Origin of the sequence: Pseudomonas sp. P20 (assembly GCF_016463925.1) — a bacterium.
Taxonomy (GTDB): domain Bacteria; phylum Pseudomonadota; class Gammaproteobacteria; order Pseudomonadales; family Pseudomonadaceae; genus Pseudomonas; species Pseudomonas aeruginosa.
Genome location: NZ_JAEMVM010000003.1, coordinates 280057 through 334471, shown reverse-complemented (window position 1 = coordinate 334471; position 54415 = coordinate 280057). Strand labels below are relative to the sequence as shown.

The 54415-nt window shown below is 66.0% G+C and carries 58 protein-coding genes and 1 pseudogene (1 of these 59 cut by a window edge); 27 read left to right on the top strand and 32 right to left on the bottom strand.

The features are described 5' to 3' along the window. Positions 1-38: 38 nt before the first annotated feature. Positions 39-3854, top strand: a complete 3816-nt coding sequence (locus JHD77_RS05770) for a hypothetical protein (RefSeq protein ID WP_023116012.1) — start codon at positions 39-41, stop codon at positions 3852-3854. Continuing rightward, on the top strand, positions 3851-6016 hold the full coding sequence (locus JHD77_RS05765) for a hypothetical protein (protein ID WP_023116011.1): 2166 nt from the start codon (positions 3851-3853) through the stop codon (positions 6014-6016). Before JHD77_RS05770 ends, JHD77_RS05765 begins: the two co-directional genes overlap by 4 nt. A 368-nt stretch (positions 6017-6384) precedes the next feature. Here JHD77_RS05765 and JHD77_RS05760 read toward each other — a convergent pair. Then, positions 6385-6672 (bottom strand): annotated as a pseudogene (locus JHD77_RS05760) (type II toxin-antitoxin system HipA family toxin); the annotation flags it as partial. Between the two features lie 65 nt (positions 6673-6737). On the opposite strand from JHD77_RS05760, the gene JHD77_RS05755 reads away from it, so the two are divergent. After that, a complete protein-coding gene (locus tag JHD77_RS05755) occupies positions 6738-6887 on the top strand; it encodes a hypothetical protein (RefSeq protein ID WP_153549363.1) in 150 nt (49 codons plus the stop codon). A 204-nt stretch (positions 6888-7091) separates the two neighbouring features. On the opposite strand, the gene JHD77_RS05750 is transcribed toward JHD77_RS05755, so the two are convergent. After that, positions 7092-7235: a hypothetical protein gene (locus JHD77_RS05750; protein ID WP_153274318.1), complete on the bottom strand. Its 144-nt coding sequence runs from the start codon at positions 7233-7235 to the stop codon at positions 7092-7094. A 99-nt stretch (positions 7236-7334) separates the two neighbouring features. Between JHD77_RS05750 and impA the strand changes: the two genes are divergently transcribed. The 5 genes from impA (at position 7335) to JHD77_RS05725 (ending at position 12206) form a co-directional block, all read left to right on the top strand. After that, positions 7335-10106: an ImpA family metalloprotease gene (gene impA / locus JHD77_RS05745; RefSeq protein ID WP_031756017.1), complete on the top strand. Its 2772-nt coding sequence runs from the start codon at positions 7335-7337 to the stop codon at positions 10104-10106. Positions 10107-10296: 190 nt separating this feature from the next. Continuing rightward, positions 10297-10911, top strand: a complete 615-nt coding sequence (locus JHD77_RS05740) for a DMP19 family protein (protein ID WP_023105711.1) — start codon at positions 10297-10299, stop codon at positions 10909-10911. Continuing rightward, positions 10901-11248, top strand: a complete 348-nt coding sequence (locus tag JHD77_RS05735; RefSeq protein ID WP_003113222.1) for an SMI1/KNR4 family protein — start codon at positions 10901-10903, stop codon at positions 11246-11248. Before JHD77_RS05740 ends, JHD77_RS05735 begins: the two co-directional genes overlap by 11 nt. A 13-nt stretch (positions 11249-11261) precedes the next feature. Beyond that, positions 11262-11732, top strand: a complete 471-nt coding sequence (locus tag JHD77_RS05730; protein ID WP_003099612.1) for a hypothetical protein — start codon at positions 11262-11264, stop codon at positions 11730-11732. Between the two features lie 15 nt (positions 11733-11747). Then, the gene (locus tag JHD77_RS05725) at positions 11748-12206 is read left to right on the top strand and encodes a DUF6985 domain-containing protein (protein WP_003084991.1); all 459 of its coding nucleotides are present in this window, start codon (positions 11748-11750) and stop codon (positions 12204-12206) included. 9 nt (positions 12207-12215) lie between these two features. On the opposite strand, the gene JHD77_RS05720 is transcribed toward JHD77_RS05725, so the two are convergent. After that, on the bottom strand, positions 12216-12374 hold the full coding sequence (locus tag JHD77_RS05720) for a YqaE/Pmp3 family membrane protein (protein ID WP_003084988.1): 159 nt from the start codon (positions 12372-12374) through the stop codon (positions 12216-12218). 187 nt (positions 12375-12561) lie between these two features. On the opposite strand from JHD77_RS05720, the gene JHD77_RS05715 reads away from it, so the two are divergent. Beyond that, positions 12562-13077, top strand: a complete 516-nt coding sequence (locus tag JHD77_RS05715; protein ID WP_003160856.1) for a hypothetical protein — start codon at positions 12562-12564, stop codon at positions 13075-13077. Here the strand turns inward: JHD77_RS05715 and JHD77_RS05710 are convergent. After that, the gene (locus JHD77_RS05710) at positions 13067-13405 is read right to left on the bottom strand and encodes a carboxymuconolactone decarboxylase family protein (protein ID WP_003084980.1); all 339 of its coding nucleotides are present in this window, start codon (positions 13403-13405) and stop codon (positions 13067-13069) included. The two genes, JHD77_RS05715 and JHD77_RS05710, sit on opposite strands and share 11 nt — an antisense overlap. Before the next feature lie 117 nt (positions 13406-13522). On the opposite strand from JHD77_RS05710, the gene JHD77_RS05705 reads away from it, so the two are divergent. From JHD77_RS05705 to JHD77_RS05695, 3 genes are all read left to right on the top strand, one after another. Continuing rightward, a complete protein-coding gene (locus tag JHD77_RS05705) occupies positions 13523-14434 on the top strand; it encodes an AraC family transcriptional regulator (RefSeq protein ID WP_003113225.1) in 912 nt (303 codons plus the stop codon). A 177-nt stretch (positions 14435-14611) separates the two neighbouring features. Next, positions 14612-14965: a DUF805 domain-containing protein gene (locus JHD77_RS05700; RefSeq protein ID WP_003084974.1), complete on the top strand. Its 354-nt coding sequence runs from the start codon at positions 14612-14614 to the stop codon at positions 14963-14965. 128 nt (positions 14966-15093) lie between these two features. Then, the gene (locus JHD77_RS05695) at positions 15094-15789 is read left to right on the top strand and encodes an HAD family hydrolase (RefSeq protein WP_003084972.1); all 696 of its coding nucleotides are present in this window, start codon (positions 15094-15096) and stop codon (positions 15787-15789) included. Positions 15790-15796: 7 nt separating this feature from the next. Here JHD77_RS05695 and JHD77_RS05690 read toward each other — a convergent pair whose 3' ends face one another. Next, positions 15797-16285, bottom strand: a complete 489-nt coding sequence (locus JHD77_RS05690) for a M48 metallopeptidase family protein (protein WP_003084971.1) — start codon at positions 16283-16285, stop codon at positions 15797-15799. 112 nt (positions 16286-16397) lie between these two features. Between JHD77_RS05690 and JHD77_RS05685 the strand changes: the two genes are divergently transcribed. Further along, positions 16398-17576: an NAD(P)/FAD-dependent oxidoreductase gene (locus JHD77_RS05685; protein ID WP_003117945.1), complete on the top strand. Its 1179-nt coding sequence runs from the start codon at positions 16398-16400 to the stop codon at positions 17574-17576. On the opposite strand, the gene JHD77_RS05680 is transcribed toward JHD77_RS05685, so the two are convergent. Next, the gene (locus JHD77_RS05680; RefSeq protein ID WP_003101607.1) at positions 17573-18340 is read right to left on the bottom strand and encodes a class I SAM-dependent methyltransferase; all 768 of its coding nucleotides are present in this window, start codon (positions 18338-18340) and stop codon (positions 17573-17575) included. The genes JHD77_RS05685 and JHD77_RS05680 overlap by 4 nt on opposite strands. A 229-nt stretch (positions 18341-18569) precedes the next feature. Here JHD77_RS05680 and JHD77_RS05675 point away from each other — a divergent pair, with 229 nt between their 5' ends. Beyond that, complete coding sequence (locus JHD77_RS05675) at positions 18570-18995, top strand: YybH family protein (protein ID WP_003101606.1); 426 nt, start codon at positions 18570-18572, stop codon at positions 18993-18995. 1 nt (position 18996) lies between these two features. Here the strand turns inward: JHD77_RS05675 and JHD77_RS05670 are convergent, their stop codons facing one another. From JHD77_RS05670 to epd, 6 genes are all read right to left on the bottom strand, one after another. Then, the gene (locus JHD77_RS05670; protein WP_003113228.1) at positions 18997-19479 is read right to left on the bottom strand and encodes a hypothetical protein; all 483 of its coding nucleotides are present in this window, start codon (positions 19477-19479) and stop codon (positions 18997-18999) included. 65 nt (positions 19480-19544) lie between these two features. Beyond that, positions 19545-20609 (bottom strand): class II fructose-bisphosphate aldolase, encoded by a 1065-nt coding sequence (fba, locus tag JHD77_RS05665; protein WP_003084964.1) that lies wholly within the window; start codon positions 20607-20609, stop codon positions 19545-19547. A 119-nt stretch (positions 20610-20728) separates the two neighbouring features. Then, entirely contained in the window at positions 20729-21070 is a 342-nt protein-coding gene (locus JHD77_RS05660) for an MliC family protein (RefSeq protein ID WP_003113229.1), read from the bottom strand. Between the two features lie 159 nt (positions 21071-21229). Next, complete coding sequence (locus JHD77_RS05655; protein ID WP_003084961.1) at positions 21230-21430, bottom strand: hypothetical protein; 201 nt, start codon at positions 21428-21430, stop codon at positions 21230-21232. Positions 21431-21502: 72 nt separating this feature from the next. Continuing rightward, entirely contained in the window at positions 21503-22666 is a 1164-nt protein-coding gene (locus JHD77_RS05650; protein ID WP_023105713.1) for a phosphoglycerate kinase, read from the bottom strand. A gap of 5 nt (positions 22667-22671) precedes the next feature. Continuing rightward, the gene (epd, locus tag JHD77_RS05645; RefSeq protein ID WP_003084958.1) at positions 22672-23733 is read right to left on the bottom strand and encodes an erythrose-4-phosphate dehydrogenase; all 1062 of its coding nucleotides are present in this window, start codon (positions 23731-23733) and stop codon (positions 22672-22674) included. A 214-nt stretch (positions 23734-23947) separates the two neighbouring features. Here epd and otnI point away from each other — a divergent pair, with 214 nt between their 5' ends. Beyond that, the gene (gene otnI, locus JHD77_RS05640; RefSeq protein WP_003113230.1) at positions 23948-24745 is read left to right on the top strand and encodes a 2-oxo-tetronate isomerase; all 798 of its coding nucleotides are present in this window, start codon (positions 23948-23950) and stop codon (positions 24743-24745) included. Here otnI and JHD77_RS05635 read toward each other — a convergent pair. After that, positions 24726-25790, bottom strand: a complete 1065-nt coding sequence (locus JHD77_RS05635; protein WP_003101600.1) for a hypothetical protein — start codon at positions 25788-25790, stop codon at positions 24726-24728. The genes otnI and JHD77_RS05635 overlap by 20 nt on opposite strands. After that, positions 25790-27787, bottom strand: coding sequence for a transketolase (gene tkt / locus JHD77_RS05630; RefSeq protein ID WP_031756019.1), 1998 nt, complete (start codon positions 27785-27787; stop codon positions 25790-25792). The genes JHD77_RS05635 and tkt overlap by 1 nt, the downstream gene beginning before the upstream one ends. A gap of 246 nt (positions 27788-28033) precedes the next feature. Here tkt and JHD77_RS05625 point away from each other — a divergent pair, with 246 nt between their 5' ends. Together JHD77_RS05625 and metK are read left to right on the top strand one after the other, a co-directional pair. Next, positions 28034-29035 (top strand): ArsR/SmtB family transcription factor, encoded by a 1002-nt coding sequence (locus JHD77_RS05625; RefSeq protein WP_003113231.1) that lies wholly within the window; start codon positions 28034-28036, stop codon positions 29033-29035. A 15-nt stretch (positions 29036-29050) separates the two neighbouring features. After that, positions 29051-30241 carry a methionine adenosyltransferase gene (gene metK, locus JHD77_RS05620; RefSeq protein WP_003084948.1) on the top strand — a complete coding sequence of 397 codons (1191 nt, stop codon included), beginning with the start codon at positions 29051-29053 and terminating at the stop codon, positions 30239-30241. Between the two features lie 56 nt (positions 30242-30297). Here the strand turns inward: metK and JHD77_RS05615 are convergent, their stop codons facing one another. Continuing rightward, complete coding sequence (locus JHD77_RS05615) at positions 30298-31602, bottom strand: ferredoxin reductase family protein (protein ID WP_031756021.1); 1305 nt, start codon at positions 31600-31602, stop codon at positions 30298-30300. 204 nt (positions 31603-31806) lie between these two features. Here JHD77_RS05615 and JHD77_RS05610 point away from each other — a divergent pair, with 204 nt between their 5' ends. Then, on the top strand, positions 31807-32550 hold the full coding sequence (locus JHD77_RS05610) for a metallophosphoesterase (RefSeq protein WP_023089506.1): 744 nt from the start codon (positions 31807-31809) through the stop codon (positions 32548-32550). A gap of 3 nt (positions 32551-32553) precedes the next feature. On the opposite strand, the gene JHD77_RS05605 is transcribed toward JHD77_RS05610, so the two are convergent. After that, entirely contained in the window at positions 32554-33522 is a 969-nt protein-coding gene (locus tag JHD77_RS05605; protein ID WP_003101591.1) for an alpha/beta hydrolase family esterase, read from the bottom strand. Positions 33523-33771: 249 nt separating this feature from the next. Between JHD77_RS05605 and JHD77_RS05600 the strand changes: the two genes are divergently transcribed. After that, positions 33772-34191: a DUF1090 domain-containing protein gene (locus tag JHD77_RS05600; RefSeq protein WP_003101589.1), complete on the top strand. Its 420-nt coding sequence runs from the start codon at positions 33772-33774 to the stop codon at positions 34189-34191. 191 nt (positions 34192-34382) lie between these two features. Here JHD77_RS05600 and JHD77_RS05595 read toward each other — a convergent pair whose 3' ends face one another. From JHD77_RS05595 to JHD77_RS05585, 3 genes are all read right to left on the bottom strand, one after another. Continuing rightward, positions 34383-34841, bottom strand: a complete 459-nt coding sequence (locus JHD77_RS05595) for a c-type cytochrome (RefSeq protein WP_003101587.1) — start codon at positions 34839-34841, stop codon at positions 34383-34385. 112 nt (positions 34842-34953) lie between these two features. Further along, the gene (locus JHD77_RS05590) at positions 34954-35340 is read right to left on the bottom strand and encodes an MAPEG family protein (RefSeq protein ID WP_003101585.1); all 387 of its coding nucleotides are present in this window, start codon (positions 35338-35340) and stop codon (positions 34954-34956) included. Between the two features lie 69 nt (positions 35341-35409). Next, positions 35410-36240, bottom strand: coding sequence for a DMT family transporter (locus JHD77_RS05585; protein ID WP_003101583.1), 831 nt, complete (start codon positions 36238-36240; stop codon positions 35410-35412). A gap of 228 nt (positions 36241-36468) precedes the next feature. On the opposite strand from JHD77_RS05585, the gene JHD77_RS05580 reads away from it, so the two are divergent. From JHD77_RS05580 to JHD77_RS05570, 3 genes are all read left to right on the top strand, one after another. Continuing rightward, positions 36469-36978: a disulfide bond formation protein B gene (locus JHD77_RS05580; RefSeq protein ID WP_003113232.1), complete on the top strand. Its 510-nt coding sequence runs from the start codon at positions 36469-36471 to the stop codon at positions 36976-36978. An 87-nt stretch (positions 36979-37065) separates the two neighbouring features. After that, positions 37066-37674: a LemA family protein gene (locus tag JHD77_RS05575; protein ID WP_003084923.1), complete on the top strand. Its 609-nt coding sequence runs from the start codon at positions 37066-37068 to the stop codon at positions 37672-37674. Positions 37675-37677: 3 nt separating this feature from the next. Then, entirely contained in the window at positions 37678-38703 is a 1026-nt protein-coding gene (locus JHD77_RS05570; protein ID WP_003142752.1) for a TPM domain-containing protein, read from the top strand. 110 nt (positions 38704-38813) lie between these two features. Here the strand turns inward: JHD77_RS05570 and JHD77_RS05565 are convergent, their stop codons facing one another. The 3 genes from JHD77_RS05565 to JHD77_RS05555 all read right to left on the bottom strand — a co-directional run bounded on the left by JHD77_RS05565 (position 38814) and on the right by JHD77_RS05555 (position 42503). After that, on the bottom strand, positions 38814-39368 hold the full coding sequence (locus JHD77_RS05565) for a helix-turn-helix domain-containing protein (RefSeq protein ID WP_003101576.1): 555 nt from the start codon (positions 39366-39368) through the stop codon (positions 38814-38816). A 17-nt stretch (positions 39369-39385) separates the two neighbouring features. Then, positions 39386-40675, bottom strand: coding sequence for an NAD(P)/FAD-dependent oxidoreductase (locus tag JHD77_RS05560; protein ID WP_196994109.1), 1290 nt, complete (start codon positions 40673-40675; stop codon positions 39386-39388). Positions 40676-41012: 337 nt separating this feature from the next. Then, positions 41013-42503, bottom strand: coding sequence for a helix-turn-helix transcriptional regulator (locus JHD77_RS05555; protein WP_003121801.1), 1491 nt, complete (start codon positions 42501-42503; stop codon positions 41013-41015). Between the two features lie 285 nt (positions 42504-42788). On the opposite strand from JHD77_RS05555, the gene JHD77_RS05550 reads away from it, so the two are divergent. Continuing rightward, positions 42789-43052, top strand: coding sequence for a hypothetical protein (locus tag JHD77_RS05550; RefSeq protein WP_003084903.1), 264 nt, complete (start codon positions 42789-42791; stop codon positions 43050-43052). Between the two features lie 75 nt (positions 43053-43127). Here JHD77_RS05550 and JHD77_RS05545 read toward each other — a convergent pair whose 3' ends face one another. The 4 genes from JHD77_RS05545 to JHD77_RS05530 are packed head-to-tail and all read right to left on the bottom strand — an operon-like array spanning position 43128 to position 45952. Further along, positions 43128-43844 carry a type 1 glutamine amidotransferase gene (locus tag JHD77_RS05545; RefSeq protein ID WP_196994108.1) on the bottom strand — a complete coding sequence of 239 codons (717 nt, stop codon included), beginning with the start codon at positions 43842-43844 and terminating at the stop codon, positions 43128-43130. Then, complete coding sequence (locus tag JHD77_RS05540; protein ID WP_003117940.1) at positions 43844-45025, bottom strand: aspartate aminotransferase family protein; 1182 nt, start codon at positions 45023-45025, stop codon at positions 43844-43846. The genes JHD77_RS05545 and JHD77_RS05540 overlap by 1 nt, the downstream gene beginning before the upstream one ends. Beyond that, positions 45018-45254 carry a hypothetical protein gene (locus JHD77_RS05535; protein WP_003101561.1) on the bottom strand — a complete coding sequence of 79 codons (237 nt, stop codon included), beginning with the start codon at positions 45252-45254 and terminating at the stop codon, positions 45018-45020. Before JHD77_RS05535 ends, JHD77_RS05540 begins: the two co-directional genes overlap by 8 nt. Continuing rightward, positions 45251-45952, bottom strand: a complete 702-nt coding sequence (locus tag JHD77_RS05530) for an MOSC domain-containing protein (protein WP_003084895.1) — start codon at positions 45950-45952, stop codon at positions 45251-45253. The genes JHD77_RS05535 and JHD77_RS05530 overlap by 4 nt, the downstream gene beginning before the upstream one ends. Positions 45953-46053: 101 nt before the next feature. Between JHD77_RS05530 and JHD77_RS05525 the strand changes: the two genes are divergently transcribed. From JHD77_RS05525 to JHD77_RS05515, 3 genes are all read left to right on the top strand, one after another. Continuing rightward, positions 46054-46932 carry a LysR family transcriptional regulator gene (locus JHD77_RS05525; RefSeq protein ID WP_003084893.1) on the top strand — a complete coding sequence of 293 codons (879 nt, stop codon included), beginning with the start codon at positions 46054-46056 and terminating at the stop codon, positions 46930-46932. 353 nt (positions 46933-47285) lie between these two features. Next, the gene (gene dnr / locus JHD77_RS05520; RefSeq protein ID WP_128570717.1) at positions 47286-47969 is read left to right on the top strand and encodes a transcriptional regulator Dnr; all 684 of its coding nucleotides are present in this window, start codon (positions 47286-47288) and stop codon (positions 47967-47969) included. Positions 47970-48052: 83 nt separating this feature from the next. Then, entirely contained in the window at positions 48053-48247 is a 195-nt protein-coding gene (locus JHD77_RS05515; RefSeq protein WP_003101553.1) for a hypothetical protein, read from the top strand. Between the two features lie 6 nt (positions 48248-48253). On the opposite strand, the gene JHD77_RS05510 is transcribed toward JHD77_RS05515, so the two are convergent. The 6 genes from JHD77_RS05510 to nirQ form a co-directional block, all read right to left on the bottom strand. Then, positions 48254-50092, bottom strand: coding sequence for a nitric oxide reductase activation protein NorD (locus tag JHD77_RS05510; RefSeq protein ID WP_014602419.1), 1839 nt, complete (start codon positions 50090-50092; stop codon positions 48254-48256). A gap of 1 nt (position 50093) precedes the next feature. Beyond that, the gene (norB, locus tag JHD77_RS05505; RefSeq protein WP_003084883.1) at positions 50094-51491 is read right to left on the bottom strand and encodes a nitric-oxide reductase subunit NorB; all 1398 of its coding nucleotides are present in this window, start codon (positions 51489-51491) and stop codon (positions 50094-50096) included. Continuing rightward, the gene (gene norC, locus JHD77_RS05500) at positions 51491-51931 is read right to left on the bottom strand and encodes a nitric oxide reductase subunit NorC (RefSeq protein ID WP_003084881.1); all 441 of its coding nucleotides are present in this window, start codon (positions 51929-51931) and stop codon (positions 51491-51493) included. Before norC ends, norB begins: the two co-directional genes overlap by 1 nt. An 89-nt stretch (positions 51932-52020) precedes the next feature. Next, positions 52021-52278, bottom strand: a complete 258-nt coding sequence (locus JHD77_RS05495) for a cytochrome C oxidase subunit IV family protein (RefSeq protein WP_031756027.1) — start codon at positions 52276-52278, stop codon at positions 52021-52023. A gap of 7 nt (positions 52279-52285) precedes the next feature. Continuing rightward, on the bottom strand, positions 52286-52813 hold the full coding sequence (locus JHD77_RS05490; protein ID WP_003118864.1) for a cytochrome c oxidase subunit 3: 528 nt from the start codon (positions 52811-52813) through the stop codon (positions 52286-52288). A 34-nt stretch (positions 52814-52847) separates the two neighbouring features. Continuing rightward, entirely contained in the window at positions 52848-53630 is a 783-nt protein-coding gene (gene nirQ / locus JHD77_RS05485; RefSeq protein WP_003113240.1) for a transcriptional regulator NirQ, read from the bottom strand. A 215-nt stretch (positions 53631-53845) separates the two neighbouring features. Between nirQ and nirS the strand changes: the two genes are divergently transcribed. Next, positions 53846-54415, top strand: partial view of a nitrite reductase gene (nirS, locus tag JHD77_RS05480; RefSeq protein ID WP_003111532.1) — the start only. It continues 1137 nt past the right edge of the window; 570 of the gene's 1707 nt are visible here — the first part of the coding sequence; its start codon is at positions 53846-53848; its stop codon lies off the right edge, out of view.

Sequence of the window (54415 nt, the reverse complement as noted above, 5' to 3'; positions counted from 1 at the left end):
AAGCCACTAAGCTCGATTCAACGTACGGATGGAGTTGTATGAAGGGCTCGAAACACGGCGCCTCACGCGCGGGGTCGCATGCCGGGCGTGGCTTTCGATACCAGGATGCCGCCGGCGTCTGGCTGGCAACTCAGTGCTGGAGTGAGGAGCTGCCTTACGGCGAGGTAGTCCCGGAAGGGCTGGACGACTACGAGCTTCGCGGAGCGACGCGCTCTGCCCTTGTTCAGGTGAAATCACGCCGCGACCACCTAGGACCGTTCTCAGCCAGCGAGGCGGCAAACTTCGTGCGTGAGCTTTGGTATCGAAGCGAGGGCGCATCCTCGCCCCTTACCGGTGATTTGATCTTGCTTGTAGAACAGCCGATCGCAGGTGGCCCCACCACCGATCACAGGCTGGCCGATAACCCGAGCCTGGCCAAGGCCATGGCTAGCGATCCACGCTGGAGCTCACTCGCACCTCGTACTCTTGTTTGGATTACCCCCGCGCCCTTTGAAGTCGCACTGAGGTCCATCAGTCGAATTACGTCCTGCACTCCCTTGGCTGCACAGGTCCATTACGCTGAGCTACTCAGCCGCATCGGCAACTTGGCCGATGCCAATGGCTTAATCACAGATAACCGCTATGCAGGCCTGGCCGTATCTGACGTGGAGGCTTGCGTGCGCAGGATCGAGCCGATCCTTGACCTAAGCGGCATGGAGGCAGCATTACGCGACGGACTCTGCGAGGCGCTCGATTTCCTGACACCCACAGATGACCCCAGCTTTTATCAAGGCGTCAATACACGCCCGGGGCATCTTGCAGCCGGTCTGGTCGCCGAACGACCGGAGACGCGCAGCATAGTCCTCGACGCTCTGGAAGCCAGTGGCGCCACGTTGATCGTGGGCCAATCGGGTAGCGGCAAATCGGCGCTGATGTGGGAAGTGGCTCGTGCGATTCGGCATACCGTGCGCTGGTTCGAAATCAAGCGTGGCGATGCGGCCGACGCACATCTGTTCATGCGTCTCGCCCAGGCATTAAGAGCATCCCCTACCGCACCGCTCGGTTTCATCCTGGACGATGTCGGGCGCGGAGGCAGCAGTCTGTGGGATGGTTTGAGCAAGGAGGTCGGCGGCGGTAGCGGAATTCTATTGCTCGGCTCGATCAGAGAAGAAGATGTGTTCATGCTGACCGCGCGGGCGCGCGCCAAAGAGGTTCGTCCTCCCGTTGAAGAGGCGGTGGCGGAACGGATTTGGCACCGGCTGCTTGACCAGGGCCGGACCTCTTGGGTGGGTTGGCGCGAACCCTGGGAGCGAAGCGGCGGGCTCCTGCTCGAATTCACACATATCTTGACGCGTGGCGAACGGATCGAGACGGTTCTCAGTGAGCAAGTGGATCGACGGCTGCGAGAATCTCGCGATGCCGAGCTGGCCGTCCTTCGCGTTACTTCGCTCGCCAGCATGGCGGGCGCCACAATTGATGCTGAACGGCTGTCCACGGCGCTGGATATCGCACCTGGTGATCTGAGTCGAGGTCTACGCCGCCTGATTGATGAGCATCTCGTTTCGGCGAAAGAAGATGGACGCATCGGAGGCCTTCATCAGCTGCGTTCGGCAATGCTCTTCGACCTTTGCCATGCTTACCCACCACCGGCGCCATCACGAACGGTGACCGAGGCGGTTCATTCCGTGCATAGCGATAGCTTGGAAGCCTTGGCCGCCCACGTGCTGGTGAATCACCCCGGCGCAACAAGCGCTTTCGTCGCGGCCCTCGCCTCACGACTGGAGCGCGAGCACGATCCCGTCGCGCTGGTCACAGCACTTTCCGGCATGGGCCAGGCTCACATCGAGGCAACACTACGGGCTTGGGTAGCAGAAGTTCTGTCGGCCGGGCTGGAACCGTCTCAAATCACCCTAGCCGCTATGTTCGCAGTCGCGAACATAGATGTTTCCTCGATGCCACTACCGGATCGCCTGAGGAGCGCCGTAGGGGCATTACGCCCCCGCTCAGCTGCGGACCCACGAACGGATCTACTGTCCGCCCTTTCTCGAACCTCCTTGCATCAGATGGTGGCCACCACTGATATACACCGCCTTCGAGCACTCATAGGAGCGCTGGTCGGCATGGAGCTGCCGGAGTCTTTGCGATCGGCACTGCTGGCGGTGAAGCCCGATTTCGAAGCAGTCGATCTTAGCGACCTTGCTGATCTGCTGGGCGCGATCCATCTGATAGATCCACGCATCGCATCAAGCTGGGGGGCGGCACCGGTGCGCAATCGTTTACTGGAGCGCGTCCCATGCGAAATTCCCTGGGCAGGGCCGGTTATAGTCGAAGCAGCACCCGAAGGGCGTCTTCTACGCAGCGTCATTTACTACGTTGCCCCCTCCGTTCAGACTCGACTCAACGATGAAGTGGCACCACTCTGCGCCACGCTGCTTGGGCTTGATCCAAGCGCAATGGTAGCGGCCGTCGACGCAATTGCGGCCGATGGTCTCCCATCCGAATTACCGGATGCCAGCAAACGCATTCCTCGGGAGAACACACCATTCTCCGCGCTACCCGCGTGGAACCAACGGTGGATCGCCGCGGCAGCGCGATTGGTTGGCAACGAGAGCTACACCGACTATCTGCATCGCTCGTATGACATGCTGGAGCGCTTGCTAACCGTACTGGAGCGCACAGTGGATACCGCCCTGCGAGGCAAGCGGCTGCAACCGAAGATGTTGGAGCGCCTCGGCAATATTCACAACGCCTCTCGCCAACTAACTCCACCGCAAGACGCAGCGCTCAACGGCAACGCCCCGGCTACACACAACACACCACTACAAAATCTACTCTTCTGGTGCTCCGCCGACTTGATTCGGCGCTCCATCAAGTTGCCAGAGGAATATGGTGCGTTCGTCCTGTGGATCGGAGATTTGCTCAAAGACGTGCGTAAAGCGCGCGAGGAGCCCTGGGAGCTCTTGGGTAAATCGCCAGAAAGACTGTTGAATAGACTTGAGAGCCTGATCGCTTCGTTGAGGCTATTGGCCATTGAAGCCGGCACGCAGGGCGCCAAGCTGACGCAATGGATCTCCATCGCCCGTAGCGCCTTACCGGACGACGCTTTGCGTAGTGTCAAGATGGCCGTTGAGCGCCAGCTGCAGGCAAGCTCAGAGAGCTATCTGCAAGGCATTGAAGTCAAGCTAAAGCAGCAATCTATTGAGTTTGAGCTGCATACGCGTCCAGATTGGGAAACTCCCTTACCTTGGCCGAATAGGGACTTCCTTGCCATCGTGGATATTTCATCCCCAGGCGATTGGCCGGCATGGATTGAAGCACATGCAGCCGAGGTTCAGACGGCTATTGGTGAAGGCCGCCAGGTATGGTTCGTGCCGCGCATAAATCATCTCGCACTGTCGTTTCTGACCATCAAAGGAAGGTACTCACTGTTCGCATCACCGTACTCAGGGGACGACTGGCTAGATACGCTTCAGCAGCAGCGACTGAACGATATTCTGACCCGGGAGGCGCAACGAGGCATTGAGCTAATTACAGAGCTCGACGGCATGCGCCGTTTCAGACTGGGAGAAGAGAACCGCTCCACTGCTGAGCAAGCAGTGCGGCAAGACCATGAACGGCAGCTCGCGGTGGCTCTCAAGGCATTCGAGGCGCGGGCCGAAGGAACGTCGGTACAGATGCAGCTGCGGAAATTCAGCGAGGACGTAGCGGCCGGCCATATCGCCTTAGCGGAGGGCCTGGCCGCACTGCTGCGTAACCGACTGACTTCCGATGGGATGGCTCTGCTCATGCTTCAGAACACTTTGTTGGAACAGGATCTTGCTGCTGTTGGATGTGGGCAAGGTGCAGACAATCCGCCCGGAGGGAATCGAACATGAAAACAGTGAGCATCGACCTGGAAAACTGCTACGGCATCAAGAAGCTGCAAGCTGAATTCGACTTTTCTAAAGCTAAGGCCTGTGCCGTCTATGCGCCGAACGGATCTATGAAATCCTCACTCGCGCAGACTTTCCAAGATGTCGCAGACGGCGTCGCCTCCAAGGATCGCATCTTCCCGGCGCGCGCGTGCAGGCGCGAAATCAAGGACGAAGCCGGTGCGGATCTACCCAAGGAAGGTGTACTCGTCGTTCGTCCGTATGACGAGGTTCTGGGGCACTCACCGAAGACTTCAACGCTGCTGGTCAACCCTGCGCTACGCCAAGAATACGAAGCCCTCCATGCCGATATCGACGCGGCAAAGGAGACCTTGCTGAAAGCTCTCAAAGAGCAGTCTGGCTCCAAGAGGGACATCGAAAAGGAGTTGTCGTCCACCTTCACAGCACGTGACGACCAGTTCTATGTTGCGCTGAATCGTGTCAAGGACGAGATTGCTTCGATGCCCGACGCCCCGCTCGCAACAGTCGCCTACGATGTCATTTTCGACGATAAGGTGCTTGCTCTGCTCGCCACGGATGAAGCGAAAGCTGCCATTCAGGACTACATCAAGAAGTACAACGAACTGTTGACCGCATCGACCTACTTCAAGAAAGGCACATTCAACTACTACAACGCCGCAACGGTCGCAAAGCAGTTGGCCGACAACGGCTTCTTTGAGGCGAAGCACTCCGTCACCCTGAATGCCGACGCCAAGCTAGAGATTACCAGCCAGAAGGAGCTCGAAGAACTGATCGCCAAAGAGAAGGATGCGATCTCTAATGACGAGGACCTGAAAAGGAAGTTCGCGAAACTCGACAAGCTCATCCAGAAGAACGTCACGGTCCGCGACTTCGAAGCCTACCTGCTGAACCATGAAGAGTTGCTGGTACGGCTAGGCAACGTACCAGCTTTCAAGGAGGACGTTTGGAAATCCTACCTGAAGGTGCGCTTCGAGCCATTTCAGGATCTGCTGAACAAATGCCAAGCAGCCCAGACCAGACGCAAAGAGATCGAAGAGCAGGCAGCGAAGGAGCGCACACAGTGGGAAGAAGTTATCGACATGTTCAACGATCGTTTCTTCGTACCGTTCAAGCTGGAGGCAGTTAACCGGCTGTCCGTAATCCTCGGTCAGGAGCCGATGCTAAGCCTCGGCTTTACGTTTGAAGATGGGACAGATAAGGCCGCTGTTGACCGCAGCTCACTTATGCAGGCCCTCAGCACGGGGGAAAAAAAGGCCTTCTACGTGCTGAACATCCTCTTTGAAATCGAAGTGCGGAAGAAGGCAAAACAGGAAACGCTCATCATCGTCGATGACATTGCGGACTCGTTCGACTACAAAAACAAGTACGCCATTATTCAGTACCTGATGGACATTGCCGAAGACCCCCACTTCAAGCAGATCATCCTCACCCACAATTTCGACTTCTACCGGACTATTCAGAGCCGGTTTGTCCGGTACCCGGACTGCTTCATGGCGTCGAAAACTGCCGCAGGCTTGGTGCTTGAGCAAGCCGCTGGAATTCAGAACGTATTTGTCAAAGATTGGAAGCCAAATTTCGCTACCGAGCCGAAGAAAAAGATTGCCTGTATCCCCTTCATGCGCAATCTCATCGAATACACAAAGGATGCGGCCAACCCCGATTTCGTCAAACTGACGTCGCTGCTGCACTGGAAGGCCGACTCCGACCAGATCACCATTTCTGACCTGGATGTGATCTTCAACAGACTGTTCGGACAAAATGTTGCTTCGGCCGAAGGTGCAAAAACTGTGATGGCGCTCATCGAGCATGAGGCCAGTGGGTGCCTAAAGGCTGCCGAAGGTATCAATTTCGAGAACAAGATCGTACTTGCCATGTCGATCCGGCTCACCGCCGAGCGCTTCATGGTCAAGCGCATCAACGATCCGGCCTTCGTCGCGGGAATTGACTCGAACCAAACGGCAAAGCTGCTGAAAAAATTCCGGGAACTGTTCAGTACAGAGCTGAAGACGCTCAAAATCCTTCAACGTGTGGCCCTAATGACCCCCGAGAATATTCACCTGAATTCCTTCATGTATGAGCCCATCCTAGACATGTCCGATGGACATCTGCGGAAACTGTATGGCGAGGTGATCATGCTCGCCTGATGTCGTACCAATAGCTGGTCTTTCAGCCTGAGGCGATACCGAGCGTTTAGAACCTGGCCGTTTCAAGGTACAAAAAACAGTACACTGGCGGTACAGCGCCCAGCTCTTACAGATTTCGCTCAATTGCACTTAACCCGCTCTACGACGCTACTTTCAGCTCACTGTACCTACGCTAAGCTACGCCCGACCTCACTGGGTTTGCAGTGTTTCTAGGCAACTCATAATCCTTTGGTCCACGGTTCGAGTCCGTGTGGGCCCACCGGCTTCAAGCTTTTTGGTCTGTCCCGCCCCGAGTGCCTTCCAGCGGCTGGCCATCTCCCCTTACCGCGTTTTCGAGCGTGGTCAGCTCGCTGATCTTTCCGAGTGCGCTAGCCAAACGTCTGCATAAACGGAACGGCACATTGCCTGATTGCCGCGAACACATGCGGGGCCTGCTCGCTCAGCTCAGTCGAGCGGGCCAACACCCGCTCCAGTGCTTGCAATTGCTCGCGGATCACCTCTGTTGGCCGAGCTACATAGCAGACCTGGGCGAACTCCAGCAGCCCCTGTCGCGAGGCAAAGAGAGTCTTGTTGCCTACGACATCCAGCGCCAGTACATCTTGCGGGATATAAGCCGTGGTGTTGACGATGTCGTAGGCCGGTGCCAGGCGCAATTCGCAGCAGTGCTGGCGGCAGGTTTCCGGCACCTGCCGATAGGTCTCTACCGTTGCACCGGCGAGCCGTGCTGCAGGTCACAGGCTTCGGTGTCAATCGCCCGCCACTGCGCGATCAATCGCAGGGTGTCGGCGGCAGCAGCGCAAGTTTCGGCGAAGGCGAACTGGCGCTGGCGGAGCGGAATCCGATGGACGTGGCGGCTCTGTTCGCCGCCTGAGCGTGGGAAGGCACTTATCAGGCACTTCCGAAGGCACTACCGGACGATATCGATTCCATCGCCAACGCGGTAACTTCGAAGTACCTAAACCTTCATGAAACTGCAACTTCCAACTCGATCGACAGCTCTGGAAATACATCCTCGGTATTTTCCAAGACCCTAACCAAAGTCTGGATCGTTTCGTCACAGGAAACGCTGGAGCGCCTATTCCAGAGCGCTTCGAACAATCGGTAAAAATAAAAACAAAATAATCAGACGCAGTTCAAAAACAACCAGAACAGATAGTTTTTCCGCCTTTCCCAACATGCTCCTCTCGCCTTGACTCGTTCGATGCAGCGGATCGCCCATGCGTATTTCCGGCATTGTCCGAGGCCCATTCCCTGTTCGACGCGATACCCGGCGCACCCATAACAATATGCCGCCCTCCACGGGCCGATAGCGCCAGTTGTGAGCCTGTCCACCACTGCATTTCCCTCACTGCAAGGAGAGAACATGAGTCGCTCACCCATCCCTCGCCACCGAGCGTTGCTGGCCGGTTTCTGCCTGGCTGGCGCGCTGTCCGCCCAGGCGGCCACCCAGGAAGAAATCCTCGATGCGGCACTGGTCAGCGGGGATTCCTCGCAACTGACCGACAGCCACCTGGTCGCCCTCCGCCTGCAGCAGCAGGTCGAGCGCATCCGCCAGACCCGCACCCAGTTGCTCGACGGTCTCTACCAGAACCTCAGCCAAGCCTATGATCCTGGCGCCGCCAGCATGTGGGTCCTGCCGGCAAACCCGGACAATACCCTGCCCTTCCTCATTGGCGACAAGGGGCGCGTGCTCGCCAGCCTGAGCCTGGAGGCCGGCGGCCGCGGGCTGGCCTATGGCACCAACGTGCTCACCCAACTGAGCGGGGCCAATGCCGCCCACGCGCCGTTGCTGAAGCGGGCGGTGCAGTGGCTGGTGAACGGCGACCCGGGCGCGGCTACTGCGAAGGACTTCAAGGTCAGCGTGGTCGGGGTGGACAAGACCGCCGCCCTCAACGGCCTGAAGAGCGCCGGCCTGCAACCGGCGGACGCCGCCTGCAACGCGCTGACCGACGCCAGTTGCGCCAGCACCAGCAAATTGCTGGTACTGGGCAACGGCGCCAGCGCCGCTAGCCTGAGCGCCACGGTGCGCGCACGGCTACAGGCCGGGCTGCCGATCCTCTTCGTGCACACCAATGGCTGGAACCAGAGCAGCACCGGCCAGCAGATCCTCTCCGGCCTCGGCCTGCAGGAAGGCCCCTACGGCGGCAACTACTGGGACAAGGACGCGGTGCCATCCAGCCGCACCCGGGCGCGTTCGGTCGAGCTGGGCGGCGCCTATGGCCAGGATCCGGCGCTGGTGCAGCAGATCGTCGACGGTAGCTGGCGCACGGACTACGACTGGTCGAAATGCACCTCCTACGTCGGTCGCACCACCTGCGACGACTTGCCGGGACTGAGCGACTTCAGCAAGCGCGTCGATGTATTGAAAGGCGCCCTCGACGCCTACAACCAGAAGGCGCAGAACCTCTTCGCCCTGCCCGGCACCACCTCGCTGCGGCTCTGGCTGCTGTGGGCCGACGCGGTGCGGCAGAACATCCGCTACCCGATGGACAAGGCCGCCGACACGGCGCGCTTCCAGGAAACCTTCGTCGCCGACGCCATCGTCGGCTACGTGCGCGAGGCCGGCGCGGCGCAGAAGGAACTGGGCAGCTACGCCGGCCAGCGCCAACAGTCGATGCCGGTATCGGGCTCGGAGGAAACCCTGACCCTCACCTTGCCGTCGGCCCAGGGCTTCACCGCCATCGGCCGCATGGCGGCGCCGGGCAAGCGCCTGAGCATTCGCATCGAAGACGCTGGCCAGGCCAGCCTGGCGGTCGGCCTGAACACCCAGCGCATCGGCTCGACGCGGCTGTGGAATACCCGCCAGTATGACCGCCCGCGCTTCCTCAAGAGCCCGGACATCAAGCTCCAGGCAAACCAGTCGGTGGCGCTGGTATCGCCCTACGGCGGCCTGTTGCAACTGGTCTACAGCGGCGCCACGCCGGGTCAGACGGTAACCGTCAAGGTAACCGGCGCGGCCAGCCAGCCGTTCCTCGACATCCAGCCGGGCGAGGACAGCAGCCAGGCGATTGCCGACTTCATCCAGGCGCTGGACGCCGACAAGGCCGACTGGCTGGAGATCCGCAGCGGCTCGGTGGAGGTCCACGCCAAGGTGGAGAAGGTCCGTGGCTCGATCGACAAGGACTATGGCGGCGACGTCCAGCGCTTCATCCGTGAGTTGAACGAGGTGTTCATCGACGACGCCTACACCCTGGCCGGCTTCGCCATTCCCAACCAGGCGAAGACTCCGGCAATCCAGCAGGAATGCGCGGCGCGCGGCTGGGACTGCGACAGCGAGACCCTGCACAAGCTGCCCGGCACCCAGCACATCAACGTCGACCAGTACGCCCAGTGCGGCGGCGGTTGCAGCGGCAACCCCTACGACCAGACCTGGGGCCTGAACCCGCGTGGCTGGGGCGAAAGCCATGAGCTGGGCCACAACCTGCAAGTGAATCGACTGAAGGTCTACGGCGGGCGCTCGGGCGAGATCTCCAACCAGATATTCCCGTTGCACAAGGACTGGCGCGTGCTCCGCGAGTTCGGGCAGAACCTCGACGATACGCGGGTCAACTACCGCAACGCCTACAACCTGATCGTCGCCGGACGCGCCGAGGCCGATCCGCTGGCAGGCGTATACAAGCGCCTGTGGGAAGACCCGGGCACCTACGCGCTGAACGGCGAGCGGATGGCCTTCTATACCCAGTGGGTGCACTACTGGGCCGACCTGAAGAACGATCCGCTGCAGGGTTGGGATATCTGGACCCTGCTCTACCTGCACCAGCGCCAGGTGGACAAGTCCGACTGGGACGCCAACAAGGCCGCTCTCGGCTACGGCACCTACGCCCAGCGCCCGGGAAACAGCGGCGATGCCAGCAGCACGGACGGCAACGACAACCTGTTGCTCGGCCTGTCCTGGCTGACCCAGCGCGACCAGCGGCCAACCTTCGCGCTATGGGGCATCCGTACCTCGGCAGCGGCCCAGGCGCAGGTGGCGGCCTACGGTTTCGCCGAGCAGCCGGCGTTCTTCTATGCCAACAACCGGACCAACGAATACAGCACGGTGAAGCTTCTGGACATGAGCCAGGGGTCGCCGGCGTGGCCGTTTCCGTGAGTCGTAGTTGAGGGGGCTGGCGCGGGGTAATGCTTCTCGCTCCGCGCCGGTCCTCATGCCCCTCTCCCCGAAGGGAGAGAGGGTCGGCCATGCCAGCGGGCAATGCCGTGCCAGGCTGGCAAGCCAAACTGTCGTTCAAGCTGAACGATCCTGCGCAATAATGAGCCCCTTCCACCAGCAAGGACCGCTCATGACCGACCGCCTTCCCTGCCGCGCCTGCGGCCATCTCATTCTCCCGACCACGGCGGCGAGGAACGACGGACTGTGCATTCCCTGCAAGGGCGGCTACCGGCAGAACATCGAGGATGGCAAGCGTTTCCACACGGAGCGACGGCGCTACCTGGCGAGTCCGCAGGCGCTGTACTGGAGCGCGCTGGTGAATCGCGTCTACGATGGCCGCGAGGGATTCGCCGGGCTGTCGCCGGCCGAACGGAGCTACTACGCAGTGAGCGTGCTCAGCGGCGAAGTGCACAACGGCGGCTTCGACCAGTACTTCGGCAACTCCTCCGGCGACCAGTACCAGGCGGCGCGCGCGGGTCTTCGCGAATTGGAGGCGGAGGACGCCCTGGCCCTGCTGGAGCGAGCCGCCGCCCTGCTGTTCGGCGACGGTCCGGTGCCAGTCTCCCAGGCCGAACGCCAATTGCGCATGCCGACCTGGGCCGATGAACCCGACCGCGACTGCGAAGCGGCCCTGGATGCGCTGGACACGCGCTTCTACGCCCTGGCCGACGCGCTGGGCGAACGCCTGCTGGCCCATGCCCGCCACCATGCATTGTTCGCCCTGGACGAGCCCGATGAAGCCTGAATTGGATGCCCTAGAGGCCTGGCTCGGACGACCGCTGCCGGCTGCCTTCGTCGCCGCTCTGGAGCAGCACGGCGGCCGCCTCGTCGAGCCGGGCCTGCTGCTCTACGCCGCCGACGAGTTGCTGGAACGCAACCGGGCCTTCGAAACCTCTCTCTACTGCCCCGGCTACCTGGCCATAGGCGACGACAGCGGCGGCCGCGCCGTGGTGATGGCCCTGGACGATCACCGGCAGGCGCTGTTCCTGGTCGACCATGGCGCGATGACGCCGGACTGCTTCGAACCCCTGGCACCCAGCCTGGAGGCCTGGCTGGAAGCCGGGCCCTGCCTGCCCGAATGACGGAGAAACGCCCATGATTCCTTTCGGCCTCAGCCCCGAACAATTCCGCGAGCGCTACCGCCGCGACCTGCAACGCGCCGCGCCGGGCGTGATCCAGCGCCTGCGCGAGCTGCTCCGGCAACCCCTGGAGGAAGGACTGCGCGACGGCGAGATCCAACTGTTCCTCGGCGAGGACGGACGCGACGCAGCGGAAGCGTGGTTGTACCTGAATGGCGCCAGCAACCGGGTGGACGCCAGCGACCCGCGCCTGTTTCCCGGCAAGGCGCTGGACCTGGCGCTCGGCCTGGGACATGCCCCGGATTTCGACGAAGCCTATTTCGCCGACGGCTTCGGCGGCGTCGACCTGCTCGCCGATACGCTGCAAGCCTGGTTCGCCGAGTGCTGGTGGAAGGCCGGCGGCTGGGCCTGGCCGATCCCGCTATGGCTGCACGTACACGATGGCTTCGGCGACGGCCGTGGCATCGCCCTCACCGAACGCTGCTGAACAGGGAGACCACGCATGGAACTGATCCGCAACCTGGACGATGCGAACATGGGCGAAGTGTATTGGCGCCTGTACCGGCGCTACATCAGCCTGTTCATCGAGAACGAGGCCGACGACGCCTACGCCTGGCGCTGCGCCCGAGCCCTCGACGAACTGGATGACGCCGTGGTCGAGCGGCTTTGTGCCGCCAGCCTGCGCTACCGCGCCGCGCGCCTGGAGCGGCTGGGCGAGTCTGCGGAGGAAGTCGCGCCGGCGCGCGGGGTGCTGGAACGGATCGAACCGGGCGAGCTGATCGTGCCCGACCCGGAACAGGGCGACGAAGCGGTGATCCACCTGTCGCTGAACTGCGAATGGGACCGCGAACACGGTATGGAATGGATCGTCCGGGGCGGCGAGGTGCTCTATGTCGGCCCCTTCCACGGCGAAGACCCGTGGCGGGACTTCACCGTGAAGGAACCATGGAACTACGCCTGAGCAGGGGCCTCAACGCTTGGCGATGATGTACACCGCGTGGACGATGCCCGGGATGTAGCCGAGCAGGGTGAGCAGGATGTTCAGCCAGAAGGCGCCGCCGAAGCCGACTTGCAGGAACACGCCCAGCGGCGGCAGGAGGATGGCGATGAGGATGCGGATCAGGTCCATGAACGGAACTCCTTGGTCCAGGGTCGATACGGTGTCCGGCGCGTGAGCCGGCGTTTTTTCGCGTCACCCTATGACTGACTCCCGCCATTCGCGGAGGGTTCAACCGCAACGGTACTCGCCGCCTGTCACGCGCAGCGGTACGCTTGAGCCTACGCTCATGCGAGCGGACAACCCGCAAGGAACATCCATGTCCGACCTGCCCCCGCGTCCCGCCTTCTGGCCGTACCTGCCGGGCTACGCCCTGTTGCTGCTTTCGGTGCTGCTCTGCGCCAGCGGCAGCTACCGTTTCGTCACCCCGATGGCGCTCGCCGACGGCGTCGACCTGGTCTACCTCAGCCAGGGCCTGGCGCTGCTACCGCTGGGTACCGGGCTGGTCGGCCTGCTCGCGGCCTTCCTCCTGCATGTCCGCGGGCGCTGGCTCGGCGCGCTCCTGGCGCTGCTGCCGGCGGCGCTGATCTGCGCCTGGAACCTGTACAACTATGCCGCCCACGGCGACGAGGCGTTGTCGCCGAGTTTCGCCCAGTACACCCAGGCGCTGCTCGGCCTGCTGCTGCTCGGCGGCGTGCTGAGCCTGGTCGACCTGCTCCACGGCAGGCCCTCGACGCTGCTGCGCAAGGGCCTGCTGGGGCTGGGCTGGCTGGCCCTGGTGGCCTGGCTGGGGTTGCTGTTCTACCTGCAGCGCCTGTACGGCCTCACTTTTTGAACTGGTCGTAGGCTTCCAGCGCGCGCAGCGAATAGACATAGGCGGCGCCGGCATTCAGGGAGATGGCGGTAGCCAGGGTCTGGGCGATTTCCGCCTCGCTGGCGCCGGCCTTCAGCGCGGCCTCGGTGTGCACGCCGATGCAACCGTCGCAACGGGTGGTAATGGCCACGGCGATGGAGATCAGTTCGCGGGTCTTGGCATCCAGGGCGCCCTCGGCGCTGGCTTCCTCCAGCGCGCCATAGGCGGCGAGCATCTTCGGGTGTTGCTTGCCCAGGGCACCGAAGGCTTTTTTCACGGCGGGGACGAACTCGGTCCAGTTGTTCAGCATGGTGATATTCTCCGTTGCTTTCGCGCCGGGAGTGGCGCGTCGGGTTACCAGTCTCGACCAGTCTGGACCGCGCCGCCTGCCCATGCGTCTCTACTTTCGACCTGATCGGCTCATCCCATGGACCCACTCGACCGGCTCATCCAGCTCGCCAACCTGCAGGGCCGCCTCGACCAGCGCTGCCAGCTACAGGGCAGCTGGGCGCTGGAGCACCCGCAAGCGGTGCCCGGCGAGGCGACCTTCCATATCGTCATGGCCGGCACCTGCTATTGCGAATTCCTCGATGGCGGTCGCCTCGACCTGCATCCCGGCGACCTGATTCTGTTGCCACGCGGCACCCCGCACCTCCTGCGCAGCGACAGCCCGGCGCAACCCTGCGAACCCACCGTAGAGCACCGCGGCAGCATCCCGCTGTACCAGTTGAACGGCCCCGGCGAGGCCCTCGACATGCTTTGCGGCAGCTACCGCTATCACGCCGGCGCCAGCCTGTTCGGCGCGCTCCCCGAGCGCCTGCTGGTGCATATGGACGAGTCGACCCAGCAGCCCCTGCGCGCGCTGATCGGGTTGATGCGCGAGGAAGCCGAGAGCACCCGCAGCGGCGCCCGCTCGATCATCGACGCGCTGGCCACCGCGCTGTTCGCCCTGGCCCTGCGCGCCTACCTGGACCGCCAACCGCTGGGCGACGGCCTGTTCGGCCTGCTGGGCGACGCCCGCCTGGGACGAGCCCTGCGGGCCATGCTGGAACGCCCGGAGCATGCCTGGACCCTGGAACAGCTTGCCCAGCAGGCGGCGATGTCGCGGGCCAGTTTCGTCCGCGCCTTCTCCGCCCTCGGCGGGACCTCGCCGTGGAACCTGCTGACCCGCATCCGCATGGAAAAGGCCCGCGGTCTGCTGCGACAAACGCAGAAGAGCCTGCTGGATATCGCCGCCGAGACCGGCTACCAGTCGGAGGCGGCGTTTTCCCGCAATTTCCGCCAGGCCTTCGGCGAATCGCCGGGCCGTTTCCGCCGCCAGGCCGACTCCGCTCGCTGAAAGCGCTACCGGCGCACATTTCGGCGATCCGCTGCTATGCAATGTGAATGATTTTCGCAACATCCTGTACGAATTCACTGACAGTACGGCTACACTGTGCTTTCCCGGCAAGGAGGCGCGGGGGTACTTGTCGCGGCACCCACTCTCCCGCTTTACCAGTACGCCCAGGAGGCAAACATGGAATGGTTTCTGAAATGCGTGAAGGAACACTACTTCGACTTCAACGGGCGTGCCCGTCGCAAGGAATACTGGATGTTCACCCTGGTGAACATCATCATCTCCGTCGCGCTGAGCGTCGTGCTCGGCCTGATCAGTGAAAAGCTCCTGCCGATCGCCAATCTCTACTCGCTCGCCGTGCTGCTGCCGGCCCTGGGCGTCACCGCCCGGCGTCTGCACGACATCAACAAGAGCGGCTGGTGGATGCTGATCGCGCTGATCCCGATCGTCGGCCTGTACCTGATCTACCTGCTGGCCAAGGACAGCGACGCCGGCCAGAACCAGTACGGCCAGAACCCGAAAGGCATCGCCTGATTCCTTCCCGCCGGGCCGCACGGCCCGGCGTTCTCCCTCTCCCTGTTTCCCTTCCCGCCCCTGACCGGGGTTAGAATGCCTCGCTCCCACTCCGGCGCCCTGCGCCAACGCCCGCAGCGAGGTAGCCCATGCCCCATCCCATCGACGCACTGATTTCCGACTGCGACGGCGTCCTGGTCGACAGCGAGGTCATCGCCGAGCGCGTGATGTACGAGGCGCTCAGCGCCTACGCGCCGCTGGAGGAGCTGCAGCGCCTGCTGGAAGGCACCTTCGGCCTGACCAGCCGCGACATCCTCGATCGCGTCGAGAAGCACTTCGGCCTGCGCATCCCCGACAGCTTCAACCGCGAGGTGCGCCAGCGCAGCGAGGAGATGGTCGCCCAGGTCCAACCCATTCCCGGCGCACGCGAGGCGCTGCTGGCCCTGGATCTGCCCGTCGCGGTGGCCTCCAACAGCCGCCGCCACAGCCTGGAGCGCTCGCTGGCGCGCGCCGGGCTCAGCGAACTGATCGGCGAACGCCTGGCCAGCGCCGATATGGTCGCCCTGCCCAAGCCCGCACCCGACGTCTACCTGCACGCCGCCAGCCTGCTCGGCGTCGCCCCCGAGCGTTGCCTGGTGGTGGAAGACAGCAGCACCGGCACCCGCGCCGCCCTCGCCGCGGGGATGCGGGTGATCGGCTTCGTCGGCGCCGGGCACATTCCCGCCGGGCACGCCGAGGTACTGCGCGAGCTGGGCGCCATCGCCATCGTCGAGCACATGCGCGAACTGCCGGAGACCGTGGCGCGCCTGCGCCGCGAGAGCCGAGTGGCGCTGGGAACGCCGTAACCGGGCGTCAGAGACTCTTCCAGGTCAGGTACACCCGCAGGTCGAACTCCAGCTGGTGATAGTCCGGCAGCATGTACTGGCAGAGCTGGTAGAACGCCTTGTTGTGCTCGCTTTCCTTCAGGTGGGCGAGTTCGTGGACGACGATCATCCGCAGGAACTCCGGGGCGGCGTCCTTGAACAGGGAAGCCACGCGGATTTCCTTCTTCGCCTTGAGCTTGCCGCCCTGCACCCGCGAGATCGCGGTGTGCAGGCCGAGGGCGCGCTGGACCACGTCGAGCTTGTTGTCGTAGAGCACCTTGTCCAGGCCCGGCGCGTTGCGCAGGTGTTCCTGCTTGAGGTTCATGGTGTAGGCGTACAGCGCCTTGTCGCTCTGCACATCGTGACGCCCCGGGTAGCGGCGCTCGAGGTACTCGCCCAGGCGGTTCTCGGCGATCAGCTGGCGGACCTGGTCCTGCAGCGATGCGGGATAGGCCTGGAGGTACTTGAGGGGGATCATGCACGGGTCCGGCGGTTCGCGGAAAACGCCCAGTGTACCGCGTCGGGAGCTCCGGCGGCCGACCGCCGCTTCGGGTAATATGCGCGCCGTTTCCGATGAGCGGAGTGGGACAGTGGCAAGTACAGATGTGCTGATCGTTGGCGCCGGGGCGGCCGGGCTGATGTGTGCGATGACGGCGGCCGGGCGCGGGCGCCGCGTGCGGGTACTCGACCACGCCAACAAGGCCGGCAAGAAGATCCTCATGTCCGGCGGCGGGCGCTGCAATTTCACCAACCTGTACACCGAGCCGGCCAACTTCCTTTCGCGCAACCCGCACTTCTGCAAGTCGGCGCTGGCCCGCTACACCCAGTGGGACTTCATCGGCCTGGTGGCCAAGCACCAGGTGCCGTACCACGAGAAGAAACTCGGCCAGCTGTTCTGCGACAACAAGTCCAGCGACATCCTCGAGATGCTGCTGCGCGAATGCGCCGAGGCCGGAGCGGAAATCCTGCTGGACACCTCGATCGAAGAGATCGCCCGCGACGACGCCGGCTACCGCCTGCGTACCAGCGCCGGCGAGATGCGCTGCGAGTCGCTGGTGATCGCCAGCGGCGGCCTGTCGATCCCGACCCTCGGCGCCAGCGGTTTCGGCTACCAGGTGGCGCGCCAGTTCGGCCACGAGGTGCTGCCGACCCGCGCCGGGCTGGTGCCGTTCACCATCACCGACCAGTTGAAGGAGCTGTGTGCCGAGCTTTCCGGCACCTCCGTGGATTGCCGGGTGAGCTGCAACGGCCAGGCGTTCCGCGAGAACCTGCTGTTCACCCATCGCGGCCTCAGCGGCCCGGCGATGTTGCAGATTTCCTCCTACTGGCAACCGGGCGATACCCTGGAAATCGACCTGCTGCCGGACCACGACGCCAACGAATGGCTGGCGCAGCAACAGCGCGAGCGTCCCAACAGCGAGCTGAAGACTTTGCTCGCCGAGCTATTCACCAAGAAGCTCGCCGGACTGCTGGCCGACCGCTGGTTCGTCTCCAAGCCGATGAAGCAGTACACCCCGGCCGAACTGGCGGGTATCGCCGGGCAGCTTTCGGCCTGGCGGGTCACGCCCTCGGGCACCGAGGGCTACCGCACCGCGGAAGTGACCCTGGGCGGGGTGAGCACCGACGAAGTGTCGTCGAAGACCATGGAGTCGCAGCGCTCGCCGGGGCTGTATTTCGTCGGCGAAGTACTGGACGTCAGCGGCCACCTCGGCGGCTTCAACTTCCAGTGGGCCTGGGCCTCGGGTTATGCGGCGGGGCAGTACGCCTAGCGCGCCTCGGCCAGATAGGCCTCGGTGCGATAGGGCAGCGCTACCTGCTCCCTCCCCTTGAGCGCCGGATGGCTGGCGACCAGCTCGCGCAATTGCGCCGCCACGGCGTTCTTTTCCGTCTCCGGCAAGGCGGCGATGAAGCTCACCGAAAGGAAGCGCGAGACGATCACCTGCTCCGGCGGGCCGACATGCTCGTAGGCGAAGGTGGACAAGCGCAGCGGTCCGAAGGGCGCGCGCTCGAACGGCCGACGCCAGTCGCCCTTGTAGAAGCGCGGCGCGTCGCCTTCGTAGGGGGTGATGATGCGAGTGATCTCGGCGACCCAATCCAGCGACTCGTCACGCACGTTCCACACCAGCCCCAGCCTGCCTTCCGCCGTCAGCACGCGGCGCATTTCCTCCAGCGCCTCCACGGTGGCGAACCAATGGAAGGCCTGTGCGCACACCAGGGCGTCGGCGAAGCCGTTGGCCAGCGGAATCGACTGGGCGCTACCGGCCAGCGCCTGGACCTGCGGCAAGGCTTCGGCAAGCTGGGCGCGCATCGCATCCACCGGTTCCACCGCGACCACTCGCGCGCCGGTACGGGCCAGCAGGCGGGTGAACTTGCCGGTGCCGGCGCCGAGGTCCACCGCGACGGTCTGCGGACGCAGGCCAAGGGCATCGCGCAACCAGTCGGAGAGCGCTTCCGGATACTCGGGCCGGCCCTGGGCGTAACGCTGGGCCTCGGCGCTGAAACCTTGCTGGGCGGCGCTGTGTACGGACGACATGAGGGACCTCCTGGGCGGCAGGGAAAGCCCGAGGTATAGCACAGCGGTTTTCCCACGAATTCCAGACGAACGGTTCAAAGCCTTGCGCGGCGTGGCTCGCAGCCATTGGTCAGGGGCTTCGTGGACCTCTCGGGGAAGAGGCTATTGTCGATCCGAAGGCCCACCCGACGACCAGGGTAAAAGCATCCCGGCACACGCCGGCGTCCCCCGCCACAACCAGGAGTCAGCCATGAGCAGCGAAGTCAGCGCCATCCGCCAATTGATCGAAGACTGGCGAGCCGCCGTCCGCGCCAGCGACGTTCCGCGCATCGTCTCGTACTACGCGGAGGACATCGTCGCCTTCGACGCCATCCTGCAATTGCAATTCAAGGGGCGCGACGCCTACCAGAAGCACTGGCAGGCCTGCACCGAGATGTGCAAAGGACCGATGACCTTCGATATCGCCGAACTGCAGATCCATGCCGACCCGCAGGTCGCCTTCGCCCACTACCTCTGCCACTGCGGCGGCACCGGCCCGGACGGCCAGCCGCACTCCTCGTGGATGCGGGTCAGCGCCGGCTACCGCAAGCACGGCGACGGCTGGAAGGTGATCCACGAGCATTTCTCGGCGCCGTTCGACATGGACGGCAAGGCGCTGTTCGACCTGCAGCCCTGACTCAGCGCCGCGCGGCGGTCGCCGCCGGGTCGACGCAGCGTTTCACTGCGCGAGGACTGAGCAGCGAGCAAGGCTTGCCGACCAGGTAGCTGCGGTAGACCTTCAGCAGCATAGCCTGGCTGTAGCGGCAACCCTTGCCGCTCTTGCGCAGGCAGGGGCTCTCGAACTCGAAGCGACCGTTGACCGGCTCGGCCAGCTGGATGCGCAACGCCGGCCAGGTGGAGCGTTGCGGCGCCGGCGGGGTTTCCAGTTGGCGGCCGTCGCGCACCACCAGTTCGCCGCCGGCCTCTGCATAGTCGAAGACGAACAGCAGGGTGCGCGAAGTCTTGGTCGTGCAGTCGCTGCGCGCCAGGCAATCCTGCGGGTCGGCGGGATCGCGCGCTACGCTCGGCGACGCGGCCTCCTCGACGTCGCGGGACGGCGCGTGCAGGCCAGCGCAACCGGCCAGCAGCAGGAACGGCAGGGTAAGGAGCCAGCGGCGCATCGGATTTCCCCGGGGCGGATGTGCAAGAGCCCCGACCAGCGGGGCTCCCGTTCGAACGAAGGCGCTTAGTTGACCTTCGGATCCAGCTCGCCGCGAGCGTAGCGCTGGAACATGCCTTCCAGGGAGATCGGCTTGATCTTGGAAGCGTTGCCGGCGGTGCCGAAGGCTTCGTAGCGAGCGATGCAGATGTCGCGCATGGCCTCGACGGTCTTGGAGAAGTACTTGCGCGGGTCGAACTCGCTCGGGTTCTGCGCCAGGAAGCGGCGGATGGCACCGGTGGAGGCCAGGCGCAGGTCGGTGTCGATGTTCACCTTGCGCACGCCGTACTTGATGCCCTCGACGATTTCCTCGACCGGCACGCCGTAGGTCTCTTTGATCTCGCCGCCGTACTCGTTGATGATCGCCAGCCAGTCCTGCGGTACCGAGGAAGAGCCGTGCATCACCAGGTGGGTGTCCGGGATGCGCGCGTGGATTTCCTTGATGCGCTGGATCGACAGGGTGTCCCCGGTCGGCGGCTTGGTGAACTTGTAGGCGCCGTGGCTGGTGCCGATGGCGATGGCCAGGGCGTCGACCTTGGTCTTCTTCACGAAGTCGGCGGCTTCTTCCGGATCGGTCAGCAACTGGCTGTGGTCCAGCACGCCTTCCGCGCCGACGCCGTCTTCCTCGCCGGCCATGCCGGTTTCCAGGGAACCCAGGCAGCCCAGCTCGCCTTCCACGGACACGCCGCAGGCATGGGCGAACGCCACGGTCTGCTGGGTCACACGGACGTTGTAGTCGTAGTCGGCAGGGGTCTTGCCGTCTTCACGCAGGGAGCCGTCCATCATCACCGAGCTGAAGCCCAGCTGGATGGAACGCTGGCAGACGTCGGGACTGGTGCCGTGATCCTGGTGCATGACCACCGGGATGTGCGGGAATTCTTCGATCGCGGCGAGGATCAGGTGGCGCAGGAAGGGCGCGCCGGCGTATTTGCGAGCACCGGCGGAAGCCTGGACGATCACGGGCGAATCGGTCTTGTCGGCCGCTTCCATGATGGCGCGCATCTGCTCGAGGTTGTTGACGTTGAAGGCCGGCACGCCGTAGCCGAATTCGGCGGCGTGATCCAGCATCTGGCGCATGCTGATGAGTGCCATGGTTCTCGTATCTCCCAATCGCGGGGTCGTTCAGTGATTCAGAAGCCTGCCGCAGGGGCAGGCCCGGTTCAAGTTCCTTGCGAGGAGCGGTCGCGGCGCCGCGCCCCTGCCGGCGCGACTCAGCGCGCCTTGCAACCGCGACCGATGAGGTCGTCGGTTTCGACCCAGTACACCAGGCCTTCGTCGTTCTCCAGGTGGAAGCCCAGGCGTCCGTCGCTATAGAAAGCGCCGACGGCCGCAGGTTCCTGCTCCAAGTGGTGGACCACGTCGTCCTCGTCCTTCAGGCGCAGGTCGACGATGTTCTTGCTGCCATCGATATAGCGCCATTCGATCACCGCCTTGCTGTCGCAGGTCCAGCGGGTCCAGTCCTTGCCGCCCGGCTTGCCGGAGGAAGCGGAGCAGCCGGCCAGCAGCGCCGCGGCGGCGAAGCCGCCGAACAGGGCGATACGCGAGTAGTTCATGTCCATCCTCCATCCGTGCGGAACGCTCCGCCGCACCTCGCCGGGCCGCAAGCGGCCCGCGCGGCGGCCGGCTGGCCTTGCCTGTCACAGGAAAGGCGCAATGCTACTGCGTACGCTGGCGAATCCCCAGCCCTTTCCGTAGAAACTGGCAGAAAAGCACTACGGGCATTCCACCGGCTTTTGTCCGGCGGTCGGATCGCCGCTGCTCTGCTGCTCGACCCGCTGGCGGTTCTGCTCGGTCGGCACCATCACGTCCGGCGGACTGATCACCTCGCAGGTGCTCGGGCGTCGACCGCCATCGCCGCTACAGGCGGCCAGGCCCAGGCAGAACATCAGGAGTGGCAAGGTTACGGAACGCATGGGGCACCTCCTTTTTTCGTCGTCCTCAAAGGTGTGACCCCCGAGGACGGCGAATGGTTTGCCCCGTCTGCGTCAGCCCTTGGCGCGCTGCTCCAGGATTTCCACGGCCGGCAGGACCTTGCCCTCGACGAACTCGAGGAACGCGCCGCCACCGGTGGAAATATAGGAGATCCGCTCGGCGATGCCGTACTTGTCGATCGCCGCCAGGGTATCGCCGCCGCCGGCGATGGAGAACGCCGCGCTATCGGCGATGGCATTGGCCAGGGTACGGGTGCCCTCGCCGAACTGGTCGAACTCGAACACCCCGACCGGACCGTTCCACAGGATGGTCTTCGAGGTCTTCAGCAGCTCGGCGAACTGCGCGGCGGTCTGCGGGCCGATGTCGAGGATCATGTCGTCGTCGGCGACCTCGGCGATGGCCTTGACGGTCGCCACGGCGCTCTCGGCGAATTCCTTGGCCACCACCACGTCCACCGGCAGTGGCACCTTGACCTTGGCGGCGATGGCCTTGGCGGTCTCGATCAGGTCGGCCTCGTACAGCGACTTGCCGACCTTGTGTCCGGCCGCGGCGAGGAAGGTGTTGGCGATGCCGCCGCCGACGATCAGTTGGTCGCAGATGCCGGCCAGGCTGTTCAGCACGTCGAGCTTGGTGGAAACCTTGGAGCCGGCGACGATCGCCGCCATCGGCCGCGCCGGGTTGCCCAGCGCCTTGCCCAGCGCGTCCAGTTCGACGGCCAGCAGCGGGCCGGCGGCGGCGACCTTGGCGAACCTGGCCACGCCGTGGGTCGACCCCTCGGCGCGGTGGGCGGTACCGAAGGCATCCATCACGAACACGTCGCACAGTGCGGCGTACTTCTGCGCCAGCTCGTCAGCGTTCTTCTTCTCGCCCTTGTTGAAGCGCACGTTCTCGAACAGCACCAGGTCGCCCGCCTTGACCTCGACGCCGTCGAGGTAGTCGGCCAGCAGCGGCACTTCGCGGCCCAGGGCCTTGGACAGGTACTCGGCCACCGGCTTCAGGCTGTTCTCGGCGGAGAACTCGCCCTCGGTCGGACGGCCCAGGTGCGAGCAGACCATCACCGCCGCGCCCTTCTCCAGGGCCAGCTTGAGGGTCGGCAGGGCGGCCTTGATCCGTGCATCGCTCTGCACCTGGCCGTCCTTCACGGGCACGTTGAGGTCCTCGCGGATCAGCACGCGCTTACCTTTGAGGTCGAGGTCAGTCATCTTCAACACGGTCATGACAATCAGTCCTTGGGTACTTGTTGATCAGGCACGGCGGCGCGCAGGTAGTGTCCGGCGACGTCGAGCATACGGTTGGCGAATCCCCATTCGTTGTCGAACCAGGCCAGCAAGTTGACCAGGCGAGGCCCGGAAACGCGGGTCTGGCTGCCATCGACGATGGCCGAATGGGGGTCGTGGTTGAAATCGCAACTGGCGTGCGGCAGCTCGGTATAAGCCAGCAGTCCGCGCAGCGGGCCGCTTTCGGCAGCCTCGCGAAGCACCCGGTTGATCTCGGCGGCGGAGGTGTCGCGGGAAGTCTGCAGGGTGATGTCCAGCGCCGAGACGTTCACCGTGGGCACGCGTATGGCTTTGGCCTGGATGCGCCCGGCAAGTTCCGGCAACAGGCGTTCGATGCCGCGCGCCAGACCGGTGGACACCGGGATCACCGACTGGAACGCCGAACGGGTACGGCGCAGGTCCTCATGGTGGTAGGCGTCGATCACCGGCTGGTCGTTCATCGCCGAGTGGATGGTGGTGATCGACACGTATTCCAGGCCGATAGCCTCGTTCAGCAGCTTGAGCAGCGGCACCCCGCAATTGGTCGTGCAGGAGGCGTTGGAGACCAGCGTTTCGCGGCCGCTGAGGTCCTGCTGGTTGACCCCATAGACGATGGTGGCGTCGATGTCCGCCTCGCTCGCCATCGGCTGCGAGAACAGCACCCGCGGCGCGCCGGCGCGGAGGAAACGCTCGGCCTGGGCGCGGTTGGTGTACTGGCCGGAGCACTCCAGCACCAGGTCGACCCGCAGCGCCTGCCAGTCGATGGCCTCCGGAGTCGGGCTACGCAGCACCTTCACGCAATCGCCGTTGATGTGCAGGCAGTCGCCGTCGACCTTCACTTCGCCGGGAAAGCGGCCATGGGTGGAGTCGAAGCGGGTCAGGTACTCGACGCTGGCCTGGTCGGCCAGGTCGTTCAGCGCGACGATCTCGAAGCCCAGTTGCTCCGGGCGCTCGTGCAGCGCGCGCAGGACGCAGCGGCCGATACGGCCATAGCCATTGAGCGCGACGCGAAAAGGCGGGGTGGACATCGGCAGGGATAGCTCCGGCAAGGGGCCAGTGAAAGGCGCCAATTATGCGGGGGATGGGCCCGCCTGGGAACCGTCCGCGACCCGCGCGGCGCGGCGTGCGCCGCGGCGACGGCTCGCGTGCAGGCGCTGAAACGATTCATGCGACACCTGGCTGGCGCGACCGCGTTCCGTTGTGCAAGGCTCGCCCGCATCCACCGACCGCCAGGAGCGCCAGATGCCCCGCTTCGCCGCCAACCTCAGCATGCTCTACCCCCGCCACGACTTCCTCGAACGCTTCGCCGCCGCCGCCGCGGACGGCTTCGAGGGCGTGGAGTACCTGTTCCCCTATGCCTACCCTGCGGCCGAACTGAAGGCCCGGCTGGACGACCACGGCCTGCGCCAGGTGCTGTTCAATGCCGCACCCGGCGACTGGGACAAGGGCGAGCGCGGCCTGGCCAGCCTGCCGGGGCGCGAGGCCGAATTCCGCCGCGCCATCGCCCAGGCCATCGACTATGCCCAGGTCCTCGGCAACCGCCACATCCATGTCATGGCCGGACTGCTACCGGCCGGCGCCGACCGCATCCGCCACCGCGAGACCTACCTCGACAACCTCGCCCATGCCGCCCGCGAGGCCGCCGGCGCCGGGCTGACGGTGCTCATAGAGCCGATCAACAACCGCGACATGCCGGGCTTCTTCCTCACCCGCCAGGACGACGCCCAGGCCATCTGCCGCGAGGTCGGCGCGGACAACCTGCAGGTACAGTTCGACTGCTACCACTGCCAGATCGTCGAGGGCGACCTGGCCACCACCCTGCGTCGCGACATCGGCAATATCGGCCACGTCCAGATCGCCGGGGTACCCGACCGCCACGAGCCGGATGACGACAACGAAGTGAACTACCCCTACCTGTTCGAGCTACTCGACCGGCTCGGCTACCAGGGCTGGATCGGCTGCGAGTACCGTCCGCGCGGCGACACCTCGGCAGGCCTGGAATGGCTGCGGCGCTGGCGCGCTACTCGACGCGACGGATGATCGGCTCCAGCGCGTCCAGACGCTCGCGGGCGGCCAGCCAGTCGCGCACTTCCGCGCACCACTGTTCTTCCTTCAGCACCGCGCGGGCACGGGTCAGCACTCGCGGCCAGGGACGGTCGTCGAACAGGCGCAGCAGCACCTGGTTGAGCTGTTCGCTATCCAGCGGCCGGCGTCCACGGCGCACCGGCGCGTCGACCCGCTGCGCCAGCGATTGCAGCACCCGTTCGCGCTGCGCCGTATCCACCGGCATCGGCTGCTCGTCGTAGGCACAGAGCACCAGGATCTCCGGCGCGACGTTCTCCAGCAGGCCGGCGCGCAGCCGGCAGTGGCCATCGAGGATCACGCAGGCATCCAGGCAGTTCAGGCGCAGCGCCAGCACCGGCGGCAGCTCGCCTTCGCGGGCCTTCTTGCGCCACCACTTGACCCGCCCCTCGTCATCCTCGACCCGGCGCAGGGCGATCAGGGCGTCGTTGTCGCGCCCCCACCAGTCGAGCCACTGCACCCAGTCGTCGTCGAGGACCTTCTCCAGGCTGTAGAAGCGCCAGTCCGGCAACAGTGCGTCGCGCCCGACGCTGCGGTAGCGCCAGCGTTCCAGCACCCGTTCGCGCGGATCGTGGCTCTGCGGTGGCTGCCAGGCGGGCACCTGCTCGGCGAGCGACAGGCGCAGCAACCAGCGCCCGGCCTCCAGGCAACTGCCCGGGCTGGTACGCAGGGTCTCGACGAAATAGCGGCTCCAGGCCTTGTAGCGGGCCTCGCCGCGCAGGCCGCGCAACGCTTCCAGGGTCGGCGAGTCGATGGGCGGCACGCTGGCCTGCGCCGGGCTCGCCGCGACCAGGCTCTTCACCAGCCAGATGCCATCGTGGTACGGCAACTGGGTGGCCCAGAGCAGCGGCTGATCGCCACGCATCAGGCGAATGCGGGCCTGGCCGCCGGATTGCAGATGAAGGAAAGAGGGCGCCCGATGGGCGCCCTCCACCTGGACCGCGAGGCCCAGCCATTCGCCATTGGCGGGGCTTTCGAGGTCCCGCCAGTAGAGCGTGTGCATCAGTCTTCCAGCAGCTCCTCGGCCACCGCCAGGACGTTGTCCAGGGTGAAGCCGAAGTGCTCGAACAGCGCCGGGGCCGGCGCCGACTCGCCGAAGCTGGTCATGCCGATGATGCGCCCGTCGAGACCGACGTACTTGTACCAGTAGTCGGCATGGGCGGCCTCGATGGCGATGCGCGCGCCGACTTCCACCGGCAGCACGGACTGCTTGTAGGACTCGTCCTGCTGCTCGTAGACGCTGGTGCATGGCATCGATACCACACGGACCTTGCGGCCCTGCTCGCTGAGCTCGTCGTAGGCCTGCACGGCCAGGCCGACTTCCGAACCGGTGGCGATCAGGATCAGTTCCGGCTCGCCTTCGCAGTCCTTCAGCACGTAGCCGCCGCGGGCGATGTCGGCCACCTGGGCGACGTCGCGCGCCTGGTGCGGCAGGTTCTGGCGAGAGAAGATCAGCGCGGACGGACCGTCGGCACGCTCGATGGCATGCTTCCAGGCCACCGCCGACTCGACCGCGTCGGCCGGGCGCCAGGTGTCCAGGTTCGGGGTCAGGCGCAGGCTGGCCAGTTGTTCGATCGGCTGGTGGGTCGGGCCGTCCTCGCCGAGGCCGATGGAGTCGTGGGTGAACACGTAGAGCACGCGCTGCTTCATCAGTGCGGACATGCGCACGGCGTTGCGCGCGTATTCCATGAAGATCAGGAAGGTCGCACCGTAGGGAATGAAACCGCCGTGCAGGGCGACGCCATTCATGATCGCGCTCATGCCGAATTCGCGCACGCCGTAGAACACGTAGTTGCCGGCAGCGTCGTCGGCGCTGACGCCCTTGCAGCCCTTCCACAGGGTCAGGTTGGAGCCGGCCAGGTCGGCGGAACCGCCGAGCAGCTCCGGCAGCAGCGGGCCGAAAGCGTTCAGCGCGTTCTGGCTGGCCTTGCGGCTGGCGATGGTCTCACCCTTGTTGGCAACATCGGCGACGTAGGCCGCGGCCTTCTCGGCGAAGTCGGCCGGCAGCTCGCCCTTCAGGCGGCGCAGCAATTCGGCGGCCAGTTCCGGATGGGCAGCCTGGTAGGCGGCGAAACGCTTGTTCCACTCGGCTTCCTGGGCGGCGCCGGTTTCCTTGGCGTCCCACTCGGCGTAGATCTGCGCCGGGATCTCGAACGGAGCGTGCTCCCAGCCCAGCGCGGCGCGGGTCGCGGCGATCTCGTCGGCGCCCAGCGGCGCGCCGTGGCACTCTTCCTTGCCCTGCTTGTTCGGCGAGCCGAAACCGATCACGGTCTTGCAGCAGATCAGGGTCGGCTGGTCGCTCTTGCGCGCGGTATCGATGGCGGTCTTGATCTCGTCGGCGTCATGCCCGTCGACGTTGCGGATCACTTGCCAGCCATAGGCCTCGAAGCGCTTCGGGGTGTCGTCGGTGAACCAGCCGTGGACTTCGCCGTCGATGGAAATGCCGTTGTCGTCGTAGAAGGCGATCAGCTTGTTCAGGCGCAGGGTGCCGGCCAGCGAGGCGACCTCATGGGAAATGCCTTCCATCATGCAGCCGTCGCCGAGGAAGGCGTAGGTGTAGTGGTCGACCACCGCGTGGCCGTCGCGGTTGAACTGGGCGGCCAGGACCTTCTCCGCCAGCGCCATGCCCACCGCATTGGCGATGCCCTGGCCGAGCGGACCGGTGGTGGTCTCGACGCCGGCGGTGTAGCCGTACTCCGGGTGGCCCGGGGTGCGCGAGTTGAGCTGGCGGAAGTTCTTCAGGTCCTCGATGCCGAGGTCGTACCCGGTGAGGTGCAGCAGGGAGTAGATCAGCATCGAGCCGTGGCCGTTGGACAGCACGAAGCGGTCGCGGTTGGCCCACTGCGGGTTGCTCGGGTTGTGCTGCATGTAGTCGCGCCAGAGGACCTCGGCGATATCGGCCATGCCCATCGGGGCGCCCGGGTGGCCGCTGTTGGCTTTCTGCACGGCATCCATGCTCAGTGCACGGATGGCATTGGCTCGCTCACGACGGCTGGGCATCGCAATTCTCCTACGGGGGTTGCTGGTCGGAAGACCAGGAGTGAAAAAAAGGGCGCCATTTTCGCCCACCGAAGGCCCAAGGGGCAATGACAGATCGGCAGGGGGACAGTATGTCGCTGCCGACCGGTTTTGCCAGAAGCCTGGCGCAGCCGGATTGCAATTGCGCGACGGCCACCCGTCATCAATATCAAAAATTTTTGATACAGGCATTGCCGGGGTTCGGACCCGGTACTAGACTGCGCCTCCATGAGCCTTCGCGTGCCTTCGATACGACCAGACGACTACGACCCGCTCGCCGCGCTGTGCAAGGCGGCTGGCGACTCGCTGCGACTGAATGTGTTGCGCGCCCTGGCCAACGATTCGTTCGGCGTGCTGGAGCTGGCGCAGATCTTCGCCATCGGCCAGTCGGGCATGAGCCACCACCTCAAGGTGCTGGCCCAGGCCGGGCTGGTGGCGACGCGCCGCGAGGGCAACGCGATCTTCTACCGACGTTCGCTGCCCCTGGCCGAACGCACCGGCGGCGCGCTGCACGCGGCGCTGCTGGAGGAAGTGGACGAACGGGCGCTACCCGACGACGTGCGGGCGCGGATCGATGCCGTGCACGCCCAGCGCGCGGCGGTCAGCCAGGACTTCTTCGCCCGCGCGGCGGACAAATTCCAGGCCCAGCAGGACCTGATCGCAGGACTGCCGCAATACCGTGAGAGCGTGTTGGCCTTGCTCGACGCACTGGCCTTCGCCCCCGGCGCCACGGCGCTGGAGGTCGGCCCGGGGGACGGCGGATTCCTGCCGGAACTCGCCAGGCGTTTCCGCCAGGTCACGGCGCTGGACAACAGCGCGGCGATGCTGGAACTGGCGCGCCAGCGCTGCAAGGAAGAAGGATTGGGCAACGTCCGCCTGGAATTGGCCGATGCCCTGCAGGACGCCGCCGAACCGGCCGATTGCGTGGTGCTGAACATGGTCCTGCACCACTTCGCCGCGCCGGCGGAGGCGCTGAAACAGTTGGCCCGCCTGGTCCATCCGGGCGGCAGCCTGCTGGTGACGGACTTGTGCCGGCACAACCAGGGCTGGGCCAGGGAGGCCTGCGGCGACCTCTGGTTGGGTTTCGAACAGGAGGACCTGGCCCAGTGGGCCGACGCCGCAGGGCTCACGCCCGGCGAGAGTCTTTACATTGGTTTACGCAATGGCTTCCAGATCCAGGTCCGGCACTTCGCCAGGGATGCATCCGAAAGCCGCCTCACCCACCGGTAATGTAGGAACCGATTGATGAGCGAATATTCCGTTTTCACCTCCGAGTCCGTGTCCGAAGGCCATCCGGACAAGATCGCGGACCAGATCTCCGACGCGGTGCTGGACGCCATCATCGCCAAGGACAAGTACGCTCGCGTGGCATGCGAAACCCTGGTCAAGACCGGCGTGGCGATCATCGCCGGTGAAGTCACCACCTCCGCCTGGGTCGACCTGGAAGAGCTGGTGCGCAAGGTCATCATCGACATCGGCTACGACAGCTCCGACGTCGGCTTCGATGGTGCCACCTGCGGCGTGCTGAACATCATCGGCAAGCAGTCGGTGGACATCAACCAGGGCGTCGACCGGGCCAAGCCGGAAGACCAGGGCGCCGGCGACCAGGGCCTGATGTTCGGCTACGCCAGCAACGAGACCGACGTGCTGATGCCGGCGCCGATCTGTTTCTCCCACCGCCTGGTCGAGCGCCAGGCCGAGGCGCGCAAGTCCGGCCTGCTGCCATGGCTGCGCCCGGACGCCAAGTCCCAGGTGACCTGCCGCTACGAAGGCGGCAAGGTGGTCGGCATCGATGCGGTGGTGCTGTCCACCCAGCACAACCCGGAAGTCTCCTATAACGACCTGCGCGACGGCGTGATGGAGCTGATCATCAAGCAGGTGCTGCCGGCCGAGCTGCTGCACAAGGACACCCAGTTCCACATCAACCCGACCGGCAACTTCGTGATCGGCGGCCCGGTCGGCGACTGCGGCCTGACCGGACGCAAGATCATCGTCGACTCCTACGGCGGCATGGCCCGCCACGGCGGCGGCGCGTTCTCCGGCAAGGACCCGTCCAAGGTCGACCGCTCCGCCGCCTACGCCGGCCGCTACGTGGCGAAGAACATCGTCGCCGCCGGCCTCGCCGAGCGTTGCGAGATCCAGGTTTCCTACGCCATCGGCGTGGCCCAGCCGACCTCGATCTCGATCAACACCTTCGGTACCGGCAAGGTCAGCGACGAGAAGATCGTGCAACTGGTCCGCGAGCACTTCGACCTGCGCCCGTACGCGATCACCAAGATGCTCGACCTGCTCCACCCGATGTACCAGCCGACCGCGGCCTACGGCCACTTCGGTCGTCATCCGTTCGAGCTGACCGTGGACGGCGATACCTTCACCGCGTTCACCTGGGAGAAGACCGACAAGGCCGCTCTCCTGCGCGACGCCGCCGGCCTCTGAGCGACCGCGCGATGAAAAAGCCCCGCTTCGGCGGGGCTTTTTCCTTTCCGGCAGGCTCAGCGCATGCGGAAGGCTTCCTGGTGGAACAGCCGCAGCGGCATGCCCTGCCGGCGCAGATCGCGGCGCAGGCTGTCGGCCAGCCCCTGCGGACCGCAGAACCAGACGCTCGGCCAGCGTCCTTCGGCGCTCTTCAGCACGCCCAGTTGCGCCGCCTGCGGCTTGCCCTGCTCGTCGCTATAGCGGATGTGCAGGGTCACGCTGGGCAGGTGTTCGCAAAGCTCGCGCAAGCGCCCGGCGAACAGCGCTTCCTGGGAATTGCGCACGCAATAGTGCAGCTCCACCGATGGCGCGCTTTCCGGCACGGCCTGCAGCGACTCCAGCCAGGCGATGAACGGCGTCACGCCGATCCCGGCGGCGACCCAGACCTGCCGCCCGGCCAGGCCACGGCGGAAGTCGAAGCAGCCGTATGGCCCCTCCACCTCGACCCTGGCGCCGACCTCCAGGTTGTCCTGCAGGCGCCGGGTGTAGTCGCCCAACGCCTTGATGCTGAAGCGCACCTCGCCGCAGCCGCGGTCGGCGCTGGCGATGGTGAACGGATGGGCACCCTCCAGGCGGTCGCAGGTGAGAAAGGCGAACTGCCCGGCCCTGTGCGACCAGTCGCCCTGCAGCCGGCAGGTCACCTCGAGCAGGCTTTCGCCGTGCCGCTCGACGGCGGTGACCACGCCCGCATGGCGACGCGTGCGACCGATCCGCCCGCTCAGAGACAACAGTGCGCAGGCCGAACCGAGCAGTGCGCAGGCCGCCACCAGCCAACCGGCCGGCTGGCTCCAGTAGCTGGCCGGGGCGAGCACCACGGAATGGAAGGCCAGTACCAGGTAGACCAGGGCCAACGCCTTGTGCACATAACGCCAGAGGTGATACGGGAAGCGCTGCCAGAGAGTGATCAGCAGCATCCCGCCGAGAATCCACGCCGACCATTCACCCAACTCCTTGGCCGAGCCACGGAAGACATCGAGGAAGGTTTCCACCCGCGGGCCTTTCACCGGTTTGCCGACGATATCCGCCAGCCAGGGGCCGGCCAACTCCAGCAGGTAGTGCAACAGGCCGAGGACGATGGCCAGGATGCCCGCCCACTTGTGCAGGCGGTACATGCGGTCGAGCCCGTCCAGCGGCTTCTCCAGCCAGACCGGACGCACCGCCAGCAGCATGATCAACGACATCAGGGCGAAGGACGCTACCCCGGTAAGCAGGATCGCCTGCTTGCGCACCACCCAGATATCCAGGCTCGCCGGCGGATCGACGGCCAGCGTCAGGCCCCAGGCCGCCAGCGCGGCGGCGAGAACTCCCCATAACAGTTTCATTGGCACCACTCCCCGACAGAACGCGCGAATCGCTGGAATGAACCCTGCGCGTCCAGTCTTAATTGTCCCTTAACTTCATGGGGGAATTAGCGAGGCCAGCGAGGTTTTCCCGCACAGCCATGACCTGCGTCAATCGTTGTCGGCCTTCAACCCCGGGGTGGGCGGAGCTATGCTGGTCCGCCGCGCCTACCGCCGAGCCGTGCCATGAAGATCCGCCTGCTGTCCGACCTCCACCACGAACATTTCGACGGGCGACGCCAACTGCCAGAGCTCGAGGCCGACGTGGTGGTGCTGGCCGGCGATATCCACAGCCACCTGGAAGGCCTGCACTGGGCCCGCGAGACCTTCGCCGACAGCGAGATCGTCTACGTCGCCGGCAACCATGAGTTCTACTCCTCGGAAATGACCGACCTGACCCAGGCGATGCGCAATATCGCCCGGGCGCTGGAGATCCACTTCCTGGAAAACGACGAAGCGCGGATCGGCCCGGCGCGCTTCCTCGGCGCCACCCTGTGGACCGACTTCCAGCTCTATGGCGCGGACGGCTATGCGCCCGCCCATGAGCTGGCCCTACAATCGATGCCGGACTTCAGCTGCATCGACTGGTTCGGTGGCGACTTCACCCCCGAGCAGAGCATCGCCCTGCACCAGGCCTCGCGCGACTGGCTCGCCGAACAGCTGGCGCGGCCCCACGACGGCCCGACGCTGGTGGTCAGCCACCACGCGCCCAGTGCGCTGTCGATCCCGCCGCAGTTCGTCGGCAACCCACTGTCGCCAGCCTTCGCTTCCAACCTCGACGAACTGGTGGCGCAGGCCGACTACTGGCTGCACGGTCACGTCCACGACGCCCTCGACTACCGCATCGGCCGGGCACGGGTGCTGGCCAATCCGGGCGGCTATCCCCACGAGAGAGGCGGGTTCCGTCCGGAATTCGTCTTCGAGGTCTGAGCCTCAGCGCGGCAACTGGCTGAAGAAGCGCCAGATTTCCACTGGCGCGTCCAGTTCCGGGTCGCTCTTGCCGAGAATCCGCGGGAAGCGATAGTCCGGCTGCGCCAGCACGTGGCCGCCGCCATGCACGCTGAGCAGCTCCACCGGCGGATGGCCGTCTTCCTGCCAGCGCTGTCGCTCGGTCCAGACCGGGCCGGGACGGGTCAGCGGCGCCACGTCCGGCGGCGCTGCGATGCCGTTCAGGCCGGCCCACCAGCGTGCCGAGTCCAGGGTCGAGCGTACCGCGCCCCGGTCGCCGAAGCCGAACAGGCTGACCTTGCCGCCGAGATAGGGATTGATCGGATCGCGCGTGCCGTTGATCAGCAACGCCGCGGTCGGCCGCTCGACCGGCCGACAGGCATCGTTCCCCGTGGTCGGCAGGCTCGCCGCCACCGCTGCGATCGCCGCCGGCAACCCCGGCGCTTCGGCGGCCAGGCGGAAAGCCATCTGGCCGCCATTGGAGTAGCCGGCGACATATACCCGCTGCGAATCGACGCGGTATTCCTGGGCCAGCCGCGCCACCAGCGCGCGGAGGAAAGCCACGTCATCGACGTCACGCAGCCGCGCCGAATAGCTGGCGGCCTTGCGGCAATCGTTCCAGTGGCCCTCGAAGCCGTCCGGGTAGGCCACCAGGAAACCTTCTTGCGCCGCCAGCCGGTCGAAGCCGTAGCCGCTGATGCGGCGCATCTGCGCGCCGTCGCCCCGTGAGCCGTGCAGCACCACCAGCAACGGCGCTCCCTCGGACACGCCCGGCGGCACGTAGAGCAGGTAATGCCGGCGCAGGCCCGCGACCTTCAGACTCGAGTCCTCGCTGTGGCCGGCCAGCGCGGGGGGGCGCAGGGCCTCGTCCTGCAACCACCACCAGGCGCCGGCGAGCAGCGCCAGGACCAGCAGCAGGATAAGCGTGCGAACCAGGCGGATCAGCGTACGCATCGCGGTTCTCCCGTTCTCGGTGTCTTCGGACAACGTTAGGCCGGGTTGTGCCGGAATGCCCGAACCATGGCCCTTCTCCAGAGACCCCGGGGCGGCGTACTTTGCTCCCGGACAACCACAACCGTGCCGTTTGCTGGCACACTTGCGCCTTTGTCACGCCGGCTGCCGCCTGCCTCATCCGCCTGCCAGGACGCTCGGCCGAGCCGTCGTCCGGCAACCGCACCGGCCGTTCGATCAAGGAGCCAACCGATGTCCATTCGTCCTTCACTGCCGCTGGCCGGGCTGCTGCTCGCCGTCGCCCTGCCGCTCTCTGCCGCCCAGCCGGGCGCCGCCAAAGGCGCCCCACTCAGCGGTTGCGCCGCCAAGCAGGCCGCCATCGAGGCGAAGCTGGAAACGGCCCGCTCGTTCGCCAACGAAGGCCAGGTGGCCGGCTTGGAAAAGGCCCTCTCCGAGGTCAAGGAACACTGCACCGAAGCCGGCCTGCTGAGGGAGAACAAGCAGAAGGTGATCGACAGCGAGCGCGAGGTCAGCGAACGCGAGAAGGATTTGCGCAAGGCCATGGGCAAGGGCGATCCGGAGAAGATCGAGAAACGCAAGGCCAAGCTGGCCGAGGCCCGCGCCGAACTGGAAGAGGCCAAGAAAGGCCTGGAACAGGCCCAGGCGCAGTAGGACACCAGGTACCGCCCTACGCCTCGCGCCTCCCACGCAAGGCGTATGACGCCCATGGTGTTATCCGCCATCCGCGCCGCAGCGGGACACCAGGTGCCGCCCAGCGCTGCCGCAACGGCGGATGAGCGCCAGCGCTCATTCGCCCTACCCCTCGCGCCTTCCAGGCACGGCGTATAACGCCCGGTCCGGCCTCAGAGCGCGCGGAATTTCTTGTGGCAGGCTTCGCAGGCGTCTTCCACCGCGGCGAAGTCCTTGCGCACGCCATCCGGGGTCGGCGTGGCCTGGCGGGTGTTGTCCTGGAGACGGTTCATCGCGTCGATGAAGACCTGGGTGGCGGCCTTGAACTCCTGCTGGCGCTGCCAGACCTCGTCCTTGGCGCGGGTGTCCTCGCCCTCCTTGCCGGCCTTGGGACTGGGGAAGTACTGCCAGGGCTGGTCGGCCAGTTGGTGCAACTTCGCCGATCCGGCACGGAACTTCTCCGCGTCGAAGGGCAGGCGTCCGCGGAGCATCCCGCCCATGTCCTCGCTGGTCCGTAGCATTTCCTTGAAGATCGCCTGGCGCTTGGCCTCGGGCGAATTGGGATCCATACGGTGACAGCCGCTCAGGGCGACGCCGGCCAGCAGCACGACGAGCAGGGACTTCAGCTTCATGGCAAGGCTCTTTTTTCAGGGTCGATCACGGAAGCGGCGGATTATCCGCCGCCACCGCCGATTGATCCAGAGCCGCGCGCCCGCACTGCGGCCATAGGCCGCAGCGGGCTGCTCAGGCGGAAACCACGAAGAACGCGGCGATGAGCAGCATGCCGACGAACCAGACCAGCGAGCGCAACGGCCCCCAGTCGGCGAGGTAGCAGATGACGTAGAGCAGGCGACTGGTGATCCAGGCAATGGCCAGGCTATCCAGGGTCGCCTGCGAAGCGTTGCCGACCAGATGGGCGATGATCACCGCCGCGGCGAACGCCGGGGTCACTTCGAAAGCGTTCAACTGGGCGTTGTTGGCACGCCGGCGAAAGCCTTCGAGCGAACCGAGGAACGCCCGCGGGTCGGCGTTGGCCCGACCGCCGTAGCCCTCCCCGCCGAACTTGGCGATGGAGGTACAGACGTAAGGCAGGAAGATCGCGATCAGCACGCACCAGAAAGCGATGGTCATGGCAGTTCCTTGTAGTTGTGGAACTGCAACTCAAGCTGGCGCCGCTCGTTCTGTAAAGGCACAGCCCCTTCAGAGCTTCATCAGCAGCATTCCGGCCAGCACCAGGCCGCACGCCAGCAGGCGTGGCAGTCCGAACGGCTCGTTGAGGAAACGCATGCCGAACAGCACCGCCAGCAGCACGCTGGTCTCGCGCAACGCTGCCGCTTCGGCGATCGACCCCAGCTGCATGGCCCACAGCACCAGGCCGTAGCTGGCCAGCACGCAGACCCCGACCGCCAGGCCGAGCTTCCACTCCAGCGCCCAGAAGCGGGCGAAGGCGCGGGTTCGCGCGCCAACGGCGATCAGCGGGAACGGCAGGCCGGAAAGCAGCGTCAGCCAGACCAGGTAGTCAAGCGCCAACGGCCAGCGCTTCAAGGCGTTGCCGTCGCTCCAGGTGTAGCCGCCGATGCACAGGCCGATCAGCAGCACCACCGGCAGGGTCCGCCAGGGCAGCCGCGAACCGCCGCCGCCCCAGAGCAGGCAAAGCATGCCGAAGGGGATCAACAGGATGCCGAGGATCTGCCGGCCGCTGAGCTGCTCGCCGCCGAACGCCAGGGTCAGGCCCAGCACCACCAGCGGCGACAGCCCGCGCATCAGCGGATAGACCAGGCCCAGGTCGCCGACCTTGTAGGCCTCGATCAACAGTACCCGGTAGAGCAGTTGCAGGACGGTGGCGCCGAGCAGCCAGGGCCAGACTTCGGCCGGCGGCAGGCTGACGAAGGGCAACAGCAGGATGGCGCAGAGCACGCCGACCACGTCCATGCAGGCGACCACCAGCAAGCGGTCGCTGCTGAACTTGACCAGGGTGTTCCAGGTGGCGTGGAGAACGGCGGCGCATAGCACCAGGCTGGTGGCTAGCATGACGGGCCTTATTGGTATAGACCAGGATAGTCTATCCCGGCGGAGGCTCCAAATGCTCGCCTCGTTGCGGCGTTTTTCCCTGAAAGCTCCTACGAAAGCGGAGAAACATGCAGCAGACATCGTTACGTCAAACGGCTTAATCTTCGGACAATCCTGATGGACTACCATCGGCCAGCGCCGCACAGTGCCGGCCCGGCCTCCCTTATCAACGACACAGGAATCCCTGCCTTGAGCGCTCTCCTCAAGCCCCTCGACAATCGCTTGTTCTGGCCCGCGGTCGCCATCGGCGGCCTGCTGATCCTCGCTTTCGTACTCTACCTCCAGCACGTGCGCGGCTTCGCGCCCTGCTCGCTATGCATCTTCATCCGCCTGGACGTGCTCGGCCTGGTGCTCGCCGGGATCGTCGGCAGCCTCGCCCCGCGTTCGCGGATCGCCGGCGGCATCGCCGCGCTGGGCATGCTCGCCGCTAGCCTGGGCGGGATCTACCACGCCTGGTCGCTGGTCGCGGAAGAGAAACTGGCTGCCCAGGGCATGGGCAGTTGCAAGATGTTCATGGGCTTCCCCGAATGGATACCGCTGGATACCTGGCTGCCGCAGGTCTTCCAGCCCGAGGGGCTGTGCGGCGAAGTGGTCTGGACCCTGCTCGGCCAGTCCATGGCGGTCTGGTCGCTGGCGCTGTTCGTGTTCTGCCTGCTGGTCCTGGCGGCCAAGCTGGCGTTCGGCCGCCGCACCGCCTGACAGAGCCGATATCCGTGCCGGCACAAGGAACGTGCTGGCCATTGGCTGGTCTACAATCGAGCTTTCTCAACCCGGATGAGTACCACCATGCCTCGATTCCTCAGAAATGCCCTCCTTCCCGTCCTCGCCCTGCTGCTCAGCGGCTGCGGCTACAACGCCATGCAGGCCGGCGACGAACAGGTGAAAGCCGCCTGGTCGGAAGTGCTCAACCAGTACCAGCGGCGCGCCGACCTGGTGCCCAACCTGGTCAGCACGGTGAAGGGCTATGCCTCCCATGAGGCGTCGGTCCTGACCCAGGTCACCGAGGCCCGGGCCAAGGTCGGCAGCGTGCAACTGAACGCCGACCAACTGGACGACGAGCAGGCCGTGCAGCGCTTCCAGAAGGCCCAGGGCGAACTGAGCTCGGCGCTTTCGCGCCTGCTGGTAGTCACCGAGAACTACCCGCAACTGAAGGCCGACGGCCTGTTCAAGGACCTGCTGACCCAACTGGAAGGCACCGAGAACCGCATCGCCGTCGCTCGCGGCCGCTACGTCAAGTCGGTACAGGAATACAACGTGCTGCTGCGCCAGTTCCCCGGCGTGATCACCGCCAAGCTGTTCGGCTACAAGCCCAAGGCGAACTTCAGCGTGGAAAACGAAGCGGCCATCTCCACCGCGCCGAAAGTCGATTTCGGCAACCCGCAACCGGCGCAGTAAGCCATGCGCCGGCTGCTACTGGGCGCCGGGCTGCTGCTCGCCAGCCTGGTCGCCTGGGCCGATGTGCCACCGATACCCGCGTTGACGGCGCGGGTCACCGACCTCACCGCGACCCTTTCCGGCGACCAGCGCCAGCACCTGGAGCAACAGCTCGCCGCCCTGGAAGCCAAGAGCGGCGCGCAGCTCGCGGTGCTGCTGGTCCCGACCACCGGCGACGATTCCATCGAGGAGTACGCGGTGCGTACCTTCGAGAAATGGAAGCTGGGCCAGAAGAAGGTCGACGACGGCGTCCTGCTGCTGGTGGCGAAGAACGACCGCACCCTGCGCATCGAGGTCGGCTACGGCCTGGAAGGGGCCATCACCGACGTCCAGGCCGGACGGATCATCAGCGAGCGGATCACGCCGCAGTTCCGCCAGGGCAACTTCTATGGCGGCATCCAGGCCGGCGTGGACAGCCTGGTGCAACTGATCGATGCCGAGAAGAACCCGGAAAGCGCTACCGCCAGCGCTCCCGTCGACGCCTTGCCGGCGGTTCCCGAGGCCACGCCGCCGCGGGCCCTGCCGGCACCGGTCGACGAGGGTGAGGTGTATGACAGCGCCCCGCCGGAGCCGAAGAAGAAGAGCGGCCTGAGCGGACAGCTCTGGGGCAATCCGGTCTACCTCGGTGTCTATGTGGCGGTCCTGCTCGCCGTGGCCCTGCTCGGACGCCTGCTGCCGTTGCAGTGGATGCGGCGGCGCAGCATCGGCCGCTTCCTGCTTTGCAGCGCGGCGGTCGCCGGCCTGGCCTGGCTGTTGAGCATGGGCCTGTGGCAGAACGTCGACCGCGCGGCGGACGACAGTCTCGGCGTACTGGCGCCGACCCTGTTCATCTACGCCCTGTTCCTGCTTCCCGGCGAAGTGCTGATGGCCATCCTCAGCGCCATCCTCAATAGTCGCGGCGGCGGTGGGGGAGGCGGCAGCGGCGGTGGCAGCATCTTCCGCGGTGGCGGCGGCTCCAGCGGCGGCGGCGGCGCCTCCGGACGCTGGTGACGAAAAGCCCGAGGCCTGTGCCTCGGGCTTTTTTCATCGGTCGGCGACGGTTCTCGCCGATGCCGGAAGTCTTCGCCGCTATCCGGCAAACGACCGGGTAACGCGCTTCGTCAGGCGTATACCCAGAGCACCCTGACCGGCGCCTGGCTGCGGTTGGCGTAGCGGCTGCGCATATGGCTGGGAATCTGGAAACCGTCGCCGGCCTGCAGGCGCAGCTCCTCGTCCTCCAGCCACAGGGTCAGCTCGCCTTCGAGCACGTAGCCGCCCTGCTCCGAGCTGTCCAGCAGGTCGCGCTCGCCGCTGTCGGCACCCGCTTCAAGGCAGGTTTCGAGCATGAAGAAGGCGCCGCCGAGACGCGGCGATACCAGGTTGTCGCTGGCGCCACGAGCGTAGGCCAGGGTCCGACGCTCGCCCGGGCGGGTCACCCAGGGCGAGGCCTGGATCTTCGGCGAGCAGAAGAAGTAGGTCGCCGGCACCCCGAGCACCTGGCTGATGGCGACCAGGTCGTCCACCGCCGGCCGCGAAAGGCCGCGCTCGACCTGGGAGACGAAGCCCACCGAACGGCGAATGCCGTCGGCCAGTGCCTGCAGGGTGATGCCCTTGCGCTTGCGCAATTCGCGCACCAGGCTGGCGATCTCCGCCAGGTCGTCGGCTACTTCGCTCATCTCGGCTCCGGGCCCTCTCAGAACAGGTCGCGCAAACGGTAATACGCTTTGCCCAGGGCTTCCAGCGGCGCGGCGAAGCGCTGGCCGCCGGGAAACTTCGGATTGCGCAGGCGCTGGTATAGCGCCAGGGTCTCGTCGTCGCCGAGCAGCGCGTCGCTGACCGCCCTGGCCGCCGCCAGACTCGGCAGCACGCCGTGGCCGGAGTAGCCTTGCAGCCAGTAGCGGTTGCCCTGCCGGCCGATGTCCGGGGTACGCCGCATGCTGCAGTCGATATGCCCGCCCCAGGCGTACTCCAGCGCCACCCCGCGCAACTGCGGGAACACCCTTTCGAGATAGGGCCGGGTGGCGGCGCGGATGTCGCTGGGCATGCCGCCCAGGTAGGTGCAGCCGCCGCCGAACAGCAGGCGGTGGTCCGGGGTCAGGCGGAAGTAGTCGAGGACGAACTGGTTGTCGGTCACGCAGCAGTTGCGCGGCAGCAACGACTTCGCCCGTTCCTCGCCGAGCGGCTCAGTGGCGACCTGATAGGTGCCCACCGGCAGCATCCGTTGCGACAGCTCGCTGTCCAGCCCGTCGATGTAGGCGTTGCAGGCCAGCACCAGCGCCGCGCAGCGGATCTCGCCGTGCTCGGTACGGACCCGGTAGCCGTCGCCCTCCTCGCGATAGTTCAGGGCCCGGGTCCGCTCGTGGATACGCCCGCCGGCGCGCTCGATGGCGGCGGCCAGGCCGAACGCCAGCTTGAGCGGATTCAGGTGTGCGGCGTGGGGATCGTAGAGACCGGCAAGGTAGCGCTCGCTGGCGATCCATTCGGGCAACTCGTCCTTCGCCACGAAGCGTAGCCCCTCGTAGCCCCAGCGACGGTTGGCCTCGGCCTGCCAGTCGTAGAGCAGGCCGACCCGGCGCGGCAGGATCGCCGTCCATAGGTGGCCGACCCGGTAGTCGCAGTCGAAGCCATGTCGCTGCGGCAACTCGCGCATCTCGCCGGCCGCCCAGAGCATGCCGTCCCAGAGACGGCGTGCGCCTTCGTAGCCGAGGTCGGCCTCCAGCGGCGGCAGGTCGCTGGACCAGCCGGGCAGCGCCTGCCCACCGTTGCGCCCGGAGGCCGCCCAGGCGATCCGGCTGGCTTCGATGACGCATACCTGGCGTCCGCCTTCGACCAGCCGCAGCGCCGTGTGCAAGCTGCTGAAACCGGCGCCGACCACCAGCACCTCGCAGTCGAGGTCACCCTCCAGGGCCTGGCGCGGCTGGATCAGTTCGGGATTGACGGCGGCGTAGTAAGTGCCGACATGCTCGTTGGATTGCAGGAACATCGCGACCTCCGTGAAATTATATTGGTTATTTTTCATGAAAAATAACACTTAAAATTTCACGACACCAGTCCCGAGCATTCGCAAACGGCCGGCAGGATGCCGTCGCGCACCAGCAGAGGCAGAGGGGCAAATATTCGAAAGGAGGCGGGAAGCCCCCCGCCAGAGCGAAACTGGCGAGGGGAACAGACGTGCGGACGGCGCGGCTCGCGCCGCGGAGAAAAGGTGCACGACCACGGGCGGGGGCATGCCGGGCGTGCTGCGCCAGTGTCGGCGCCGACGGGAGCGGGCGACAGGTACGAATGCACCAGCCGCCCTGGTGCATTCGTACCCTCTTCGTTTATTTGCGCCCGTTGCCGTTGCGCGGCTCCGGCGCGAATCCGCGTTCGCGTGCCCAGACGATGGCCTCGCCACGGCTGTGGACATCGAGCTTGGCGTAGATGGTCGCCACGTGGTTGCGCACGGTGTTCGGCGCCAGGCCCAGTTCCTTGGCGATCTCCTTGTCCGCCAGGCCCTGGCAGATAAGGTCGAACACCTCGCGCTCGCGCGCAGTCAGGTCGGCCAGTTCGGCGCCGGTGCCCGGCGCGTTGGCGCGGCGCACGTTGGCGAGCTTTTCGATCAGGGTGCGGCTGAACCAGGAAGCGTCCTGCATCACCGTCTCGATGGCGTGCACCAGCTCCATTTCGGTGCGCCGCCGGTCGCTGATGTCCAGCAAGGCCACCAGCACGCAGTCCTGCTCGTTGAGGCTCACCGCCTCGGCCGAGACCAGGCAGTCCAGGCCGTTGCGATCCTTGTGCTGCAGGCGCAGCTGGACGTTGCGCACGCTGCCGCTCTGCGCCAGCAGCTCGCCCAGGCGCTCGGCGCCGCCGTCCTGCCACAGCCCGCAGGCGACGGTGGACTCACCGAGCAGTTCCTCGGCCTGGTAGCCGAAGGTTTCGCTGAAGGCCTGGTTGATGTCCAGCACCTGCAGGTCGTCGCCGCACAGCACCAGGCTCGGCACCGGTGCCATGCGGAAGGCCTTGGCGAAGCGCTCCTCGCTCTTGCGCAGGGCCTCCTCGGCCTTCTTCCGCGGTTCGAGATCGGTGAAGGTGAAGAGCATGCAGGCCTCCTCGCCGACCTCTATCGGCTGCCCGGCGACCACCACGCACTTGCGTCCGCCCTCCGCCACCCGCAGGCTCGCCTCCATCTGCGGGATGGTCTCGCCGGCGCCCAGGCGCTCCACCGCCAGTTCGCGGCGCTCGGCCTGGTCGAGTACGTCCAGCTCGTACACCGAACGGCCGATCACCTGGTCGCGGGCATAGCCGGTCATTTCCAGGAAACCGACATTGACCTTCACGTAGCGGTAGTCGCTGAGCCGGCAGATCACCGCCGGCGCCGGGTTGGCATTGAAGGTCTTCTCGAAGCGCTGCTCGGCGCTGGCCCACTCGGTGGCGTCGTGGAGGATCAGCACCAGGCAGTCGGGCTTGTCCTCGGGGGTGGTCAGCACCAGCCCGCGCACGCGGTGCACCCAGCGGGTGTCCTCGTCGGCGGCGGGAAACACTTCCACCACCACGTCGCTGAAGCACTCGCCAGCCACCAGGCGCTCGGCCGGGTACTGCCCCTCCTGCAGCGGATGATTGTTGCGGTAGCGCAGGCGAAAGCGCTCGCGATACTCGCCGGTATCGGCGCCCAGGCCTTCCAGCGAATCGACGCCGTGCATCGCCAGGGCCGCCTCGTTGGCCCAGAGGATGCGCTGGTCCGGCTCGATCAGGATCACCCCTTCGGTAAGGCCGGCGATGATCTGCTGCAACTGGCGGCGGTCGGTCTGGGTACGCAGTACCTGGTCGTTCATGCTGTTCCTCTTGGATGGAGCGATTTTCCGGGGGCAGCAAGGATGCCCGCCCGCCCTGACCGCGCACGCGTGACGATTGCACTAGCGGTGCTAGTGCATTTGCATCGCGAAACGATAGCGGAGGCACCCCTACCCTGGCGATACAGGAAGCAATGTCCGGGCGGGAAGCCCAGACGCCGCGCCGGCCGGGAGGCTACGCCGCCCCTCGGTCCCGAGGTCGTCGACGCATCCACCCGACTCGCCCTGCACGAGAAGAAAGCCCCATCCCCTTGCATGAGCGATGCGATGAGCAAGAACAAGCACCCCGATCTCGGCGAGATCCAGCGCAGCCTGAACCAGGCGCTGGAAGGCTACGACTGCCAGTGCCGGATGCACTACGACGGCACCGTCAGTATCAATGTCGCCGCCCGAGAGCACGACGAAACCTTCACCTTCGTCGGCATCCAGCCCGGCGAGCTGGACAACCCCACCCGCCTGCACCTGTTCGCCGAAAGCCTGCGTCGCGACCTGGCACTACTGGAGCCCTGGTTGGGAAAGCACGCAGCCTAGAATAAAAAAAAGCGCCCCACAGGACCAAAACGACGTCCGGAGGCGCATGCGAGGACAGAGGAATCTTTCTGGCGATCAGGCCCGGCGTGCGATCTCCGCCGGCCGATGCGCCAGGTAATCGAGCAACAGGAACAGCACCGGCGCCACCTCGCGGCAATGCGCGACACCCTGGCGGATCCTCCCGGCGCTCTGCACCGCCCCTTCCCGTTGCAGGTCCTGCTGGCAGGCATCGAGCAGCGCCTCGATGCTCTCCGCGGTGCTTTCCAGGTGACATTGCAGGCCGATAGCCTGCTCGTTCCAGATGAAGCCCTGGTTGGCGCAGGCAGCCGAACCATAGAGCGGCACGCTGCCGGCTGGCAGGTCGAAGGTCTCGCCGTGCCAGTGGAACGCCATCAGCCGTTCCGGCAGGCGCTCGCCCAGCGGCGAGCCCAGCGCCTGGCTGTACCTGTGCAGCGGCCACCAGCCGATCTCCGCCTGGCGTCCCGGGCGTACCGCAGCCCCCAGCGCCTGGGCCAGCAGCTGCGCGCCGAGGCAGATGCCAAGGACCTTCTTGCCGGCATCCAGCGCCGCGCGGATCAAACGCTTCTCCGCCACCAGCCAGGGATATTGCGCTTCGTCGTGGACGCTCATCGGCCCGCCCATCACCACCAGCAGGTCGAAGCTGTCCAGCGCAGGCAGGTGGGCGTCGGCGTAGAGGTAGCAGACGTGCTCGTGCTTGCAGTGGCGGCCGATCCAGTCGCCGATCCGCGCGCTGCCTTCGAAGGGAACGTGTTGCAATACCAGGGCGCGCATCAGGCCACCTCCTCGTGTCGGTTGGCGACCCGGGCCAGGGCCCGTTCCAGTCGCCGCAGCATTTCGTCGACGTTGGCCCGGCTCACCGTCAGCGCCGGGGAAAAACGCAGGCAGTGCGGCTGCGGCGCGTTGATCAGCAGGCCTTCGCCGAACGCCGCGCGAACCACCGCCGGCGCGCGCTGGCCGATCAGCGGCAGCCCCCAGAACAGTCCCTGGCCGCGCAGCGGACCATGCCCATAGCGACGCGCGACACGGGCCAGGCCATCGCGCAGGTGGGTGCCCTGCTCGCGCACCTGCTCCAGGAAACCCGGCTCCAGCACGGTATTCAGTACCGCCAGCCCGGCAGCGGTCATCAACGCGTTGCCGTGGTGGGTGCCAAGCTGGTCGCCCGGTTCGAAGCAGCAGGCGTTGCCACGCGCCAGCAGCGCCGACAGCGGCACCCCGGCGCCGAGGCCCTTGCCGAGGGTAACGATGTCGGCGCGTACCCCGTACAGTTCCTCCGCCAGCAGCGCGCCGCAGCGGCCGATGCCGGTCTGCACCTCGTCGAGGATCAACAGGACGCCACGCTGTCGGCACAGCCGCTCGATGCCACGCAGGTAGTCGAGGGTCGCCGGGATCACCCCGGCATCGCCCTGCACCGGCTCCAGCATCACCGCCACCGTCTCTTCGTCGATGGCCGCGGCCATGGCGTCGAGGTCGTTGAACGGCACCCTGGCAAATCCCTCCAGGCCATGCTGCGCCGGCTTGCCACAAGCCGTCAGGGTGCCCGGGGTGCGTCCATGGATGCTGTTGACAGTGCTGACGATCCGTTGCGCGCCGCCGCGATGCAGGCGGCCCCACTTGCGCGCCAGGGCGATGGCCGCTTCGTTGGCCTCGGCGCCGCTGGTGAGGAAGTAGGCCTGGTCGCTGCCGGTCGCCAGGCACAGGCGCTGCGCCAATGCCAGCACCGGCCGGTTGAGCAGGCCGGGGCCGGCGCTGACCAGCTCCCGCGCCTGCCGGGCCAGGGCCTGGACCAGCACGCTGGGACTGTGGCCGAGGCAGTTCACCGCCAGGCCCTGGGTGAAGTCGAGGAAGGCGCGTCCGTCGCTGTCCCACAGCCACGAGCCCTGGCCACGGACGAACACCTGTTCGGGCCGTTCCTGGGTGCGCATCAGGCGCAGGCTATCCAGCGCATCAGCCATCTTTCAGTTCCTCGGTCATGTACTCCACCGCCAGCAAGCGCACGCCCTGCGGCCCCTGTTCCAGCAGCCGGCGGCTTTCCCGGCGCGTTTCGATGCGCAGTTCGAAGCCGTCGCCGGCGGGGAAGCGCTGGCGCATCAGCTCGCGCACCTCGGCAAAGCGCGCGGCGCTCACCGTCATGCTGGCCAACAGCCGGCCGGACTGGCTCAGGGTGATCAGGTAGTCGCTCAAGAGGCATGCTCCCGGTAATCCGACGGTCCGCGCAGGCGCGGCCCCCAGTCTTCCACCACGCCGCTGGACAGGCGTTTCGCCGCTGTCTTGCGCCAACGCTGGGATAGCGCGTCGCAGGCCATCATCTGGCGCAACCCGAGAGGCTCCAGGGGATCGCCGAAATACCACTGCAACAGGCGGGCGACGGTCAGTTCAGGGTAATGCCGCTGGACCAGCTTCAGCTCGTCCCCGGGAGTCACCATGCCGCTGCGCAGGACCCGATAGAACCAGCCGCAGCGGCCGCCGCTCTGCAATTCGTCGGGCAGCTCGGGAAGATTCCAGCGCTGGCCCTGGCGATAGCAGGGCGAACGCGGCTGGCTGACTTCCAGCAGGGCATCGCCCCAATGGAACTGGTCGCCGATGCAGACCTCGGCTTCGGTGATGCCGTAGGTCGAGATGTTCTCGCCGAACGCCGGCAGTTGCCAGCGGTTCAGCGGGTGGCGCTTGCGCCAGTAGCGGTAGTGCTCGGCGGGATAGTGATGAAGAGCGCGCTCGAGGCCGCCGTGGTGGCGGATGTCGGCCTGTTCGTCGCCGGGCAGGCCATCGTGGCCCAGCCAGAACTCCTGCTCGACCGGCAGCTTGTCGATCGCGCTGACCAATCCGCCCCAGGTTTCTTCGACTTTACCTATGAAAACACCGTTTACGACTATCTGCTCCATTGCTCCGCGACCACCCGATGTACCGCCAATGCAGCTAGACTAGTGCCTCACGCGGGACCCACTCCATTTCGATTTTCCAGTTTCATCGATAAGAACATCTTATGGATTTTCGCCAACTCCGCTATTTCGTCGCGCTCTACGAAGAAGGCCACGTCGGCCGCGCCGCCGAACGCCTGGCCCTGTCGCAACCGGCCCTCTCGCAGCAGATCCGCCAGTTGGAGCAGAACCTCGACGTCTCGCTGTTCCAGCGCAGCGGCAAGCGCCTGCTGCCGACCGTCGCCGCCCACACCCTGTACAACCATGCGGTACCGCTGCTGGAGGGATTGGAAAGGGCCCGCGAGGCGATGCGCGTATTCCGCGGGCAGACCCCGCGCAGCCTGGCGATCGGCGTGCTGCAGACGGTCAACGCCAGCCTGGTGCCGTACATGGTCGAACGCCTGCACGCCGCGCAGCCGCATCTGCGGGTGCAGATCTACGAACTGTCGGGAATCGACATCGAGCGGCGCCTGCTCACCGGCAACCTGGATATCGGCATCGGCTTCCTGCCGCCGCGCCAGCCGGGCTTGCACAGCGTCGAGCTGTACGAGGACGAATTGCAGCTGGTGATCCCCGAGGAACACCCGTTGAAGGAATTCAGGAAGGTGTCCCTGGCCCAGGCCGCGGAGTTGCCGATGCTGCTGCTCGGCGAAGAGTTCCGCGCGCGCCAGATCTGGCAGGAGCAACTCGCCGCGATCGGCCGGCGGCCGCGGGTGCAGGCGGAACTGAACCACATGAGCGGGATTCTCGACAGCCTGCCGCAGACCCGCTTCGCCACCGTTCTACCGGGCAAGGCACGGCAGATGCACTCGAACCAGCGGCTGCTGTGGAAACCGCTCAGCGAACCGCGCATCCCGCTGAAGGTCGGCCTGGTCTACCGCGACGCGCAGCGCCAGCACGCCAGCGTCGAGCTGTTGCGCTCGCTGCTGGAAGGCGTGGTCTGAGCGACGCGGTTTTTCGCGGGCAATAAAAAACCCCGCCTTTTGGGCGGGGTTTTGCAGACCTCTATCCTGACATCCGTGCTACGCCACCATCCATGGTGGATTCCCTTGGTTTCCGTATTGTCTTTGGCGCTTCCTGCGCAATGTCCTGACGGTTTGAAGATTACGCATCTCCGCGAGGGGGAGAAAGCAGCCAAAACCACCGCCGTTTGTAAGCCTTGGCTTACACGCTGTAATAGTTCCGCTCGCCGGACCGACGGCAGCGCCCACCCGCCGCGAGCTTGCCGTGCGTCAAGATGATCTGCGCCTGGCCCGCTACAGTGGCCAGTCCCCTCATCATCGCGAGCCTTCCCAGCATGGAATTCCAGCGCGTCCACCAGCAGTTGCTGCAAAGCCACCACCTGTTCGAACCGCTTTCTCCCGTCCAGCTCCAGGAACTGCTCGCCAGCAGCGACCTGGTCAACCTCGACAAGGGCGCCTACGTGTTCCGCCAGGGCGAGCCGGCGCACGCCTTCTACTACCTGATTTCCGGCTGCGTGAAGATCTACCGGCTGACCCCGGAAGGCCAGGAGAAGATTCTCGAAGTGACCAACGAACGCAACACCTTCGCCGAGGCGATGATGTTCATGGACACCCCGAACTACGTGGCCACCGCCCAGGCCGTGGTGCCCAGCCAGCTGTTCCGTTTCTCCAACAAGGCCTACCTGCGCCAGTTGCAGGACAACACCCCGTTGGCCCTGGCCCTGCTGGCCAAGCTCAGCACCCGCCTGCACCAGCGCATCGACGAGATCGAGACGCTTTCCCTGAAGAACGCCACCCACCGCGTGGTGCGCTACCTGCTGACCCTCGCCGCCCACGCGCCGGGGGAGAACTGCCGGGTGGAAATCCCGGTGGCCAAGCAACTGGTGGCCGGTCACCTGTCGATCCAGCCGGAAACCTTCTCGCGAATCATGCACCGCCTCGGCGACGAGGGCATCATCCGCCTCGACGGCCGCGAAATCAGCATCCTCGACCGCGAACACCTGGAGTGCTTCGAGTGAACAGCGCCGCCGCTTGATCGCGGTCAAGCGCGCCACGGCCCGTCCGCCGGCAAGCTGGCGGGGTCGAGCCCGCGAGAACGCCCATGCGCCAATGCCTGTATTGCCTCCATGAAACCGAAGGCGCGGAAAGCGCCTGCGAACAGTGCGGCATGCCGCTGCCCAGCGCTTCCCAGCGCCAGCTCCAGGGTCGCCGGCAGCGGCGCTTCGCCTGGTTCTGCGTCGGGCTGGCGCTGTTCTGCCTGGGCATGATGCTCTGGTTGCCGCGCGATGCTCCCTGAGGCATCTCAGCGGCGCAGGCGCCGATAGAGCTGGAGCAGGCGCTCGGGCAACTGCCCGGCGCGCTCGACCAGCGCGAAGCCGTCGGCGCCGAACAGGTAGGGCAGGTAGTCCGCCGCCTCCTTGTCGATGGTGATGCAGAAGGGCACCAGTCCCTGGCTGCGCGCCTCGATCACCGCCTGGCGGGTGTCCTCGATGCCGTAGCGGCCCTCGTAGCGGTCCAGGTCGTTGGGCTTGCCGTCGCTCAACAGCAACAGCAGGCGACGCTTCTGCGGCTGCCCGCCGAGCACCTGGCTGGCCCGGCGGATCGCCGCGCCCATCCGCGTGTAGTAGCCCGGCGAGAGCGCCAGCACGCGACCGCGGACCTCGCCGCCGTAGCCTTCGTCGAAGTCCTTCAGCACCTGCCAGCGCACCTGCTGCCGGCGCACCGAGGAAAACCCGTACAGCGCGAAGGGGTCGCCCAGTGCCTGCAACGCCTCGCCGAACAGCAGCAGGCTGTCGACGATGCTGTCGATCACTCGCCGCTGGTCGTCGAGGTAGGCTTCGGTGGACATCGACAGGTCCGCCAGCAACAGGCAGGCGAGGTCGCGCCGGCGCGGCCGCTGTTCGAGGAACAGGCCTGGCTGGGTGGAACCGCCGCGGCGCCGCTCGACCTGGAAGTCGAGCCAGGCATCGAGGTCGATCTCGTCGCCTTGCGGCTGCTGGCGCAGGCGTTGGCGGCCGTCGCGCAGGCAGGCGAACTGGCGGCGCAGATGCAGCGCGGTCTTCTCCAGGTGCGCCGGCAGGCTGGCGCTGGTCGCGCCGCGCGGCCGCATCGGTTGCAGCAGCACGTGGTCGCTCAGCAGGCGCTGCTGCCGATAGTCCCACTCGGGCAGCTTCAGCCCGGGGCCGAGCGGCAGGTCATCGTAGTCGGCGGCCGGCAGGTCGAGATCCAGGCGCAGGCCGCCGCCCTTCTGCGTGCGCTGGCGCGACAGCGACAGGTAGTCGAGGTCTTCGGCGACGCGCGCGCCGTCCGGGTCGTCCTCGTCGTCGCTACAGCGGTCCAGGGCCAGGTGCTCCGACCAACTGAGCAGGCTTTCCAGGCGGAACAGCAGCAGGTTGCGCTCGCTGTCGCGCTCCTCGACGCGCTCGGCGCGCTTGCGCGCTCCGCTGCGGGCGACCTGGCGCTTGCCGGCGCCGGCGGCCGCTTCCTCGCCGTCCTCCGGGCTGGCGGAAGGCGTCCAGCGCTCGCCGGGATACAGCCACAGCGGCACCGGCCAGGGCGCCCGCTCGACTCGCGGGAAGCGCTCGACGCTGCCCGGCTCGGCAAGCGCGCGGCGCAGGGCGATTTCCAGTTCGGCGTCTGCCGCCGGGCAATCGTCCAGCGACGGGCGCTGGCGCAGATGCGCGGCGACCAGCCGGGCGTAGCGCGGGCGTAGCGCCGGATAGGCATCGAGCAACTGCCGCGCCCAGCGCTGGTTGTCCTGGGCCCAGTGCCGCAGCGGCCCGGCGCTGGCCGCCAGCAGCGCCAGCCAGCGATACAGTTCACGGTTCAGCTCGGCCTGCGGATAGACCGCGAGGGATTCCGGCAGGCGCAGGCTGTCGCCGTTGAACCAGGACACCGGGGCCTGCTCGCAGGTCCCGGCGACCCGCTGCAACCAGGTGCGGCGTAGCAGCAGGCGGCGCGCCGGGGTCGCCTCGAGGGCTACCCCCGGTGCGCCGCCGAGCGCCCGGAAGAGCATGCCGAGCGGACGCCGCATGCTCTCCAGGGTCACCCGCGCCGCCTCGAACTCGCCGCTGGCATGGCGGGTGATGAAGCGGTGCCAGTGGGCGCCGACCCATTCCTCCAGCTCGACGGCGAAGGCCATCTCAGGCGGCCGCCTTGCCGCGCCGGAAGCTCAGCAGGTAGGCGACCAGGCCGATGAGGAACACCACCCCGGCGCCTTCGCGCAGCCAGTAGAAGATCGCCAGCTGGTCCTGGGTGGCCATGAAGGTCATCGCCGCGCCGTCCGCCGGCATCCGTTGCAGCCAGACCTGCAGCACCCCGGCCGCGGAGAGGAACAGGGTGATAAACACCATCGCCACGGTCATCAGCCAGAAGCCCCACATCTCCAGGACCTGCGAGCGGTTGTCCATCGCCTCGCCGATCCCGCGCAGGCGCGGCATGGCGTAGGAGATGATGGTCATCACGATCATCGCGTAGGCGCCATAGAAGGCCATGTGGCCGTGGGCGGCGGTGAGCTGGGTGCCGTGGGTGTAGTAGTTGACCGGCGCCAGGGTATGCATGAAGCCCCACACTCCCGCGCCGAGGAAGGCCATCACTGTGGTGCCCATGGCCCACAGCGCGACCGCGCGGTTCGGATAGTCGCGGCGGCGGCGGTTGATGGTGTTGAAGGCGAACAGCACCATGGCGAAGAACGGCAGCGGCTCCAGCGCCGAGAATACCGAGCCGAGCCACAGCCAGTAGCCGGGCACGCCGATCCAGAAGTAGTGGTGGCCGGTGCCGATGATGCCGCTGATCAGCGCCATGGCGATGATCACGTAGAGCCACTTCTCGATCACCTCGCGGTCGACCCCGGTGATCTTCACCAGCACGAAGGCGAGGATCGCACCCATGATCAGTTCCCACACGCCTTCCACCCACAGGTGCACCACCCACCACCAGTAGAACTTGTCGCGGGTGAGGTTTTCCGGGTTGTAGAAGGAGAACAGGAACAGCAGGGCGAGGCCGATCAGGCCGGTCATCAGGACCATGCTGATGGCGGTCTTGCGCCCGCGCAGCACGGTCATGCCGACGTTGAACAGGAAGCCCAGGGCGACGATCACGATGCCCGCCTTGCTGATGGTCGGCTGTTCGAGGAACTCGCGGCCCATGGTCGGCCACAGTTCGTTGCCGGTGAGCCTGGCCAGGCCGGCGTAGGGCACCAGCAGGTAGCCGAGGATGGTCAGCACGCCGGCGGCGGCGAATACCCAGAACAGGATCCAGGCCAGCTTCGGGCTGTACAGCTCGCAGTCGCTCTCCTCCGGCACCAGGTAGTAGGCAGCGCCCATGAAGCCGAACAGCAGCCAGACGATCAGCAGGTTGGTGTGCACCATGCGCGCGACGTTGAAGGGGATCGCCGGGAACAGGAAGTCGCCGACCACGTACTGCAGGCCCATGATCAGGCCGAACAGGATCTGCCCGACGAAGAGGATCAGGGCGAACACGAAGTAGGGTTTGGCGACCGCCTGCGAGGCGAATTTCAGGGAGCCATTGGGCGACATCATCAACCCTCCTTGTTCGGCGGCCATTGGTTGGTATCGATCTTCGAGCTCCACTTGAGGAACTCGGCCAGGTCGTCGACCTGGCCCTCGCTGAGATGGAACTGCGGCATGGCGCGGCGGCCCGGCACGTTCAGCGGCTGGATCTTCATCCAGGCCTGGAGGAAGGTGTTGAAGCCCTCCTCGCCGCCACGGCGTCCGACCACGTTGCCCAGCTCCGGCGCGAAGTAGGCGCCCTCGCCGAGCAGGGTGTGGCAGCCGACGCAGTTGTTCTGTTCCCAGACCAGCTTGCCGCGCACCACCGCGGCGCTCATCGCGGCCTCGTTGGTGCGCTCGGGCAGGGTCTTCTCGGTGTGGTAGGTCAGGGCCAGGAACAGCAGGATGAAGAACACACTCCCGCCGAAATAGATGTTCCTGGCCATGCCTTTGGTAAAGGTCTCAGACATGCGGCCTCCTGGAATGGGTGGTGCGGCGATTCTAGGAAGCGGCGGCGGCGAACCCGCTTGATGGCAATCAAGATTCCCGAACGATTTACTCAGTTATTCATCGGCGCCAGGTACAGCGCAGCGCCCACCGCCAGGGCCATCAGCAGCGGCCAGGCCAGCAGCAGGCGGCGCCATAGCGCCGGGGCATGGGCCAGCTCCATGAAGCGCTCGCCGATCAGCCAACCCTTGGCCACCGCGCAGGCCAGCACCGCCGCCAGCAGCCAGGGAGAGTCGCCGGCGCCACCCAGCAGCACACCGGTCACGGCCAGCGCCAGCAACGCCAGCCAGCAGAGGGTCAGGGTTCGCATCGGCACCTCATTGCAGGACGTAGACCAGCGGGAACAGCAGCACCCAGACCAGGTCGACCATGTGCCAGTAGAGCACTCCCGACTCCAGTCCCGAGCAAGCCTGCGGCGTATAACACCGGCGCCAGCAGGCCTGCGCCAGCCAGCCGAGGATCAGCAGGCCGAGCAGGACGTGGAGGAAATGGAAGCCGGTCAGGCACCAGTAGAGGGTGAAGAAAGTGTCGTGCTCGATGTCCAGGCCGAGATCGGCGAGCCGCCCGTACTCGTGCAGCTTCAGGCCGACGTAGACCAGCGCCAGCAGCAGCGCCGCCAGCAACCAGCCGCTCGCCTGGCGCGGCCGTCCGCGGCGCACCGCATGCACCGCCAGCGCGGCGAGCCAGCCGGAGCTGAGCAGGGCCACGGTCAGCAACAGGCCCCAGCGGCTATCCAGTTGCTCCCGGCCGGCACGGAACAGCTCCGGCTGCCAGGCCTGGGCGCCGGCGAACGCCAGCAGCAGCAGGCTGAACACGCTGAGTTCGGCGAGGATGAAGAACCACATCGCCAGGTCGCCGGGCAGGCGCCGCTCGACGGTATCAGGCGACATGGAGATCGACGATGTCCATCAGCGCCGCCACCGTCGCCGGGTCGTCCGAGAGCGGTTCGGCCAGCGCCACCCGGCACGCCTCGCGCGGGTCCATGCCGTCGCCGATGAGGCGCGCGGCGAAGATCAGCAGGCGGGTCGAGGCGACTTCCTCCAGGTCGTGCTGCTCCAGCCGCCGCAGCGCCTGGCCCAACTGCACCAGGCGCTGCGCCAGGGTCTCGGCACAACCGCTCTCGCCGACCAGGATGCGTGCCTCCTGCTGCGCCGCCGGGTAGTCGAAGCGCAACGCGACGAAACGCTGCCGGGTGCTGGGCTTCAGGCCCTTGAGCAGGTTCTGGTAGCCGGGGTTGTAGGACACCACCAGCATGAACGAAGGCGGCGCCTGCAACGTCTCGCCGGTGCGCTCCAGGTACAGCTCGCGGCGGTCGTCGGCCAGCGGGTGGATGGCGACCGTGGTGTCCTGGCGCGCCTCCACCACTTCGTCCAGGTAGCAGATACCGCCTTCGCGCACCGCGCGGGTCAGCGGGCCGTCCTGCCACCAGGTGCCGTCGGCGCCGATCAGATGGCGGCCGAGCAGGTCGGCGGCGCCCAGGTCGTCGTGGCAGGCGACGCTGTACAGCGGCAGTTCCAGGCGCCGCGCCATGTACTGGACGAAGCGGGTCTTGCCGCAACCGGTGGGGCCCTTGAGCAATACCGGCAGGCCGTGCCGCCAGGCGCGCTCGAAGACTTCGATCTCATGGCCGGTGGCCTCGTAGAAGGGTGTCGCGTCCCGCATGTCCTACTCCTGCGCTAGGGATTAGGACCGCACGCTATTCACAGTTGGAAGGTGCCACAAGCGCAAAGCAACGCAATCTTGATTCCGGTCAAGCAAGGGTAAAGACCCTGCTTTCTATGATCCTTTCGCGCCATGAATTCCCGGGAGTTCCCGACGCAGCCCCCCCCAAAACACTGCTAAGGGAGCGCCTCGCAGGGCTCCTGAGGAGATAGACCATGCCATTTGGCAAGCCACTGGTGGGCACCTTGCTCGCCTCGCTGACGCTGCTGGGCCTGGCCACCGCTCACGCCAAGGACGACATGAAAGCCGCCGAGCAATACCAGGGTGCCGCTTCCGCCGTCGATCCCGCTCACGTGGTGCGCACCAACGGTGCCCCCGACATGAGTGAAAGCGAGTTCAACGAGGCCAAGCAGATCTACTTCCAACGCTGCGCCGGTTGCCACGGCGTCCTGCGCAAGGGCGCCACCGGCAAGCCGCTGACCCCGGACATCACCCAGCAACGCGGCCAGCAATACCTGGAAGCGCTGATCACCTACGGCACCCCGCTGGGCATGCCGAACTGGGGCAGCTCCGGCGAGCTGAGCAAGGAACAGATCACCCTGATGGCCAAGTACATCCAGCACACCCCGCCGCAACCGCCGGAGTGGGGCATGCCGGAGATGCGCGAATCGTGGAAGGTGCTGGTGAAGCCGGAGGACCGGCCGAAGAAACAGCTCAACGACCTCGACCTGCCCAACCTGTTCTCGGTGACCCTGCGCGACGCCGGGCAGATCGCCCTGGTCGAC

Excerpts from the sequence above, each read along its gene's own strand:
- JHD77_RS05615 (WP_031756021.1), bottom strand. The coding sequence starts at position 31,602 with ATGAAACTGTTATGGGGAGTTCTCGCCGCCGCGCTGGCGGCCTGGGGC.
- norC (WP_003084881.1), bottom strand. The coding sequence starts at position 51,931 with ATGTCTGAGACCTTTACCAAAGGCATGGCCAGGAACATCTATTTCGGC.
- dnr (WP_128570717.1), top strand. The coding sequence starts at position 47,286 with ATGGAATTCCAGCGCGTCCACCAGCAGTTGCTGCAAAGCCACCACCTG.
- JHD77_RS05490 (WP_003118864.1), bottom strand. The coding sequence starts at position 52,813 with ATGTGGTTCTTCATCCTCGCCGAACTCAGCGTGTTCAGCCTGCTGCTG.
- JHD77_RS05695 (WP_003084972.1), top strand. The coding sequence starts at position 15,094 with ATGCCCCATCCCATCGACGCACTGATTTCCGACTGCGACGGCGTCCTG.
- JHD77_RS05540 (WP_003117940.1), bottom strand. The coding sequence starts at position 45,025 with ATGGCTGATGCGCTGGATAGCCTGCGCCTGATGCGCACCCAGGAACGG.
- JHD77_RS05725 (WP_003084991.1), top strand. The coding sequence starts at position 11,748 with ATGGAACTGATCCGCAACCTGGACGATGCGAACATGGGCGAAGTGTAT.
- JHD77_RS05605 (WP_003101591.1), bottom strand. The coding sequence starts at position 33,522 with ATGCGTACGCTGATCCGCCTGGTTCGCACGCTTATCCTGCTGCTGGTC.
- JHD77_RS05715 (WP_003160856.1), top strand. The coding sequence starts at position 12,562 with ATGTCCGACCTGCCCCCGCGTCCCGCCTTCTGGCCGTACCTGCCGGGC.
- JHD77_RS05545 (WP_196994108.1), bottom strand. The coding sequence starts at position 43,844 with ATGCGCGCCCTGGTATTGCAACACGTTCCCTTCGAAGGCAGCGCGCGG.
- JHD77_RS05515 (WP_003101553.1), top strand. The coding sequence starts at position 48,053 with ATGCGCCAATGCCTGTATTGCCTCCATGAAACCGAAGGCGCGGAAAGC.
- JHD77_RS05720 (WP_003084988.1), bottom strand. The coding sequence starts at position 12,374 with ATGGACCTGATCCGCATCCTCATCGCCATCCTCCTGCCGCCGCTGGGC.
- JHD77_RS05690 (WP_003084971.1), bottom strand. The coding sequence starts at position 16,285 with ATGATCCCCCTCAAGTACCTCCAGGCCTATCCCGCATCGCTGCAGGAC.
- JHD77_RS05495 (WP_031756027.1), bottom strand. The coding sequence starts at position 52,278 with ATGCGAACCCTGACCCTCTGCTGGCTGGCGTTGCTGGCGCTGGCCGTG.
- JHD77_RS05655 (WP_003084961.1), bottom strand. The coding sequence starts at position 21,430 with ATGCGTTCCGTAACCTTGCCACTCCTGATGTTCTGCCTGGGCCTGGCC.
- JHD77_RS05595 (WP_003101587.1), bottom strand. The coding sequence starts at position 34,841 with ATGAAGCTGAAGTCCCTGCTCGTCGTGCTGCTGGCCGGCGTCGCCCTG.
- JHD77_RS05730 (WP_003099612.1), top strand. The coding sequence starts at position 11,262 with ATGATTCCTTTCGGCCTCAGCCCCGAACAATTCCGCGAGCGCTACCGC.
- JHD77_RS05705 (WP_003113225.1), top strand. The coding sequence starts at position 13,523 with ATGGACCCACTCGACCGGCTCATCCAGCTCGCCAACCTGCAGGGCCGC.
- metK (WP_003084948.1), top strand. The coding sequence starts at position 29,051 with ATGAGCGAATATTCCGTTTTCACCTCCGAGTCCGTGTCCGAAGGCCAT.
- JHD77_RS05680 (WP_003101607.1), bottom strand. The coding sequence starts at position 18,340 with ATGTCGTCCGTACACAGCGCCGCCCAGCAAGGTTTCAGCGCCGAGGCC.
- JHD77_RS05510 (WP_014602419.1), bottom strand. The coding sequence starts at position 50,092 with ATGGCCTTCGCCGTCGAGCTGGAGGAATGGGTCGGCGCCCACTGGCAC.
- JHD77_RS05750 (WP_153274318.1), bottom strand. The coding sequence starts at position 7,235 with ATGGGCGATCCGCTGCATCGAACGAGTCAAGGCGAGAGGAGCATGTTG.
- JHD77_RS05660 (WP_003113229.1), bottom strand. The coding sequence starts at position 21,070 with ATGAACTACTCGCGTATCGCCCTGTTCGGCGGCTTCGCCGCCGCGGCG.
- JHD77_RS05635 (WP_003101600.1), bottom strand. The coding sequence starts at position 25,790 with ATGCACACGCTCTACTGGCGGGACCTCGAAAGCCCCGCCAATGGCGAA.
- JHD77_RS05575 (WP_003084923.1), top strand. The coding sequence starts at position 37,066 with ATGCCTCGATTCCTCAGAAATGCCCTCCTTCCCGTCCTCGCCCTGCTG.
- nirQ (WP_003113240.1), bottom strand. The coding sequence starts at position 53,630 with ATGCGGGACGCGACACCCTTCTACGAGGCCACCGGCCATGAGATCGAA.
- JHD77_RS05600 (WP_003101589.1), top strand. The coding sequence starts at position 33,772 with ATGTCCATTCGTCCTTCACTGCCGCTGGCCGGGCTGCTGCTCGCCGTC.
- JHD77_RS05570 (WP_003142752.1), top strand. The coding sequence starts at position 37,678 with ATGCGCCGGCTGCTACTGGGCGCCGGGCTGCTGCTCGCCAGCCTGGTC.
- JHD77_RS05560 (WP_196994109.1), bottom strand. The coding sequence starts at position 40,675 with ATGTTCCTGCAATCCAACGAGCATGTCGGCACTTACTACGCCGCCGTC.
- JHD77_RS05700 (WP_003084974.1), top strand. The coding sequence starts at position 14,612 with ATGGAATGGTTTCTGAAATGCGTGAAGGAACACTACTTCGACTTCAAC.
- JHD77_RS05530 (WP_003084895.1), bottom strand. The coding sequence starts at position 45,952 with ATGGAGCAGATAGTCGTAAACGGTGTTTTCATAGGTAAAGTCGAAGAA.
- JHD77_RS05525 (WP_003084893.1), top strand. The coding sequence starts at position 46,054 with ATGGATTTTCGCCAACTCCGCTATTTCGTCGCGCTCTACGAAGAAGGC.
- fba (WP_003084964.1), bottom strand. The coding sequence starts at position 20,609 with ATGGCACTCATCAGCATGCGCCAGATGCTGGATCACGCCGCCGAATTC.
- JHD77_RS05610 (WP_023089506.1), top strand. The coding sequence starts at position 31,807 with ATGAAGATCCGCCTGCTGTCCGACCTCCACCACGAACATTTCGACGGG.
- tkt (WP_031756019.1), bottom strand. The coding sequence starts at position 27,787 with ATGCCCAGCCGTCGTGAGCGAGCCAATGCCATCCGTGCACTGAGCATG.
- JHD77_RS05650 (WP_023105713.1), bottom strand. The coding sequence starts at position 22,666 with ATGACCGTGTTGAAGATGACTGACCTCGACCTCAAAGGTAAGCGCGTG.
- JHD77_RS05765 (WP_023116011.1), top strand. The coding sequence starts at position 3,851 with ATGAAAACAGTGAGCATCGACCTGGAAAACTGCTACGGCATCAAGAAG.
- JHD77_RS05740 (WP_023105711.1), top strand. The coding sequence starts at position 10,297 with ATGACCGACCGCCTTCCCTGCCGCGCCTGCGGCCATCTCATTCTCCCG.
- JHD77_RS05550 (WP_003084903.1), top strand. The coding sequence starts at position 42,789 with ATGAGCAAGAACAAGCACCCCGATCTCGGCGAGATCCAGCGCAGCCTG.
- JHD77_RS05710 (WP_003084980.1), bottom strand. The coding sequence starts at position 13,405 with ATGCTGAACAACTGGACCGAGTTCGTCCCCGCCGTGAAAAAAGCCTTC.
- JHD77_RS05735 (WP_003113222.1), top strand. The coding sequence starts at position 10,901 with ATGAAGCCTGAATTGGATGCCCTAGAGGCCTGGCTCGGACGACCGCTG.
- JHD77_RS05565 (WP_003101576.1), bottom strand. The coding sequence starts at position 39,368 with ATGAGCGAAGTAGCCGACGACCTGGCGGAGATCGCCAGCCTGGTGCGC.
- JHD77_RS05625 (WP_003113231.1), top strand. The coding sequence starts at position 28,034 with ATGAGCCTTCGCGTGCCTTCGATACGACCAGACGACTACGACCCGCTC.
- otnI (WP_003113230.1), top strand. The coding sequence starts at position 23,948 with ATGCCCCGCTTCGCCGCCAACCTCAGCATGCTCTACCCCCGCCACGAC.
- norB (WP_003084883.1), bottom strand. The coding sequence starts at position 51,491 with ATGATGTCGCCCAATGGCTCCCTGAAATTCGCCTCGCAGGCGGTCGCC.
- JHD77_RS05585 (WP_003101583.1), bottom strand. The coding sequence starts at position 36,240 with ATGCTAGCCACCAGCCTGGTGCTATGCGCCGCCGTTCTCCACGCCACC.
- JHD77_RS05675 (WP_003101606.1), top strand. The coding sequence starts at position 18,570 with ATGAGCAGCGAAGTCAGCGCCATCCGCCAATTGATCGAAGACTGGCGA.
- JHD77_RS05670 (WP_003113228.1), bottom strand. The coding sequence starts at position 19,479 with ATGCGCCGCTGGCTCCTTACCCTGCCGTTCCTGCTGCTGGCCGGTTGC.
- epd (WP_003084958.1), bottom strand. The coding sequence starts at position 23,733 with ATGTCCACCCCGCCTTTTCGCGTCGCGCTCAATGGCTATGGCCGTATC.
- JHD77_RS05555 (WP_003121801.1), bottom strand. The coding sequence starts at position 42,503 with ATGAACGACCAGGTACTGCGTACCCAGACCGACCGCCGCCAGTTGCAG.
- JHD77_RS05590 (WP_003101585.1), bottom strand. The coding sequence starts at position 35,340 with ATGACCATCGCTTTCTGGTGCGTGCTGATCGCGATCTTCCTGCCTTAC.
- JHD77_RS05770 (WP_023116012.1), top strand. The coding sequence starts at position 39 with ATGAAGGGCTCGAAACACGGCGCCTCACGCGCGGGGTCGCATGCCGGG.